At 66.3% G+C, this 56127-nt stretch carries 56 protein-coding genes (2 of these 56 cut by a window edge); 34 read left to right on the top strand and 22 right to left on the bottom strand.

Annotation, left to right across the window (positions count from 1 at the left end):
• Nucleotides 1-442 carry the end of an efflux RND transporter permease subunit gene (locus KO490_RS01320; protein WP_371822256.1) on the top strand. The gene continues 2897 nt to the left of window position 1, outside the view, so the window shows 442 of its 3339 coding nt (coding positions 2898-3339); the start codon falls outside the window, past its left edge; it ends in the stop codon at nucleotides 440-442.
• On the opposite strand, the gene KO490_RS01325 is transcribed toward KO490_RS01320, so the two are convergent.
• Nucleotides 421-1221 carry a protein-disulfide reductase DsbD domain-containing protein gene (locus KO490_RS01325; protein WP_252726935.1) on the bottom strand — a complete coding sequence of 267 codons (801 nt, stop codon included), beginning with the start codon at nucleotides 1219-1221 and terminating at the stop codon, nucleotides 421-423. The two genes, KO490_RS01320 and KO490_RS01325, sit on opposite strands and share 22 nt — an antisense overlap.
• A 103-nt stretch (nucleotides 1222-1324) precedes the next feature.
• Here KO490_RS01325 and KO490_RS01330 point away from each other — a divergent pair, with 103 nt between their 5' ends.
• Nucleotides 1325-1918, top strand: coding sequence for a YqgE/AlgH family protein (locus tag KO490_RS01330; protein WP_216017590.1), 594 nt, complete (start codon nucleotides 1325-1327; stop codon nucleotides 1916-1918).
• A gap of 19 nt (nucleotides 1919-1937) precedes the next feature.
• On the opposite strand, the gene map is transcribed toward KO490_RS01330, so the two are convergent.
• Nucleotides 1938-2735, bottom strand: coding sequence for a type I methionyl aminopeptidase (gene map, locus KO490_RS01335; RefSeq protein ID WP_216017591.1), 798 nt, complete (start codon nucleotides 2733-2735; stop codon nucleotides 1938-1940).
• Between the two features lie 108 nt (nucleotides 2736-2843).
• Between map and KO490_RS01340 the strand changes: the two genes are divergently transcribed.
• Nucleotides 2844-3584 (top strand): molybdopterin-binding protein, encoded by a 741-nt coding sequence (locus KO490_RS01340; RefSeq protein WP_216017592.1) that lies wholly within the window; start codon nucleotides 2844-2846, stop codon nucleotides 3582-3584.
• Nucleotides 3581-4303 carry a GNAT family N-acetyltransferase gene (locus tag KO490_RS16610; RefSeq protein WP_216017593.1) on the top strand — a complete coding sequence of 241 codons (723 nt, stop codon included), beginning with the start codon at nucleotides 3581-3583 and terminating at the stop codon, nucleotides 4301-4303. The genes KO490_RS01340 and KO490_RS16610 overlap by 4 nt, the downstream gene beginning before the upstream one ends.
• On the opposite strand, the gene KO490_RS16615 is transcribed toward KO490_RS16610, so the two are convergent.
• On the bottom strand, nucleotides 4285-5550 hold the full coding sequence (locus KO490_RS16615) for a DUF4202 family protein (protein WP_368500151.1): 1266 nt from the start codon (nucleotides 5548-5550) through the stop codon (nucleotides 4285-4287). The genes KO490_RS16610 and KO490_RS16615 overlap by 19 nt on opposite strands.
• A gap of 67 nt (nucleotides 5551-5617) precedes the next feature.
• A complete protein-coding gene (locus KO490_RS01355; RefSeq protein ID WP_252726936.1) occupies nucleotides 5618-6658 on the bottom strand; it encodes an FAD-binding oxidoreductase in 1041 nt (346 codons plus the stop codon).
• A gap of 24 nt (nucleotides 6659-6682) precedes the next feature.
• Here KO490_RS01355 and mnmD point away from each other — a divergent pair, with 24 nt between their 5' ends.
• The 3 genes from mnmD (at nucleotide 6683) to KO490_RS01370 (ending at nucleotide 9152) form a co-directional block, all read left to right on the top strand.
• A complete protein-coding gene (gene mnmD, locus KO490_RS01360) occupies nucleotides 6683-7366 on the top strand; it encodes a tRNA (5-methylaminomethyl-2-thiouridine)(34)-methyltransferase MnmD (protein ID WP_216017594.1) in 684 nt (227 codons plus the stop codon).
• Nucleotides 7367-7446: 80 nt separating this feature from the next.
• Complete coding sequence (locus KO490_RS01365) at nucleotides 7447-8385, top strand: ABC transporter ATP-binding protein (protein ID WP_216017595.1); 939 nt, start codon at nucleotides 7447-7449, stop codon at nucleotides 8383-8385.
• 5 nt (nucleotides 8386-8390) lie between these two features.
• Nucleotides 8391-9152 carry an ABC transporter permease gene (locus KO490_RS01370; protein WP_371822260.1) on the top strand — a complete coding sequence of 254 codons (762 nt, stop codon included), beginning with the start codon at nucleotides 8391-8393 and terminating at the stop codon, nucleotides 9150-9152.
• On the opposite strand, the gene KO490_RS01375 is transcribed toward KO490_RS01370, so the two are convergent.
• Nucleotides 9153-9608, bottom strand: a complete 456-nt coding sequence (locus tag KO490_RS01375) for a hypothetical protein (protein ID WP_216017597.1) — start codon at nucleotides 9606-9608, stop codon at nucleotides 9153-9155.
• A 135-nt stretch (nucleotides 9609-9743) separates the two neighbouring features.
• Between KO490_RS01375 and rimO the strand changes: the two genes are divergently transcribed.
• Genes rimO through KO490_RS01395 form a run of 4 tightly spaced genes read left to right on the top strand, consistent with a single transcriptional unit; the run spans nucleotide 9744 to nucleotide 14232 of the window.
• Nucleotides 9744-11108, top strand: a complete 1365-nt coding sequence (gene rimO, locus KO490_RS01380; protein ID WP_216017598.1) for a 30S ribosomal protein S12 methylthiotransferase RimO — start codon at nucleotides 9744-9746, stop codon at nucleotides 11106-11108.
• 36 nt (nucleotides 11109-11144) lie between these two features.
• On the top strand, nucleotides 11145-12023 hold the full coding sequence (locus KO490_RS01385; RefSeq protein WP_252726937.1) for a sulfotransferase: 879 nt from the start codon (nucleotides 11145-11147) through the stop codon (nucleotides 12021-12023).
• A gap of 57 nt (nucleotides 12024-12080) precedes the next feature.
• Nucleotides 12081-13736 (top strand): energy-dependent translational throttle protein EttA, encoded by a 1656-nt coding sequence (gene ettA, locus KO490_RS01390; protein WP_216017599.1) that lies wholly within the window; start codon nucleotides 12081-12083, stop codon nucleotides 13734-13736.
• A 19-nt stretch (nucleotides 13737-13755) separates the two neighbouring features.
• Nucleotides 13756-14232: a DUF421 domain-containing protein gene (locus KO490_RS01395; RefSeq protein ID WP_216017600.1), complete on the top strand. Its 477-nt coding sequence runs from the start codon at nucleotides 13756-13758 to the stop codon at nucleotides 14230-14232.
• Here the strand turns inward: KO490_RS01395 and KO490_RS01400 are convergent, their stop codons facing one another.
• The gene (locus tag KO490_RS01400; protein ID WP_216017601.1) at nucleotides 14233-15258 is read right to left on the bottom strand and encodes a mechanosensitive ion channel family protein; all 1026 of its coding nucleotides are present in this window, start codon (nucleotides 15256-15258) and stop codon (nucleotides 14233-14235) included.
• 187 nt (nucleotides 15259-15445) lie between these two features.
• Entirely contained in the window at nucleotides 15446-17326 is a 1881-nt protein-coding gene (locus KO490_RS01405; RefSeq protein WP_216017602.1) for an acyl-CoA synthetase, read from the bottom strand.
• A 243-nt stretch (nucleotides 17327-17569) separates the two neighbouring features.
• Between KO490_RS01405 and KO490_RS01410 the strand changes: the two genes are divergently transcribed.
• Nucleotides 17570-18124 carry a CAP domain-containing protein gene (locus KO490_RS01410; protein ID WP_252726938.1) on the top strand — a complete coding sequence of 185 codons (555 nt, stop codon included), beginning with the start codon at nucleotides 17570-17572 and terminating at the stop codon, nucleotides 18122-18124.
• A gap of 97 nt (nucleotides 18125-18221) precedes the next feature.
• Here KO490_RS01410 and KO490_RS01415 read toward each other — a convergent pair whose 3' ends face one another.
• Both KO490_RS01415 and KO490_RS01420 read right to left on the bottom strand, forming a co-directional pair.
• Nucleotides 18222-20006, bottom strand: coding sequence for an ABC transporter transmembrane domain-containing protein (locus KO490_RS01415; RefSeq protein ID WP_216017603.1), 1785 nt, complete (start codon nucleotides 20004-20006; stop codon nucleotides 18222-18224).
• Nucleotides 20007-20043: 37 nt separating this feature from the next.
• A complete protein-coding gene (locus KO490_RS01420; protein WP_216017604.1) occupies nucleotides 20044-20697 on the bottom strand; it encodes a 5'-methylthioadenosine/S-adenosylhomocysteine nucleosidase in 654 nt (217 codons plus the stop codon).
• Between the two features lie 131 nt (nucleotides 20698-20828).
• On the opposite strand from KO490_RS01420, the gene zapE reads away from it, so the two are divergent.
• Nucleotides 20829-21944, top strand: coding sequence for a cell division protein ZapE (gene zapE / locus KO490_RS01425; protein ID WP_216017605.1), 1116 nt, complete (start codon nucleotides 20829-20831; stop codon nucleotides 21942-21944).
• Nucleotides 21945-21960: 16 nt separating this feature from the next.
• Here the strand turns inward: zapE and KO490_RS01430 are convergent, their stop codons facing one another.
• On the bottom strand, nucleotides 21961-22593 hold the full coding sequence (locus KO490_RS01430; RefSeq protein ID WP_216017606.1) for a DsbA family protein: 633 nt from the start codon (nucleotides 22591-22593) through the stop codon (nucleotides 21961-21963).
• 58 nt (nucleotides 22594-22651) lie between these two features.
• Between KO490_RS01430 and KO490_RS01435 the strand changes: the two genes are divergently transcribed.
• Together KO490_RS01435 and KO490_RS01440 are read left to right on the top strand one after the other, a co-directional pair.
• Nucleotides 22652-22966: an HNH endonuclease gene (locus KO490_RS01435; protein ID WP_216017607.1), complete on the top strand. Its 315-nt coding sequence runs from the start codon at nucleotides 22652-22654 to the stop codon at nucleotides 22964-22966.
• Nucleotides 22967-23241: 275 nt separating this feature from the next.
• On the top strand, nucleotides 23242-23844 hold the full coding sequence (locus KO490_RS01440; protein WP_216017608.1) for an outer membrane protein: 603 nt from the start codon (nucleotides 23242-23244) through the stop codon (nucleotides 23842-23844).
• A 67-nt stretch (nucleotides 23845-23911) separates the two neighbouring features.
• Here KO490_RS01440 and KO490_RS01445 read toward each other — a convergent pair whose 3' ends face one another.
• Nucleotides 23912-25195 (bottom strand): folylpolyglutamate synthase/dihydrofolate synthase family protein, encoded by a 1284-nt coding sequence (locus KO490_RS01445; protein WP_216017609.1) that lies wholly within the window; start codon nucleotides 25193-25195, stop codon nucleotides 23912-23914.
• A 54-nt stretch (nucleotides 25196-25249) separates the two neighbouring features.
• Nucleotides 25250-26185 (bottom strand): acetyl-CoA carboxylase, carboxyltransferase subunit beta, encoded by a 936-nt coding sequence (gene accD / locus KO490_RS01450; protein WP_216017610.1) that lies wholly within the window; start codon nucleotides 26183-26185, stop codon nucleotides 25250-25252.
• Between the two features lie 89 nt (nucleotides 26186-26274).
• Between accD and cls the strand changes: the two genes are divergently transcribed.
• From cls to KO490_RS01485, 7 genes are all read left to right on the top strand, one after another.
• Complete coding sequence (cls, locus tag KO490_RS01455; RefSeq protein ID WP_216017611.1) at nucleotides 26275-27702, top strand: cardiolipin synthase; 1428 nt, start codon at nucleotides 26275-26277, stop codon at nucleotides 27700-27702.
• Nucleotides 27703-27714: 12 nt separating this feature from the next.
• Nucleotides 27715-28041, top strand: coding sequence for a 4a-hydroxytetrahydrobiopterin dehydratase (locus KO490_RS01460; RefSeq protein ID WP_216017612.1), 327 nt, complete (start codon nucleotides 27715-27717; stop codon nucleotides 28039-28041).
• A 50-nt stretch (nucleotides 28042-28091) separates the two neighbouring features.
• The gene (locus KO490_RS01465; protein WP_216017613.1) at nucleotides 28092-28877 is read left to right on the top strand and encodes a DUF6478 family protein; all 786 of its coding nucleotides are present in this window, start codon (nucleotides 28092-28094) and stop codon (nucleotides 28875-28877) included.
• A 10-nt stretch (nucleotides 28878-28887) separates the two neighbouring features.
• Nucleotides 28888-29283 carry a hypothetical protein gene (locus tag KO490_RS01470; RefSeq protein ID WP_216017614.1) on the top strand — a complete coding sequence of 132 codons (396 nt, stop codon included), beginning with the start codon at nucleotides 28888-28890 and terminating at the stop codon, nucleotides 29281-29283.
• Nucleotides 29284-29416: 133 nt separating this feature from the next.
• Nucleotides 29417-30523: a carboxynorspermidine decarboxylase gene (nspC, locus tag KO490_RS01475; RefSeq protein WP_216017615.1), complete on the top strand. Its 1107-nt coding sequence runs from the start codon at nucleotides 29417-29419 to the stop codon at nucleotides 30521-30523.
• A 33-nt stretch (nucleotides 30524-30556) separates the two neighbouring features.
• A complete protein-coding gene (locus tag KO490_RS01480; RefSeq protein WP_216017616.1) occupies nucleotides 30557-31783 on the top strand; it encodes a saccharopine dehydrogenase family protein in 1227 nt (408 codons plus the stop codon).
• A gap of 125 nt (nucleotides 31784-31908) precedes the next feature.
• Nucleotides 31909-33159 carry an AI-2E family transporter gene (locus KO490_RS01485; RefSeq protein WP_216017617.1) on the top strand — a complete coding sequence of 417 codons (1251 nt, stop codon included), beginning with the start codon at nucleotides 31909-31911 and terminating at the stop codon, nucleotides 33157-33159.
• A 49-nt stretch (nucleotides 33160-33208) separates the two neighbouring features.
• Here the strand turns inward: KO490_RS01485 and KO490_RS01490 are convergent, their stop codons facing one another.
• Entirely contained in the window at nucleotides 33209-33619 is a 411-nt protein-coding gene (locus tag KO490_RS01490; protein WP_216017618.1) for a pore-forming ESAT-6 family protein, read from the bottom strand.
• A 352-nt stretch (nucleotides 33620-33971) separates the two neighbouring features.
• Between KO490_RS01490 and KO490_RS01495 the strand changes: the two genes are divergently transcribed.
• Complete coding sequence (locus KO490_RS01495; RefSeq protein ID WP_216017619.1) at nucleotides 33972-34352, top strand: hypothetical protein; 381 nt, start codon at nucleotides 33972-33974, stop codon at nucleotides 34350-34352.
• Nucleotides 34353-34404: 52 nt separating this feature from the next.
• Here the strand turns inward: KO490_RS01495 and KO490_RS01500 are convergent, their stop codons facing one another.
• On the bottom strand, nucleotides 34405-35298 hold the full coding sequence (locus KO490_RS01500) for a LysR substrate-binding domain-containing protein (protein WP_216017620.1): 894 nt from the start codon (nucleotides 35296-35298) through the stop codon (nucleotides 34405-34407).
• Nucleotides 35299-35397: 99 nt separating this feature from the next.
• Here KO490_RS01500 and KO490_RS01505 point away from each other — a divergent pair, with 99 nt between their 5' ends.
• Together KO490_RS01505 and KO490_RS01510 are read left to right on the top strand one after the other, a co-directional pair.
• Nucleotides 35398-36621: an acyl-CoA dehydrogenase gene (locus KO490_RS01505; RefSeq protein WP_216017621.1), complete on the top strand. Its 1224-nt coding sequence runs from the start codon at nucleotides 35398-35400 to the stop codon at nucleotides 36619-36621.
• Complete coding sequence (locus tag KO490_RS01510; protein ID WP_216017622.1) at nucleotides 36614-37759, top strand: CaiB/BaiF CoA-transferase family protein; 1146 nt, start codon at nucleotides 36614-36616, stop codon at nucleotides 37757-37759. Before KO490_RS01505 ends, KO490_RS01510 begins: the two co-directional genes overlap by 8 nt.
• Nucleotides 37760-37831: 72 nt before the next feature.
• Here KO490_RS01510 and KO490_RS01515 read toward each other — a convergent pair whose 3' ends face one another.
• A complete protein-coding gene (locus tag KO490_RS01515; protein ID WP_216017623.1) occupies nucleotides 37832-39091 on the bottom strand; it encodes an MFS transporter in 1260 nt (419 codons plus the stop codon).
• A 195-nt stretch (nucleotides 39092-39286) separates the two neighbouring features.
• Between KO490_RS01515 and cyoA the strand changes: the two genes are divergently transcribed.
• Genes cyoA through KO490_RS01540 form a run of 5 tightly spaced genes read left to right on the top strand, consistent with a single transcriptional unit; the run spans nucleotide 39287 to nucleotide 44160 of the window.
• Nucleotides 39287-40393 (top strand): ubiquinol oxidase subunit II, encoded by a 1107-nt coding sequence (gene cyoA, locus KO490_RS01520; protein ID WP_216017624.1) that lies wholly within the window; start codon nucleotides 39287-39289, stop codon nucleotides 40391-40393.
• 5 nt (nucleotides 40394-40398) lie between these two features.
• The gene (gene cyoB, locus KO490_RS01525; RefSeq protein ID WP_216017625.1) at nucleotides 40399-42432 is read left to right on the top strand and encodes a cytochrome o ubiquinol oxidase subunit I; all 2034 of its coding nucleotides are present in this window, start codon (nucleotides 40399-40401) and stop codon (nucleotides 42430-42432) included.
• Nucleotides 42432-43103: a cytochrome o ubiquinol oxidase subunit III gene (gene cyoC / locus KO490_RS01530; RefSeq protein WP_216017626.1), complete on the top strand. Its 672-nt coding sequence runs from the start codon at nucleotides 42432-42434 to the stop codon at nucleotides 43101-43103. Before cyoB ends, cyoC begins: the two co-directional genes overlap by 1 nt.
• Entirely contained in the window at nucleotides 43100-43456 is a 357-nt protein-coding gene (cyoD, locus tag KO490_RS01535) for a cytochrome o ubiquinol oxidase subunit IV (RefSeq protein ID WP_216017627.1), read from the top strand. Before cyoC ends, cyoD begins: the two co-directional genes overlap by 4 nt.
• Nucleotides 43453-44160 carry an SURF1 family protein gene (locus tag KO490_RS01540; RefSeq protein WP_303462731.1) on the top strand — a complete coding sequence of 236 codons (708 nt, stop codon included), beginning with the start codon at nucleotides 43453-43455 and terminating at the stop codon, nucleotides 44158-44160. Before cyoD ends, KO490_RS01540 begins: the two co-directional genes overlap by 4 nt.
• Before the next feature lie 105 nt (nucleotides 44161-44265).
• On the opposite strand, the gene KO490_RS01545 is transcribed toward KO490_RS01540, so the two are convergent.
• The 7 genes from KO490_RS01545 to KO490_RS01575 are packed head-to-tail and all read right to left on the bottom strand — an operon-like array spanning nucleotide 44266 to nucleotide 52688.
• On the bottom strand, nucleotides 44266-45645 hold the full coding sequence (locus KO490_RS01545; protein ID WP_216017628.1) for a M81 family metallopeptidase: 1380 nt from the start codon (nucleotides 45643-45645) through the stop codon (nucleotides 44266-44268).
• Complete coding sequence (locus tag KO490_RS01550; protein ID WP_216017629.1) at nucleotides 45642-47534, bottom strand: beta-N-acetylhexosaminidase; 1893 nt, start codon at nucleotides 47532-47534, stop codon at nucleotides 45642-45644. Before KO490_RS01550 ends, KO490_RS01545 begins: the two co-directional genes overlap by 4 nt.
• Complete coding sequence (locus KO490_RS01555) at nucleotides 47531-48622, bottom strand: N-acetylglucosamine-6-phosphate deacetylase (protein WP_216017630.1); 1092 nt, start codon at nucleotides 48620-48622, stop codon at nucleotides 47531-47533. The genes KO490_RS01550 and KO490_RS01555 overlap by 4 nt, the downstream gene beginning before the upstream one ends.
• The gene (locus tag KO490_RS01560; RefSeq protein ID WP_216017631.1) at nucleotides 48622-49881 is read right to left on the bottom strand and encodes a class II D-tagatose-bisphosphate aldolase non-catalytic subunit; all 1260 of its coding nucleotides are present in this window, start codon (nucleotides 49879-49881) and stop codon (nucleotides 48622-48624) included. Before KO490_RS01560 ends, KO490_RS01555 begins: the two co-directional genes overlap by 1 nt.
• Entirely contained in the window at nucleotides 49878-50777 is a 900-nt protein-coding gene (locus tag KO490_RS01565; protein ID WP_216017632.1) for an ROK family protein, read from the bottom strand. Before KO490_RS01565 ends, KO490_RS01560 begins: the two co-directional genes overlap by 4 nt.
• Nucleotides 50765-51841: an SIS domain-containing protein gene (locus KO490_RS01570; RefSeq protein WP_216017633.1), complete on the bottom strand. Its 1077-nt coding sequence runs from the start codon at nucleotides 51839-51841 to the stop codon at nucleotides 50765-50767. The genes KO490_RS01565 and KO490_RS01570 overlap by 13 nt, the downstream gene beginning before the upstream one ends.
• A complete protein-coding gene (locus KO490_RS01575) occupies nucleotides 51816-52688 on the bottom strand; it encodes a DeoR/GlpR family DNA-binding transcription regulator (RefSeq protein ID WP_252726940.1) in 873 nt (290 codons plus the stop codon). Before KO490_RS01575 ends, KO490_RS01570 begins: the two co-directional genes overlap by 26 nt.
• 153 nt (nucleotides 52689-52841) lie before the next feature.
• Here KO490_RS01575 and KO490_RS01580 point away from each other — a divergent pair, with 153 nt between their 5' ends.
• The 4 genes in view from KO490_RS01580 to KO490_RS01595 are tightly spaced (at most 4 nt apart) and all read left to right on the top strand, a layout consistent with a single transcriptional unit that may run on beyond the window.
• Entirely contained in the window at nucleotides 52842-53561 is a 720-nt protein-coding gene (locus tag KO490_RS01580) for a copper homeostasis protein CutC (protein WP_216017634.1), read from the top strand.
• A gap of 4 nt (nucleotides 53562-53565) precedes the next feature.
• Entirely contained in the window at nucleotides 53566-54729 is a 1164-nt protein-coding gene (locus KO490_RS16620; protein ID WP_216017635.1) for a Gfo/Idh/MocA family protein, read from the top strand.
• Nucleotides 54726-55610 (top strand): carbohydrate ABC transporter permease, encoded by an 885-nt coding sequence (locus KO490_RS01590; protein WP_216017636.1) that lies wholly within the window; start codon nucleotides 54726-54728, stop codon nucleotides 55608-55610. Before KO490_RS16620 ends, KO490_RS01590 begins: the two co-directional genes overlap by 4 nt.
• Nucleotides 55607-56127: the 5' portion of a carbohydrate ABC transporter permease gene (locus KO490_RS01595; RefSeq protein WP_216017637.1), read on the top strand. The gene runs 322 nt beyond the window's last position; 521 of the gene's 843 nt are visible here — the first part of the coding sequence; its start codon is at nucleotides 55607-55609; its stop codon lies off the right edge, out of view. Before KO490_RS01590 ends, KO490_RS01595 begins: the two co-directional genes overlap by 4 nt.

The following is a 56127-nucleotide window of genomic DNA, read 5'->3' on the forward strand; positions in this document are numbered from 1 at the left end:
CGACCGCTTCCGCCCGGTGCTGCTGACGACCGCGACGACGGTGCTGGGCCTTGCGCCGCTGCTGTATGAACGCTCGTCCCAGGCGCTGTTCCTGAAACCCACGGTGGTGACGCTGGCCTATGGCCTGGGCTTCGGGATGGTGCTGGTGCTGCTGGTCGTGCCCGCGATCCTGGCCGTGGGGGCCGATATAGGCCGCGCGCGGCAGGCCTTCGGGCGCATGTTGCGGGCAGGTCCGGTGGCCCCTGTGATGCGCGCGGCCTGCGTGGCGGCGGCTGCAGGGCTGCTGGTCCTGGTCGGGCCGGCTGCGGGACTGCCCGTGCCCGCATGGTGGCCCGTGCTGGCACCGCTGCAGGCGCTGGCGGTCATGGCCGCATGGCTGCTGGTCGTGTCCGCCGTGACCGCCGCGCTGATCCTGCGCCGTCAGTCGGCGGCGCAGCCCTGAGTTTCGACCGCGCCATCCGCGGTCACCATGGTCAGGCGCAGGCGGCTTTCGTCCAGATCGAAGGGGGCGGCGGTGGGGCCCACCATCTCGACCACAGCCTCGGCGCCCTCCGGGGTGTCGTTCAGATCCGCGCCCGATACCCAGATCTCGGGTCGGCCCGTCAGTTCGATGGCCGCCAGCTCCACGCCCTCGACCGGGGGGTGCATGGTGACGCGGACCCCGTCGTCGATGGGCGCGATCTCGCAGCGGGGCAGGGCGTCCAGGCGCCGGGGTTCGGCCTGCAGCGCGGTCAGGATCACCGGATCGGGTTCCGCGCCGGGCGCGGGGGCGTCCAGCGTCAGATGCGCCGGCACGCAGATCTTCTCGCACAGCCCGAGGTCGATATCGACCGCGATCCGCATCGGATCGCCGGCATCGATCGCCTCGGCGGTCAGGGGCAGGACCAGCCTGTCGCGATAGCCCATTTCGCGGGCGCTGCCGCTGTCGATGGAGGTGGGCGCGGGCCAGTGCAGGCGCACATGCCCGAGGTTCTCCGACCGGGTCCAGTCGAAATCGGGCGGCAGGCCGCTGTCGCCGGGGCTGCGCCAATAGGTCTTCCAGCCGGGTTCCAGGTTCAGTTCCAGCGCCAGCACGCGCTTGCCGGAATCTTCGGTCCAGCCGGGCAGCAACCGCGCCGAGCTGAGGCCCGGCGGCAAATCCTGCGCGACGGCGGGCAGCGCCAGCAGCGTGGCGCAGATGGCGGGCAGAATCGGGCGGGCTGAAAAGGTCTTTGGCATCATGGGCCCACCTAGCCGCCCGTGGCCGATCAAAGGAAGTCACAAACGCGCGCACGGCTTGCGATTCCCGGCATGACACCCGATCTTGAACGGATAAGGAGATGCGATGAACAACGACACTCTTTCGCAGGACGAACCCGGGAACCTGACCGGCAAGATCCTGATCGCGATGCCCGGCATGGCCGATCCGCGCTTCGAACGCTCGGTCGTGCTGGTCTGCGCGCATTCGGACGAAGGCGCGATGGGACTGGTCCTGAACCAGCCCCTGCCGGAAATCCATTTCGGCGATCTTCTGGAACAGCTGGGGATCGAGCGTGGCGATGCCGCCCGCGGGATCGAGGTCCGTTTCGGCGGCCCGGTGGAACCCGGGCGCGGCTTCGTGCTGCACAAGGTCGCCCAGCACGGCCAGGACCCCGAAGGCCGGATGCGCATCAGCCCCGCACTGGCGATGACCACGACGCGCGACATCCTCGAGGATCTGGCGAATGGCGAGGGCCCCGAACAGGCGGTCCTGGCACTGGGTTATGCCGGCTGGGGGCCGGGTCAGCTGGAATCCGAGATGCTGGCAAACGGCTGGCTGACGGGCGAAGGGCAGGACGACCTGATCTTCGATCTGGATCACGGGGCCAAATGGCAGCGCGCCCTGCGTGCGCAGGGCATCGATCCGTCGCTTCTGTCGGCGGCTGCGGGACGGGCCTGAACGGCCCGACCCGACCCCCTCAGCCCAGCTGGGGGAAGAACTTGTCCGAGGACGTGAAGATCTCGAACCCGTCGGCGGTCACGCCGATGGAATGTTCGAACTGGGCCGAAAGCGACTTGTCGCGCGTGACGGCGGTCCAGTCGTCGGCCAGCACCTTCGTTTCCGGGCGACCCAGGTTGATCATCGGCTCAATGGTGAAGAACATGCCCTCTTCCAGCACCGGGCCTTTGCCCGCGCGCCCGAAATGCAGCACGTTCGGGGGCGCGTGGAACACCTTGCCGATGCCGTGACCGCAGAAGTCGCGCACGACCGACATGCGCTGCCCTTCGGCATAGGACTGGATGGCCGCGCCGATATCGCCGAAGGTCGCGCCGGGGCGGACGACCTCGATGCCCTTCATCAGCGCGTCATGGGTGACCTTCAGCAGGCGCTGCGCCTTGATGGGCGCGCGGCCCGCGACATACATGCGGCTGGTGTCGCCGAACCAGCCATCGACGATGACGGTCACGTCGATGTTCAGGATGTCGCCGTCCTTCAGGGCCTTTTCGCCCGGAATGCCGTGGCAGACGACATGGTTCACGCTGATGCAGCTGGCATGCTGATATCCGCGATACCCGATCGTGGCCGAGGTTGCGCCCAGTTCTTCGATGCGTCGGGTGATGAAGGCGTCCAGCGCCCCCGTGGTCACGCCCGGTTCGACTAGCGCCCCCACCTCGTCCAGGATCTGCGACGCGATCGCGCCCGCCTTCTGCATGCCCGCGGAATCCTCGGGCATGTGGATGCGGATGCCTTCCTTGGTGGTGCGGCTGTCGTTCATGGCGGGTCCTTATCTCGGCTTGTCCCCTAGATAGACGGCGCGGCCCACTTGTTCCAGCCCCACCCTCGGGCATAGATGTTGCGATCACACAGCGAAGGACGAAGCAAGATGCAGTCGGACAACCCCACCGCCGCGATTCTCGTCATCGGGGACGAGATCCTGTCGGGTCGCACCCGCGAGGGAAACGCCCATCACCTGGCACAGGTCCTGACCGCCACCGGCTTCGACCTGCAGGAGATCCGCGTCGTGTCCGACGATCACGATCGCATCGTCGATGCGATCCGCGCGCTGGATGGCAGCCTGGGCGGGGCCTACGACCTGCTGTTCACATCGGGGGGGATCGGGCCCACGCATGACGACATCACCGCCGATGCGGTGGCGGCGGCGCATGGCACCACCGTCACCATCGACCCCGAGGCCCGCCGCCTGCTGCAGGAACGCTGCGATCGCATGGGGTCCGAACTGACCGAGAACCGGCTGCGCATGGCCCGCATTCCGGTGGGTGCGACGCTGATCGACAATGCGGTTTCGGCGGCGCCGGGTTTTTCCATCGGGCGGACCCATGTGATGGCGGGCGTCCCCGAGGTGTTCCGCGGCATGGTGGACTGGCTGATCCCGCGCCTGCCCAAGGGGCGCCCGGTGCAATCGCTCAGCGTCGAGGTGCGGCGCGGCGAAAGCGACGTGGCCGAGGAGCTGAAGGCCATCGCGGGCGATTTCCCGGACCTGTCGCTCGGGTCCTATCCGTTCCATGACGATGCCGGCTGGGGCACGAACCTTGTCGTGCGCGGGCTGGACGCGGAGCGCGTCGCCCATGCGATGGACGTGCTGAAGACGCGGCTGGCGCTGTGACGCGCCCCGCGCCCGCCATCGCCGCGGCCTTCGAGGCGACCTGGCCTGCAGCCGAGACCCGCGATTTCGGGGGCATCCGCGTCGGACGCGGCGCGGGGGCGGGCGGGCGCGTCAGCTCGGCCCGCGCGGTGGGCGACTGGTCCCCCGCCGATCTGGACGCGGCCGAGGCGCAGCATCGCGACTGGGGCCAGCCCCTGCTGTTTCGCGCCTGGGACGACGAGGATCGCCTGATGGCCGCCCTGATCGAACGCGACTGCCGGATCGAGACCCCGACCCTGGTCCTGTCCGCGCCCGTCACGGCCCTGACCGACCGGGAACTGCCGCCGGTCACCGGCTTTACCATCTGGCCGCCGCTGGCGATCCAGCGCGACATCTGGGCTGCGGGCAACATCGATGCGGCGCGCCAGGCCGTGATGGATCGTGTCCCCGCCCCCCGGACCGCCCTGCTAGGGCGCATCCGGGATCGCGCGGCGGGCGCGGGTTTCGCGGCCTGCCATGACGGCGTGGCGATGGTCCACGGCATCGAGGTTCTGCCCGATTTCCGCCGCATGGGGCTGGGGTCCTGGCTGGTCCGCACCGCCGCCTTCTGGGCGGCGGAACAGGGGGCCGACACCATCGCCCTGGCCGTCAGTCGCAGTAACGAGGTCGCGCGGGCGACCTATGCCTCGCTCGGGTTCGCGGTCGCGGGCAGCTATGCCTATTACAGGCGCGCCAGCTGATCGGCGATCGACCGGGCGATCATGTCGGGGGCCTCGGGGGCAAGGCCGATCGGGTCCAGCCGCGGGCCGTCGAAGCCCGCCATGTCCAATGCCTCGGGCAGGTCGTCGGTCACATGTTCAGCGCGCAGCGCGAACAGCGGCAGGCTGATGGCACGTTCAAGTTCGCGCGCCGCATCCGCGATGAAGGGTTCCTGTTCGACGAAACCCGTCACCACCCGGGCGAAATGCGGTGACAGCGTCCCGGCCAGCGCCTGGGTGATGGTGAAGCTGGCCTGGCTGCGCTGCGATCCATGGGCCGACAGAAGCAGCGTCACCTCGGGCAGGGACCATCCCTGCGCGTCGGCCGCCGCGCGCAGCTTGGTCAGGATCAGCTCGGGCAGGCCCGGATCGGTGCCGAAGGGGCGCATGATATGGGCAGCGGGGGCGCCGGCCTCGGTCAGGCGGCGGGGCAGTTCGGTTCCGGTGAACCAGCCCTCGGCCATGAACATGGGATAGACGATGCAATCGGGCGTCACCGCATCCGCCAGCGCACCCGGCTTGGCCAGAGTCGCGCCGTGCACGGGCAGGCCGGGGTTGCGCGCGGCGACGGCTGCGGCCAGTTCCTTGATCGCCTGCTGCTGGGGTTCGGGATCGCCCGGCTGGCCATGCGACACGATCACCGCGCAAGAGGGCGGGCCCGTGCGGTCGGCGATGCGGAACAGGCGCGCGAATTCCTCGGGCATCTCGAATTCGGCCAGCGCGCGGGCGCGGGCCTCGGGGGACATCTTGCGGGCGGTCTTCTCGATGATGCGGGGCATGCGTTCATCGGGCTGGGTCGCCATGAAATCGCCCAGATACCAGCGGATGAAGGTGAAGCAGATCACGTCTTCCAACGCCTGCACGTCGGGGTCGCGCTTCAGCCCCTGCTTGCGCAGCATCCGGCCCGCGCGGTCGATATCGGCCGCGTCGTATCCCGCATCAGCCATGATCGCACCCACGCGTTCGGCATGGCGACGCCCCTGTTCCTGGCGCCATTGCAGGTATCCGGGCCGGTTCATCGGAAAGCTGTCGCGCGGCAGCTTCCAGCGTTCGATATGCTGGCCGCGGCAGGCGATGCGCAGCACGTCGTCGGCATCGGGGAACAGGCGTTCCTGTTCCTGCGTCATCCGCCGACCATAGAGCAGGTTCGCGGGCTGGCCGTCCTCGTGGCCGGGATCCTGGGCATTGGCGGTGTCGATGGCGTCGAAGGCGGCGTTGAGGCGTGTCATGGCTGCGTCCCTGCGTGGCGTTCCGCCATGCAGGATGCGCGTGCCGGTCGCCGGGTGCAAGCGGCTGTCAGGGCAGGGCGGTCGTGTCGGGGAAATCGCCATGTCCCGCGATCACCGCATCGGCGGCCATGTCGGCCATGACCGGGGCCATGCCGAAGCCGATCTTGAAGCCGCCATTGGCGATCCAGTGGCCGGGACGGTCGGGCCATCCTGCCAGGACCGGCGCGCGGCTGCGGGCGCGGGGGCGCAGGCCCGCCCAACGGTCGATCACGGGCGCATCCCGCAGCGCGGGGCAGATCGCCACGGCGCGCGCCAAGATGTCGTCCAGCTGATCGTCGGGGCGGTCGTGGTCGAAGGTGTTTTCCGATGTGGAACCGACCGCCACGGTCCCGTCCTCGTGCGGAACGACATGCAAGCCGTCCGCGAAGACCTGCGGGGCCCCCGGGGCGGCGTGGCGCAGCAGCAGCGACTGGCCCTTGACCCCCTGGCCGATCCGGCGGCCAAGCGCGTCGTTCAGATGCAGCAGCCCTTCGGTGCCCGTGGCCCAGATGGTGGGCGCGTGATCCTGCGGCGCGGGATCGTGTTCGATCACCTCGCCGCCCTTCGCGCGGATCGCGCCCGCAAGGGCCGCCAGCGCGGCACGGGGGTTCAGTCGCGCCGTCAGCCCGTCATGCAGCCACAGGCCGGTGGGGCTGTCGGGAACGAGGCCCTCGGGCGCGTCGGTCAGCGACATCCAGGCATCCCGGGGCCAGCGTTCGCGCGAGGCCTCGATCCGGTCCTGCAGCCGGGGCAGCTGCGCGCGATCCGCGACGGGCTGGATACGGCCCGTGCGCCCGTAACCGGATGGCAGGCCCGAGGTATCCTCGACCTCGGACCAGAAATCGGGGGCGGCCAGCAGGCTGGTCAGCTGCAGGGCCTTCTTGGGGTTCCAGTTTTCCGGCACATGGGGTGCCAGCGCGCCGACATGGCCGCCCGAGGATCCCGCGCCGATGGTGCGGGCCTCGTGGACGCGCACGGCCACGCCGCGCCGTGCCAGCCGCCATGCGCAGGCGAGCCCCAGAATGCCGCCGCCCGCGATCCGAACCAAAGCCCCGCTTGCCAATTCCATCGCGATCCCCGAATGCTGCGCCCCATGCACATAGCCGACGATCCATCCGAATACGAGCCGCCGCTGGAATGGCGCGAGGGGGGCGTGCCCGTGTCCACGCGCTTCGACGACCCCTATTTCAGCCTTGCAGGCGGGCTGGCCGAAACGCGTCATGTCTTTCTGGACGGCAACGACCTGCCCGCGCGACTGGTGCCGGGCTTTCACGTGGCCGAGCTGGGCTTCGGCACCGGGCTGAACGCGCTGGCGCTGGCGCGGATCGCGGATGTCCGGGTCCGCATGACCAGCTTCGAGGCATATCCCATGACCGCCGCGCAGCTGGCGCAGGCCCATGCGGCGTTTCCCGAACTGGCCGATCTGGCGGGGCAGCTGCGCGCGGGCTGGGACGCGTTGCTGGCGGGCGATTGCGTCACGGTGGGGCAGGTCGCGCTGCAGCTGCGGCTGGGCGACGTGACCGATGCGCTGCCCGCCTGGGACGGGCGGGCGGATGCGTGGTTCCTGGACGGGTTCTCGCCCGCCAAGAACCCGCTGATGTGGTCCGAAGGGATCATGGCCGAGGTCGGTCGCCACACCGCTCCGGGCGGCAGTTTCGCGACCTATACCGCCGCGGGCCATGTCCGCCGCGCGCTGACAGGTGCCGGTTTCGAGGTCGCCCGCATCCCCGGTTTCGGCACCAAGCGCCACATGAGCGTCGGCCGTCTGCCCACCTGAATGTGATCGCGCGTCTGGCAATCGGGGTCCCCCATGCCTATCTGCCAGCCCGAGGGCGCGAAACAGCGGGAAACATACGCATGGCCGCGATCATCGAGATCGACAATCTTTCGAAGCAATATGACGGCGGGACAAAGGCGCTGGACGGCGTCAGCCTGTCGATAGACGAGGGCGAGATCATCGCCCTCCTGGGACCGAACGGGGCGGGCAAGACGACGCTCATCTCGGTCATCTGCGGTCTGGTGACGCCCACGGGCGGCACGGTCCGCGTGGGCGGTCACGACATCCGCAAGGACTGGCGCGCGGCGCGACGCCTGATCGGGCTGGTCCCGCAGGAAATCGCGCTGGAGCCGTTCGAGAAGGTGATGAACTGCGTGCGGTTCACGCGGGGCCTTTATGGGATGCCGCGCGACGACGCCTATATCGAACGCATCCTGAAGGCGCTGGCCCTGTGGGACAAGCGCGACGCCGCCACGCGGGAACTGTCGGGCGGCATGAAGCGCCGCGTGCTGATCGCCAAGGCGCTGGCGCACCAGCCCAAGGTGCTGTTCCTGGACGAACCCACGGCGGGGGTCGATGTCGCCCTGCGCCGCGAGATGTGGCAGGTCGTGGGCGAGCTGCGCCGCGAGGGCGTGACCATCATCCTGACGACGCATTACCTGGAAGAGGCCGAGGAGATGGCCGACCGCGTGGGCGTCATCAACAAGGGCAACCTGCTGCTGGTGCGTCCGACTGCAGAACTGATGGGCGAATTCGGGGCCAAGACCCTGACGATCGAGCTGGACGATCCGTTGCCCGCCGTTCCCGAGGCGCTGGCCGATCGCGGCCTGTCGCTGTCGGATGACGGGCATTGCCTGCATTACGAATACGACGCCAAGGCCGACCGCACGGGCATCGCCCGGCTGCTGGGCGACCTGTCCGCCCAAGGGGTCAGCGTGCGCGACGTGTCCACCCGGCAATCGAACCTGGAAGAGGTGTTCCTGTCGCTGGTCGACGGCACCAAGGAGAGCGCGGCATGACCATGATCAACTGGTATGGCGTCTGGGCCATCTTCCACCACGAGATGACGCGGTTCTTCCGCACCATCATGCAATCGCTGCTGTCGCCGGTGATTTCCACGACGCTGTATTTCGTGGTCTTCGGCGCGGCCATCGGGGGCCGGATCGAATCCGTCGAGGGCGTGCCCTACGGCGCCTTCATCGTGCCGGGCCTGATGATGCTGACGATCCTGCAGCAATCCATCAGCAACGCGAGCTTCGGGATCTACTTTCCGAAGTTCAGCGGCACGATCTACGAATACCTCGTCTCGCCCGTGGGGTGGATCGAGGTGACGATGGGCTTCGTGGGTGCGGCCGCGGCCAAGGCCATGCTGATCGCCTTCGTGATCCTGCTGACCAGCTTCTACTTCGTGGGGGCGAACATCCTGCATCCGTTCTGGATGCTGGCCTTCCTGTTCCTGACGGCGATCGGCTTCAGTCTGCTGGGCTTCATCATCGGGCTGTGGGCCAAGAACTTCGAGCAGCTGCAGATCATCCCGCTGATGGTGGTCACGCCGCTCGTGTTCCTGGGCGGGGCCTTCTATTCCGCCGACATGCTGCCCCCCTTCTGGGAGGCGGTGGCCAAGCTGAACCCGGTTCTCTACCTCATCTCGGGGTTCCGCTGGTCGTTCTTCGGGCTGGCCGACGTGCCGGTGGGCGTGTCGCTGGTCGCGGTGGCGCTGATGGTCGTGATCTGCATGGCGGTGATCCGCTGGATCTTCGCGACCGGCTGGCGCCTGCGGGAATGATCAGTTCAGCTTGATGCTGTCGCAGATGCGGGTCTGCGGGTCGAGGCGCACGTATTCGCGCGCCGTGATGACCTGCATGTCCAGCGACCGGTTCCAGCCGCCGAACCAGCGGTCGCGGATGCCCCCGCGATAGAAGTTGCCCATGATCTGGTCGACATAGGGCGGAATGATCTGGGTGTTGGGAATGCGGGGCGCGTGAAATCCGATCCGCGCGCCCGGCCCCAAGCAGGCATTGGGCAGGGTCGTCAGCATCGTGCAGGCCGACCGGCAATATCCGCGGATCCGCACCGTCTTGCCGGATTTCGCGAGGTCCTGCCGCCGCTGGACCATCTGCAGGACGTTGCCGCCCTTGTCGTTCCACACATCGATATAGCGGCCCTGCTGGGCATGGGCCGCGGGGGCGATCCCGCCGAGGGCGGCGATCAGGGGCAGGGCAAGGCGCAAGCTGTGTCTCATGTCCGCGATGATCGCGGCAAAGGGCCGCCGGGGAAAGTCACGTTCCGGCGAATTCGGCCACGCCCGCGTGGGAATCGGCGGGGGCTGCCTGTCTTGCCCCTTTTGCGGCGCGCGCGAATCGCTTATCTGCGGCGGATGCAGCAGAACCCGCCCGAACTTCGCCCCGACCTTGCGCGCGCGCGCATCCCCGATGAACGCCGCGACGGCCAGCCGACCATCGGCATGGTCAGCCTCGGCTGTCCCAAGGCGCTGGTCGACAGCGAACGCATCCTGACGCGCCTTCGGGCCGAGGGATACGCCATCAGCGCCGATTACCAGGGCGCGGATGCGGTGATCGTGAACACCTGCGGGTTCCTGGACAGCGCCAAGGCCGAGAGCCTGGATGCCATCGGCGAGGCGCTGCAGGAAAACGGCCGCGTGATCGTGACAGGCTGCCTGGGGGCGGAACCCGACTATATCACCGGGGCGCATCCCAAGGTGCTGGCCGTCACCGGCCCGCATCAATACGAACAGGTCCTGGACGCGGTGCATGGCGCGGTGCCGCCCAAACCCGATCCGTTCATCGACCTGCTGCCCGCATCGGGCGTCAGCCTGACGCCTCGGCATTACAGCTATCTGAAGATCTCGGAGGGCTGCAATCACAAGTGCAAGTTCTGCATCATCCCCGACATGCGCGGCCGCCTGGTCAGCCGCCCCGCCCATGCCGTGGTGCGCGAGGCCGAGAAGCTGGTCGAGGCGGGCGTCAAGGAACTGCTGGTCATCAGCCAGGATACCAGCGCCTATGGCCTTGACCGCAAATACGAGACCGAGCGCGGTCACCGCGCCCATATCACCGACCTTGCCCGCGATCTGGGGTCGCTTGGCGCATGGGTGCGGCTGCATTACGTCTATCCCTATCCGCATGTGCGCGACCTGATCCCGCTGATGGCGGACGGGCTGGTGCTGCCCTACATGGACATTCCCTTCCAGCACGCCCATCCCGATGTGCTGAAACGCATGGCCCGCCCCGCGGCAGGGGCCAGGACCCTGGACGAGATCGCCGCCTGGCGCGGCATCTGCCCCGACATCACCCTGCGTTCGACCTTCATCGTGGGTTACCCCGGCGAGACCGAGGCCGAGTTCCAGACCCTGCTGGACTGGCTGGACGAGGCGCAGCTGGATCGCGTCGGCGCCTTCCAGTACGAGAACGTCGCCGGTGCCCGTGCGAACCTGCTGCCCGATCATGTCCCCGCCGAGGTCAAGCAGGACCGGTTCGAGCGGTTCATGGAGAAGGCGCAGGCCATCAGCGCCGCCAAGCTGGAGGCCAAGGTCGGCAGCCGGATCGAGGTGATCGTCGATTCCATCGACGCGGAGGGCGCGACCTGCCGGACCAAGGCCGATGCCCCCGAGATCGACGGCAACCTGTTCATCGATCAGGGGTTTGAAGCCCTGTCGCCCGGCGATATCGTGCAGGTCACGGTGGACGAGGCCAGCGAATACGACCTGTGGGGGCGGCTCTGACGCGATTGCCGGTCCGCGACCGACGAAAGGACCGGCATGACGCTGACGATGATGACGATCAGCCCCGCCTTCGACCCCGAGGGCGCGCCGCGCAAGCCCGCCGCCCTGTGCATCGGCGCGCAGAAGGCGGGCACGTCCTGGCTGGCGCAGATGCTGGGTCAGCATCCGCAGGTCTGGATACCGCCCTTCAAGGAGGTGCAGTATTTCAACTTCCTGCATCTGCCCGACCACCAGCAATGGATCCGCTGGCATTACCGCAACAAGCCGCAGGAAATCCGCGACCGTCACAAGGCGCGCGGCGTGCCCATGCCTGGGGCGCTGGACGCCTATCTTGACGGCATCACCAGCGGCAAGATGTTCCACAACCAGTGGTACAAGCGCGTCTTCGCGCCCGCGCCCGCCCATGCGATGGCGATGGATTTCACGCCGGAATATTCGACCCTGCCGCCCGAGGGCGTGGCGGCCGTGTCGGGTCTGCTGCCCAGGGCGCGCGTTGTCTACCTGGTGCGGGATCCGGTGGATCGGGCCGTGTCGCAGCTGCGCATGAACCTGCGCCGCGCAAGGCGCGAACCGGCCAGCGTCGCGGAATGGATGGCCGAGCTGGACGATCCGGTGCTGCAGGACCGTGGCGATTACGCCTCCTATGTGCCGCGCTGGCGGGCGCATTATCCCGACATGCTGATCCTGCCCTTCGGGCGCATCGCGGCCCGCCCCCATGCCGTGCTCGAAGCGGTCGAGGATCATCTGGGCATCGGGCCGATGATCTACGAGAATGCGGGCAACAAGGTCTTCGCGAACCCCGAAGGGCTGGTCCCGCCGCCCGAACTGCACGCGGAACTGGCCCGTCGCATGGCGCCGCAATACGATTTCCTGCGCGGGACGATGGGCGATGCCTTCATGGACGAGCTACGCTGACCTTTCACCGGCGCGCCCTTTGCCGTATGTGGGGGCAAAGCTTTCAAGGAGTTTCCGATGGCGTCCTATCAGTTCGTCTACCACATGGACGGCGTGTCCAAGACCTATGCCGGCGGCAAGAAGGTCTTCGAGAACATCCGTCTGAATTTCCTCCCCGGCGTCAAGATCGGCGTCGTCGGCGTCAACGGTGCGGGTAAATCGACCCTGCTGCGCGTGATGGCTGGCTGGGACAAGGATTTCACCGGCGAGGCCTGGGCCGCCAAGGGCGCGACCGTGGGCTATCTGCCGCAGGAACCGCAGCTGGACGAGAGCCTCGACGTGCGCGGCAACGTCATGCTGGGTGTCGCGGCCAAGCAGGCCAAGCTGGATCGCTACAACGAGCTGGCGATGAACTACTCGGACGAGACCGCCGAGGAGATGGCCGCGCTGCAGGACCAGATCGACGCCGAGAACCTGTGGGATCTGGACAGCCAGATCGACGTCGCGATGGAGGCCCTGCGCTGCCCGCCCGACGATGCGGACGTGTCCTCCCTGTCGGGCGGTGAACGTCGCCGGGTCGCGCTGTGCAAGCTGCTGCTGGAAGCGCCCGACATGCTGCTTCTGGACGAACCGACCAACCACCTGGACGCCGAAACCATCGCCTGGCTGCAGAAGCACCTGATCGAATACCAGGGCACGATCCTGTGCGTCACGCATGACCGCTACTTCCTGGACGACATCACCAGCTGGATCCTGGAACTGGATCGCGGCCGCGGCATCCCCTACGAAGGGAACTACTCGGCCTGGCTGGAACAGAAGGCCAAGCGGCTGGAACAGGAAGCCCGCGAGGACAAGTCCAAGCAGAAGGTGCTGGAGCGCGAGCTGGAATGGATCCGTGCCGGCGCCAAGGCGCGCCAGGCGAAATCCAAGGCCCGTATCAGCGCCTATAACGAGATGGCCAGCCAGTCCGAGCGCGAGAAGCTGTCGCGGGCCCAGATCATCATCCCGAACGGCGAACGCCTGGGCAACAAGGTGATCGAGGTCACGGGCCTGAAGAAGGCCATGGGCGACAAGCTGCTGATCGAGGGGCTGGACTTCAGCCTGCCGCCCGGCGGCATCGTGGGCGTCATCGGGCCGAACGGTGCGGGCAAATCGACCCTGTTCCGCATGCTGACCGGCAACGAGCAGCCCGACGAGGGCGAGATCAGCTATGGCGACACGGTGCAGCTGTCCTATGTGGACCAGTCGCGCGACGCGCTGAGCCCGGACGCCACCGTTTGGGAAGAGATCAGCGGCGGGGCCGAGCAGATCGTGCTGGGCGATGCGCAGATGAACAGCCGCGCCTATTGCAGTGCCTTCAACTTCAAGGGCGGCGACCAGCAGAAGAAGGTCGGCCAGCTGTCGGGCGGTGAACGCAACCGCGTGCACATGGCCAAGCTGCTGAAATCGGGCGGCAACGTGCTGCTGCTGGACGAACCGACCAACGACCTGGACGTGGAAACCCTGCAGGCGCTGGAAGCCGCGCTGGAGGATTTCGCGGGTTGCGCGGTCATCATCAGCCACGACCGCTTCTTCCTCGACCGTCTCTGCACGCATATCCTGGCTTTCGAAGGCGATGCGCATGTGGAATGGTTCGAAGGCAATTTCGAAGCCTACGAAGAAGACAAGATCCGCCGACTCGGACCCGATTCGGTCGAACCCAAGCGCGTGAAGTACAAGAAGTTCACGCGCTGACACCAAGGAAGGCACCTGCATGGACTGGTCCGAAATGTTCTTCCAGGGGTGGTCCGGCATCGTCCGCACCATCCTGATCGGGCTTCTGGCCTATGTCATGCTGGTGCTGTTCCTGCGGATCTCGGGCAAGCGCACGCTTGCCAAGCTCAATGCGTTCGACCTGGTGGTCACGGTGGCCATCGGGTCGATCCTTGCCTCGATCCTGCTGCAGAAAAGCATCCCGCTGGCCGAAGGGGCGACCGCCCTGGGGCTGCTGATCGGCATGCAATATGCCGTGGCCAGCCTGTCGGTCCGGTCGCGGCGCTTCGCCACCTTCGTGCGGTCCGAACCGACCCTGCTGGTGCGTAACGGCGAATTCTGCGACGCCACCATGAAGAGCGAACGCATCACCCGCGACGAGGCCCTCAGCGCGATGCGCGCCCAAGGTTGCAACGAACTGTCCCAGGTGAAGGCGCTGATCCTGGAAAGCGACGGCAGCATCAGCGCAATCCTCTGATCAGGCGGCGATCTCGGCGCGGACCCGGGGCATGGCGGCATGGCCCGACTGCTGCAGCCACATCAGCAGCTTCTCGCGGATCTCGCAGCGCAGATCGAAGGCCCGCGGCGCGCTGCGGGCACTGGCCAGGATGCGGATCTCGACCACCGTCTCGCGGAAATCGGTGACCTGCAGGACGAAGACGTCGCGGTCCCACAGGGGGGATGCCTCGACGATGCGCTTGGCCTCAGCGCGCATCTCCTCGACCGGGGCGCGGTAATCGACATAGATCATCACCGTGCCCAGAAGGGTGGAATCCGACCGCGTCCAGTTCTGGAACGGCTGCTCGATGAAGTAGTTCAGCGGCACGACAAGGCGGCGCTTGTCCCAGATGCGGATCACGACATAGGTGCCGTTGATCTCCTCGACATTGCCCCATTCGCCTTCGACGATCACGGCATCGTCGATGCGGATGGGCTGGGTCAGCGCCAGCTGGATGCCCGCGAAGATGTTTTTCAGAAGCGGTTGCAGCGCCAGACCGACCACGATCCCCGCCGCCCCCGCCGAGGCCAGCAGGCTGACGCCGTATTGGCGCACGCCCTCGATCGTCATCAATGCCGCACTGGTCCCGATGGCGATGATCAGGATGCCGCCCACGCGCTGCAGGATGCGCGACTGGGTGATGTGCTTGCGCGCCATCAGGTTGTCGTCCACGTCGATCCGGTAGCGCCGCAGATGCAGGCTCATCCAGATGTTCAGCGCGGCGCGCGCGATCAGCGTGATGCAGGCGATGAAGGCGATCAGCAGCAGGTGCCGGATCAGCCCGCCTTCCTTGTCGGGAAGCGTCGCGAAATTCGCGGCGAAGGAAACCGAGGCGATCAGGATGGCCAGCCGGACGGGCACGCGGGTCTGGGCCACCAGGTTCTTCCAGAAATCGTCGCCCTTGCGCAGGATCCGGCGCGCCACGGCAAAGATCGCCGAGGCCGCGAACCACGCGACCACCACGGCGGTCCCGAAGAAGATGATGTTTTCCCACAATATCGGCATGTCCTGTCCCCTTGGCCAACGCGTCGAGGGGTGAAGGCCCGGCCCCGCGGAACCGTTCCCGTCCGCAGTTCAGGAATGCGCGACCGTCATGGGGATTGCCGCCCCTTCGGGCATGGATCGCCCGCAGGGGCGGCAGCGGGGACCGGTCCGGCCCCCGTCATGCGGTTTCTGGCGGCCCAAGGCCCTTTCAGACCCAATCCCACTGGCAGGTGAACTGACCCAGCCGGGATTTCACGTCCCCCTCATCTGCGCCATCGCGCGAAATATGGGCCACGAGGCCGCGCTTCTTGTCCTCGACCACCTCGGTCACATGTGCGCCGCTGCCCTGCAATGCGGCGTCATAGACACGGGTGATGGCCATGCGGCGCAGGTCGGGCTTGAATATCTTGCCGACGGCGGTCTTGGGCAGTTCCGGCAGGATCTCGATATGCTTGGGGATCGCGGCGCGTTCGTGGATATGCGATTTCGCATGTGCCAGCAGTTCCTCGACCGTGACATGGCCGTCGGTCGTCAGCTCGACATAGGCGCAGGGCAGTTCGCCCGCGAAGCTGTCGGGCTGGCCGATCGCGCCCACGAAGGCGACGGCGGGGTGGGACAGCAGCCCCTCCTCGATCTCGGCGGGGTCGATATTGTGCCCGCCGCGGATGATCAGGTCCTTGGCGCGGCCCGTGATCCACAGATATCCGTCGGCGTCGATGCGCCCCAGATCGCCCGTGCGCAGGTAACGCTCCTCGGCGAACAGGTTGTGGTTCTTGTCGGCCTCGGTATAGGTCGAGCCGGGGAAGACGCCGGGATTGCCCACGCAGATTTCGCCCACCTCGTCCACGCCGCATTCATGCACCTGCCCGCTGTCGGAATGGTTCAGGATGCGGACATGGGTATAGGGCAGGGGGATCCCCACGGACCCCACCTTCTTGACCCCCGCGACGGGGTTGCAGCTGACAAGGCAGGTCGCCTCGGTCAGGCCGTAGCCCTCGGATATCTCGACCCCGGTGGCTGCCTTGAAACGGTTGTACAGCTCGATCGGCAGGGGCGCGGACCCCGACAGCGCGGTCTTGAGCGATCCGACATTGGCATCGACTGGGCGCTGCATCAGGGCCGCGATGGCGGTGGGCACCGTGATGAGGAAGGTCGCCTGCCAGCGTTCGATCAGCTTCCAGAAATTGTCGAAGACGCCCTCGCCGCGATAACCCGCGGGGGTGGGCATCACGGCATGGGCGCCCGACGCGATGCAGGACATCAGCACCGGATAGGCCGCAAAGACGTGGAACATCGGCAGCGGACACATCAGCACGTCCGTTTCGTCGAACAGCAGCGTGCCCCCCAGCCAGCCGTTGTAGATCATGCCCGAATACTTGTGCTGCGCGACCTTGGGGGTGCCGGTCGTGCCGCCGGTATGGAAATAGGCGGCAATGCGATCTTCGCGCGGGTCGTCGAATTCGAGGCGCGTGTGCTTCTGCGCACTGACCGCGGCCTCGAAGTTCAGCACCTTGGCGTGATGCCTGGTCGGAACCTTGGGACGGATCAGCGGCACGATGAAGCGCTTGGGGCCGCGCAGATGGCGGTTCAGGTCGATTTCGACGACGTGGGTGACGTTCGGCGCCGACGCCACGGCCTCGGCCGCCTTCTGTGCCACGTCCGATTTCGGGAATGCCCGCAGCGTGACGAGGATTTTGGCATTGGTTTCGCGCAGGATGCCGCCGATCTGCTGGGCGTCCAGAAGCGGGTTGATCGGGTTCACGATCCCGGCGGTCGCACCGGCCAGAAGGACGACCGGCGTCTCGATGCTGTTCGGCAGCAGATAGGCCACGGTGTCCTGCGGGCCGACGCCCAGGCTGCGGAACAGGTTCGCCGCCTCGGTCACGCGTTCCAGAGTCTCGCGCCAGGTCAGGGTCGTGGCGTGATCCTTGGGGCCCGCAAGCAGCTGGAAGGACAGCGCGGGCCGGTCGGGAAACCGCGCCGCGGTCCGCGACAGGAATTCATAGATGGTGATCGGCAGGTCGCGACCCTCGTAGGGGCCTTCCCTCTCGATCCGGTCACGGTCTTCGTAGGTGCTGAACTTTCCCATCGCTTCCTCCCTTGAAGGGCCTGTTCCCGACCCTTCCCCTCGGGCGGCAGGATGGGCCGGATTGCGCATGCCGGGCAAGGGCTTGGGCCCGCCGACCCCCCGAAACGCCGCGTCATTACCCGCCGAACATGCGCAGCCTTGGCAGGAATCCGCAAGCCGCGCCCCAGGGGGTTGTGCCCGGGGCGAATTAAGGGATTTTGCAACGTTTATCGCTTATGCCGAGTTCAACCCTAAGGAGAGTTGATGGAGAAGCTCATGTTTCGATCCGAAGCCCCGATCCGTGTCCTTGCTCTTGCGGGACTGACATTCATTGCAGCCTGTGCCGACCAGAAGTCATCGAGCCCGGCCGTCGATCCCTATGCGGTACAGGTGGCCGAGGCGGGGGATGCGGAATGCATCGCGGCATCGGCCGAGGCCAACCGGATCGGCGTCGCCGCGACGAACCGCGCCAGGGCGGGAAAGGGTCTGCCGCCGGTGCAGGCCGACCCGGTCCTGGCCGAGGTCGCCGCGCGCCATGCCTGCGACATGGCCAAACGCGGGCGCATGACGCATTTCGGCAGTCGGGCCAAGATGCCCTCGGACCGGGCCAAGCGCATGAATTATCAACCGATGATCATTGCCGAAAACATCGCCGCCGGGCCTTACGATCTGCAGCGTGTGCTTCGGGAATGGAATGCCTCGCAAGGGCATCTGGCCAACATCAATCAGCCGTTGGTGCAGGATTACGGCGTGGGCCAGGCCATCGGCGCGGATGGTCGCACGCGGTACTGGGCCGCCGTCTATGCCGCACGGAAATGACAGCGCGGGAGGGGCGCGCCGAACGGCCATCGAGGCCGTGCGGCGCGCTGCCTTCCAGCCGGCCTCGATGGCCGGATGGAAGGCATGCCCCCAACCTTCAGGCCGTTGCGCCATCCGTGAACTGCATCCGCGCAAGATCGGCATAGAGCCCGCCTTCCGCGACAAGATCCTCGTGGCGGCCCTGTGCCACGATGCGCCCTGATTCCATCACCACGATGCGGTCGGCCTTCTTCACCGTCGCCAGCCTGTGCGCCACGACGATGGTCGTGCGGCCTTCGGTCAGACGGGTGATCGCCTCTTGCACGAGGGCTTCGGATTGTGCGTCCAGCGCACTGGTGGCCTCGTCCAGCAACAGCACCGGGGCGTCGCGCAGGATCGCGCGCGCGATGGCGATGCGCTGGCGCTGGCCGCCCGACAGGGTCACGCCTCGTTCGCCCAGGGGCGTGTCATAACCCTGCGGAAGCGCCACGATGAAATCATGCGCATGGGCGGCGCGTGCGGCATCCGCCACTTCCTCATCCGATGCCTCGGGGCGCCCGAGGCGGATGTTCTCGGCCGCGCTGGCGGCGAAGATCACCGGATCCTGCGGCACCAGCGCCATCCGGGCCCTAAAGTCGCGCCGCGCCATGTCGCGCAGGTCGATCCCGTCCAGCGTCACGCGCCCCGATTGCGGGTCCCAGAACCGCTGGATCATCTGGATGATCGTCGTCTTGCCGGCCCCCGAAGGCCCGACCAGGGCCACGGTCTCGCCGGGTTCGATCCGCAGGTCCATACCTGCCAGGGCGGGCAGGTCGGGGCGCGAGGGGAAATGGAACGCCACGCCCTCGAAGGCGATGCGCCCCTGCACGGGAACGGGCAGGGGGCGCGGATCGGTCGGATCGGGCAGGCTGTCATCGGCCTGCAGCAGCTCGGCCAGACGTTCGGTCGCGCCGGCGGCGCGCTGCAATTCGCCCCAGATCTCGGACAGGGCGCCGACCGCGCCCGCGACCAGCACCGAATAGATCACGAACTGCACCAGCTGGCCCGCGGTCATCGCGCCCGATTGCACGTCGCGCGCCCCGATCCACAACACGCCGATGACACCCGCGAAGATGAGGAAGATCACGATGGCGGTCATGACCGCCCGTGTTCCGATCCGCGACAGGGCCGTGTCGAAGGCGCGTTCGGTCACCTCGTCGAAACGCGCGATGCTCCGATCTTCGTGGGTGAAGGCCTGGATCGTCTGCGCGGCCAGCAGGCTTTCGGATGCGGCGCCCGAGGATGCGGCGATCCAGTCCTGGTTGCGGCGCGACAGCTCTCGCAGCCTGCGGCCCAGCACGATGATCGGGATCATGACGCCCGGAACGATCAGCAGGACCAGCCCCGCCAGCTTGATCGAGGTCCAGGCCAGAAGCCCCAGGCCCCCGATCAGCAGCAGCAGGTTGCGCAGCGCGATGGACAGGGACGACCCGATCACCGACTGGATCAGGGTGGTGTCGGTGGTGATGCGCGACAGGATCTCGCCCGTCATCACCTTCTCGAAATAGGCGGGGGCCAGGGTGATGACCCGCGCATGGACGGCCTTGCGGATATCGGCCACGACACGTTCGCCCAGGCGCGACACGAAGTAATATCGCGCAGCGGTTCCCACCGCGAGGCCCAGCACGATCAGCAGCGCTGCCGCGAAATAGCGGTCCAGAAGCCCCGCGCCATTGTCGAAATTGTCGATGACACGGCGAACGGCCAGCGGCAGGATCAGGCTGATCGCGGATGTCGCCACAAGCGCCACCAGCGCGGCCAGCGCCTGCATCCGATAGGGGCGCAGGAAGGGGCCGAGCGCCGCCAGCGTTCCGATCCGTCTTCCTCTGGGTCGGTCGTCCTGAATTTTCGCGCCGCGTGCCATGTCGGGTCCGTTCGTCCTTGAGGGAAGCCCCGCCCGTTTAGGCGCTGTCCCCCGGCAGGACAAGCGAGCCGCCCCGGATCGCATCCTCCAGCGCATCGATCGCACGGGCCAGCTTGCCGTCGATGATGTCCAGATATTGGGTCCAGTCGACCATCTGCGACACCTCCTCGGCCCCGTCCGAGATGCCGCGCAGGCCGATCAACGGAAGCCCGAAATGCTGGGTGACGCGCAGGATCGCAAAGGTTTCCATGTCGACCATGTCCTCCTCGATCATGCCATAGGCGGGGCCGGTGACGATATTGCCGCCGGTGGACAGGGTGGCTGCGGGCAGGCCCGGAATGCGGTGCGGCAAATCGACCACGCGCGGCAGGTCCAGAAGCGGCGTGCGCCCGCGATCGAAGCCCAGGGGCGATGCGTCGATGTCGCGCCAAGCGACCGCGCCCACCTGATAGATCTCGGTCTGCAAAAGCCGCGCCGACCCGGCCGAGCCGAGCGAGACGACCAGTGCGGGCTTCTCCTCCATCGCGGCAAGGGCGGCGGTCAGCTGCACCGCGGCCTCGATCGGGCCGATGCCGGTCATCAGGGGGGTGATGCGTGCGCGCAGCCGGGGGCCGTATTCGGGCTCGGCCGCCATGACGAACAGGACGGGCTTGCCGCCGATCATGTCGGGACGCGGTGCGGGACGGGTCATGGCGGCCTCTCGGATGACGATACGGGCACTTGGGTTGCATGGGCCGCGCGACGCGGTCAAGCGCGATGCGGACTTGCACGGGGCTTCGGGCCTGTGGCAGGCATCGGGGCGGCTTATCGAAGGGGCAGGGCATGGGCAGGATCGCGGAAATCTATGGCCGAAAGGCCGATGCGGGCGAAATCCGCCCCGATCCTGCGCAAAAGGCCGTCCTGCCGGAAATGGACCGCGTGCTGGGCGACCTGTCGCAGGCACCGGCCCCTGCGGCCCCGGCCAGGCGCGGCTGGCGGTCGCTGTTCGGCGGCGGATCCGAACCCGCAGCGGTGACGGGCGGTCGGGGGCTCTATCTGTGGGGCGGGGTCGGGCGCGGGAAATCCATGCTGATGGACCTGATGGCCGGGGCCGCGCGCGATCAGGGCATCGCGGTGCGCCGGGTGCATTTCCACGAATTCATGCAGGAGATCCAGGCAGGCCTAGAAGAGGCCCGCAAGCGCGGGGACCAGGACACGGTCCGCCCCGTCGCCATGGGCGTCGCGGCCAAGGTCAGGCTTCTGTGCTTCGACGAGATGCAGATCACCGACATCGCGGATGCGATGATCGTGGGGCGGCTGTTCCAGGTGCTGTTCGATCAGGGCGTGACGGTTGTCACCACCTCGAACCGCGTCCCCGAGGATCTGTACAAGAACGGGCTGAACCGGCAGCTGTTCCTGCCCTTCATCACGCTGCTGCGCGAACGCATGGCGGTGGTCTGCCTCGACAGCGACAACGATTATCGCCAGAACCGCGAAGGGTCGCCCATCTGGTTCACCCCGGTGAATGCCGATGCGCGCCAGGCGCTGGACGCGGAATGGGACGCGCTGACCGATGGCGCACAGCCCGAACCCGCCAGCTTCGAGGTCAAGGGCCGCCAGGTCGAACTGCAGGCCATGTCCGGCGATGTGGCCCGCGCGGGGTTCTGGGATCTGTGCGGGCGTCCGCTCGGGGCGGCGGATTACCTGATGCTGGCCTCGAAGGTCCGGGTGCTGATCCTCGACGGGGTGCCGCGGCTGAACAGCGCCAATTACAACGAGGCCAAGCGCTTCGTTACGCTGATCGACGCGCTGTACGAGGCCAAGGTCCGGCTGATCGCCAGCGCCGCCGACGAACCCGAGCGGCTTTACGGCGAAGGCGAGGGCAGCTTCGAGTTCGAGCGCACGGCCAGCCGCCTGCGAGAGATGCAGGATGCCGGCTGGGGCCGCGCGGATGGGTGAACCCGACCTGTAAGGGTCAGACGCCCATCGTCCGACGCCCGCGCGCGACCAGATCGCGCAGCTGGGTCAGGGTCAGCTCTCCGAAGACCAGTTCGTCCCCGCAGATGAAGCTGGGCGTGCCCACCAGCCCCATGTGATCGGCCAGAAGGAAGCTGTTGGTGATGTGACGCTCGGGCGCCTCGGCCAGCATGTCGCGACGGATCTGTTCCTCGTCCAGACCGACGCTGCCCACGACGCGCATGGTGCTGGCGGCATCGGCGGGTCCGCGCATGGTCATCAGCGCGTGATGCAGCTGCCAGTACTTGCCCGTCCCGAGGGATGCCAGCGACGCCTTGGCCGCGAATTCCGATCCCGGCCCGAAGACCGGCCATTCGCGATAGACGATGCGCAGGTCGGGTTCGGCCGAAACGAGCTGCTGCACAAGGCCGACCATCTTGCGGCAGAAGGGGCAGTTGTAATCGAAGAACTCGGTCAGGGTGATATTGCCCTGGGGATTGCCCAGCACCGGCGCGGTCGGATCGCGTTCCAGGGCCTCGCGCAGTTCCGGCGGCATCGGATTGCTGCGTTCGGGCGTTTGGCCAAGCGCGGGGGCCGCTGCAAGGGCGCAGGCGGCACCTGCACCCGTCATGACGAGGCGGCGTGTGGGCATGGAATGTCCTTTCGCGGTCTGGGCTGGGGTGAAGCAACAGGTAACGGCAGAGGGAAAGATGCGTAAACAGCGATATGTCGAGGAAACGGTCACGGTTGCGTCAGACCCGGTCTGCCCCCTGTGCCTGCGCCCCATCCCCGCGGATGCCCCCCAGAGCGTCCATCACCTGATCCCGAAGCTGAAGGGCGGCAAGGGCGGCGAGACGGTGCTTCTGCACCACATCTGCCACAAGACGATCCACAAGGCCCTGAAGGAGGGCGAGCTTGCCCGCCGCTACAACACGGTCGAGGCACTGAGATCGCATCCCGAACTGGCGCGATTCTTCGAATGGGTATCCAGGCGCCCACCGCATTTCATGGGCCGTGCCCGTTGAAAACCAAGGGTTTGCGGACCCGTCTCTGGAAAATCTTTTGCAAGATGCCCCATGAAATAAAATGCACAATGTGCAAATTGTGACAGTGTCGTGGCATGGCTCGTGATCGGTGATGTCAGCGGATGAAGGCGTTCCCGCAAGTGCCGTCACGGGGCGTCACAAGCGCGTGGTTGCGGCTTCGACACGGGCGGGCATGGGTGCCCCGCGCCGGTCTTCCGGTCCCCCGGCGATGGGCCTAGATCACCCCAAGCAAATACAGACTTTGGAGGTTTGCCATGAAATTCGCTATTGCAGCACTGGGTGCCAGCCTGATCGCCGTTTCGGCCCATGCAGGCGGCTACACCGCTCCCGTCGTCGAGACCGCTCCGGCCGCAGTCGAGCCCGTCATCGTCGAGAGCGCCTCGGACTGGACCGGCTTCTATGCCGGTGCGCAGTGGGGCAAGGGTAACGCCGATCTGGACTTCGACGGCGATGAAGTCAGCTCGGACGATTTCGACGCCTACGGTATCCATGGCGGCTACATGCACGACATGGGCAAGTTCGTCGTCGGCGGTGAACTGGACTACAACCAGATCGACATCAACGACCAGGACGAGAAGGGCGACCTGACCCGTCTGCGCGCCCGTGCAGGTTACGACATGGGCCGCTTCCTGCCCTACGTGACCGCCGGTGCGGCCCACCTGTCGCAGGACCTGAACAGCGGCGTCGATTTCTCGGAAACCGCGTTCACCTACGGCATCGGTGCGGACTTCAAGGTCACCGAGAAGGTCACGGTCGGTGCGGAATATACCCGCCAGGACTTCAACGACCTCGACAACATCGACGGTCTGGATCTGGACACCGACATGGTGCAGGTCCGCGCGGCTTACCGCTTCTGATCCGATCCGGATCAGGGCAGAGGCCCGGGGGGCGGTGCGGAAACGCACCGCCCCTTTTTGCATTGCCTCAGCCGTTCGCGCGAAGGATGCGCCCCGCCAGATAGAGCGATCCGCAGATGAGGATGCGCGCATCGGGTTCGGTCGCGACGATCTGCGCGATGGCACGTTCGGCATCCTCGGCGGTCCGGGCCGTCATGCCAGCGGCGATCGCCTGTTCGGCGGTCACATGTGCGGGCAGGGTGTTCGGTTCACCCGGAATGTCGATCGCGGTCAGCGACTGCGCCTGATCGGCCAGCGGCCGAAGATATCCACCGATATCCTTGGTGTTCAGCATTCCGCAGACCAGATGCGTCGGCCTGCGCGGCAGCGTGGCCAATGTCGCGGCGACGGCCTTGCCGCCCGCGGGGTTGTGACCCCCGTCCAGCCACAATTCGGCCCGGCCCGCCAGCGTCACCAGCGGCCCGCGCGTCAGGCGCTGCATCCGGGCCGGCCATTCGGCGCGAGTGACGGCGGCGCGGGCCTGATCCTCGGTCGCGCCCAGTTCGCGCAGGGCCGCAAGGGCGGTGCCCGCGTTCTGGACCTGGTGCGCCCCGATCAGGTTCGGCAGCGGCAGATCCCACAGCCCGTGATCGTCCTGGAACACCATGCCGTCGCGGTCGGGCTGCGCCATCCAGTGCTGCCCATGCGCGATGATGGGGGCGGTCAGCCCCTGGGCCCTGGCCTCGATCACGCGCAGGGCGTCGTCTTCCTGCGGGCCGACGATGACCGGCACGCGGGGCTTGACGATGCCCGCCTTCTCGGCGGCGATCAGTTCCAGCGTCTCGCCCAGGTACTGGGTGTGGTCGATGCTGACCGGCGTGATGATCGTCAGGCGCGGATCGTCCACGACATTTGTCGCGTCCAGCCGCCCGCCAAGGCCGACCTCCAGAAGCGTGCAATCCGCAGGGGTCCGTGAAAAGGCCAGGAAGGCCGCGGCTGTCGTGATCTCGAAGAAGGTGATGGGCTGGCCGTCATTGGCGGCCTCGCATTCCTCCAGCGCGGCGGCCAGGTCGGGTTCGGGGATCAGATCGCCCGCCAGCCGGATGCGTTCGTGGAACCGCGCCAGATGCGGCGAGGTATAGGCATGGACCTTCGCGCCCCCGGCCTCGAGGCCCGCGCGGATCATGGCCTGGGTGCTGCCCTTGCCGTTCGTGCCCGCGATGTGAATCACGGGCGGGATGCTGCGTTCGGGATTGCCCAGGGCCGCAAGGATGCGGTGCATCCGGTCCAGCGACAGGTCGATGATCTTGGGATGCAGCGCCATCAGCCGCTGCAGGATCAGGTCGGATCGGAAGTCGTCGATATGGCTCATGGCCCGCATGCCGGGGGGCAGCCCCGGCCCCCCAAGCTGCGTGGTTGTCCGGTCTTATTCGGTCTTTTCGGCGGTCGGTTCCGGCGCGGGTTCGGGCAGGGCCTCGGCCACCGGCGCGGGAAGATCCGCGCGGGTCGGCGCGGGCTTGCCCGTCAGCATGCGCAGGATGGACACCAGTTCGTCCTTCATCGCCTTGCGATGGGTCACGCGGTCCAGCATGCCGTGTTCCAGCAGGTATTCGGCGCGCTGGAAGCCCTCGGGCAGCTTTTCGCGGATGGTCTGTTCGATGACGCGCGGGCCCGCAAAGCAGATCAGGGCGTTCGGTTCGGCGATCTGCACGTCGCCCAGCATGGCATAGCTGGCGGTGACGCCACCCGTCGTCGGATGCGTCAGCACCACGACATAGGGCAGGTTCGCCTCCTTGAGCATCTGCACCGCCACGGTCGTGCGCGGCATCTGCATCAGCGACAGGATGCCTTCCTGCATCCGCGCGCCCCCTGCGGCCGAGAACAGCACCAGCGGGCGTCCGGTCTGAACCGCGCGTTCGGCCGCCGCGATGATCGCGTTGCCGACATACATGCCCATCGACCCGGCCATGAAGCTGAAATCCTGGCCCGCGGCGATGATGGGCGTGCGCCCGATCTCGCCTTCGGCGACCAGCATCGCCTCCTTTTCGCCGGTGGAACGCTGTGCGGCCTTCATCCGGTCGGGGTATTTCTTCTGGTCGCGGAACTGCAGCGGATCGGCCACGGGCTCGGGGACCTTCACCTCGCGGAAGACGCCGCCGTCAAACAGCGCGGTGAAGCGTTCACGCGGGGTGATCGCCAAGTGATGGTCGCAATTCGTGCAGACGTTCAGGTTGTCCGACAATTCGCGGTGGAACAGCATCGTCCCGCAATCGGGGCATTTGGTCCACAAGTTCTCTGGGACCTCGCGCCGCGAGAAGAGCGAATTGATGCGCGGGCGGACGTAGTTGGTGATCCAGTTCATCGCGGGCGACCTGTGGCTGTTTCAAGGCTCGCAGATAGACCGGTCGGCGGGGAATTGCAATTGCCGGGGGGCGCGCGGATGATGCGCGCATGTGGGCCACGCTGTTCTATCTGCTTCATACGTCGCTGACATGGGCGATCATCATCCGCGTGCTGTTGCGCCCGCGGCTGGAACCCGCATCGCGCGTCGCATGGATCATGGTGGTCGAGGCCGTGCCCCTTGTCGGGATCCTGGCCTATATCCTCTTTGGCGAGGTTCGGATGAACCAGGCCGAGGTCCAGCGCATGGCCGACATCCGCGACCGCCTGACGGGCCTGCGCGAACGCAGCCCCGCCGAACAGCAGGACCTGCCCGACGGGCTGCGGGTGCTGGTCGATTCCAACGCATCCGTCGGGGGCATGCCCGCGCTGTCGGGCAACCGGCTGCGCCTGCTCGAGGAATCGGACGCGGCCATCGACCGGCTGGTCCATGCGATCGACCGCGCGACGGATCATGTCCATGTCATGTTCTACATCTGGTTGCCCGATGCCAGCGGCGCCAAGATCGCCGAGGCCATCATCCGCGCCGAATCCCGCGGCGTCGAATGCCGCGTGATCGTCGATGCGCTGGGTTCCCGTGCGCTGGTGCGGTCCGAGCTATGGCACCGGATGCAGGGGGCGGGGGCCGAATGCGTGACGGCCTTTCCCTGGGGGCTGCCCTTCATCAGCGTCCTGTTCCAGCGGCTGGATCTGCGCAACCACCGCAAGATCATGGTGATCGACAACCGCCTGGCCTTTACCGGCAGCCGCAACTGCGCCGATCAGGCCTTTGCCGTGAAGGCCCGCTTCGCCCCTTGGGTCGACATCCTGATCGCGGTCGAGGGGCCGGTCGTGCGCCAGCTGCAATCGGTCTTCCTGGCCGACTGGATGAGCTATACCGGACGCGACCTGGGTCACATGCTGCAGATGGTCGAGCCGGTCGCGGGCAGCGGGCAGGTGGCGCAGGTCGTGGCAACGGGCCCGGACATGCGCTCGGGCAGCATATCCGATTGCATGGCGGGGATGCTTCATGCCGCACGCCGCAGCGTGACCATCACCACGCCCTATTACGTGCCGGACGCGGCGCTGGACGCGGCGATCCGCGCTGCCGCACGGCGCGGGGTCGAGGTCACGCTGATCCTGCCCGCCCGCAACGACAGCATGATCGTGGGGGCCGCCAGCCAGGGCTTCTGGTACGGGCTGCTGGCGGCGGGGGTGCGGCTGCAGCTGTTCCAGCCGGGCCTGCTTCATGCCAAGATCATGACCGTGGACGGGCGCGTCGCCATGGTCGGCAGCGCCAATCTGGACCGTCGCAGCTTCGAACTGAACTACGAGGTGAACATGGCGGTGCTGGACATGCAGGGCGTGGCCGATCTGGATGCGCGGCAGGACAGCTATCTTGCCCGCAGCAAGGAGATCACGCTGGACGAGGTCCGCGCATGGTCGCCGCTGCGGCGGCTGCGCAACAACCTGCTGGCGCTTGCATCGCCGCTGCTGTGAAGGGGACGGAACATGGATGACGACATGCTGCGGGCCGCATTGGCCGGGCTGCCCGAATGGACCCTGTCGGATGACGGCAAGCGGATCACCCGCCGGTTCGAATTCAAGGGCTTTGCCCGCGCGGTCGAGGCCGCAAATCTTGCCGCATGGCTGGGCAACCGGCAGGATCACCATCCCGACATCTGCTTTGGCTGGGGATATTGCACGGTCAGCTTCACCAGCCACGATGTCGATGCACTGAGCCGACGCGATCTGGACAGCGCCGCGCGGCTGGATGCGCTGATGGATGGCAGCTGGGCCGAAGGCTTGTCTGCCCCGGGCACGCGGTCTATCCCCTGAAGCGTGGCCGGCGCGTCCGGCCCCGATCAGCCAAGTCGAGCGGAGGCCGGATGTCGCGTCACGAGAGGAGCTGGATCTCGCAGCGGATACGCAGCCGCGCGGCGCAGCAATGGACATCGCTTCTGGACAGCGTGCAGCGCAGACGGCGGCAGGTCCCCGAGGGTTTGCGCGACGAGGCCCGCGACCTGCGCCAGGTTCTGGGCCGGTTCCTGCAGGCGACCGACGAATTCGCCCCCGGCATCCGCGACAGCCTGCATCGGATGGAACTGCCCGACGGCACCGACTGGCGTTGGCGCCCGAACATCATGCAGACCCGCATTTCCGACGCCGAACTGATCGCCCCGCGCGGCGACCTGTGGCTGTCCGAGGAAGTGGCGCTGTTCCACGATTGCGAGGCCCGCGCCCTGATGCTGAAGCAGGTGCGAAACCGCCTTGCGACCGATCTTGCCGGCTATGGCCTGCGGCTCGAGGTGATGGGGTTCTCGGGCAGCTTCCTGTCGTTCTCGTTGACATTGCCCCCCGAGGCCCTGGCCGATCTGGGCGGCCATCACATCGTTCGCCTGCATTCGGTCCTTCAGGCCGAACGACCGATCACCGTCTATGCCCGGCTGAACATCCAGCAGGGCCCGAATACCGAAACCGTGCTGCGCCAGATGGGCGACCCGATCGACGGCGCGAACTGCCAGCGGCTGGTCGAGTTCGACCTGGGCTATGCCGACCTGTCGCAGCGATCGGTGCACAAGGCCTGGATCGACCTGATCTTCGAGGCCCCCTACATGAATGCCGTGGCGCTGCGCGATGTCGTGCTGTCGCGTCATCCCCGCGCCCAGATCTGAGGAGATGCCGATGACCAGTTTCACCAGCCATGGCCTTCGGGGCGGCCTGTGGCGCGGGCGGCTGCGGGCGCAGGACGAACCGGGGCGCGTCATCCTGGTCCATGCGGGCGAGGTCGCTGCCGAAGCCCGGCTGACTGCCGATGGCGCGGGCGCATGGCTGGTCGAGGTCGACCTGCCGGGCCATGTCCTGTCCGAAGGCGTCCACACCCTGCTGCTGAAGACCGATCCCGCGACCGCGGGCGATGCGGCGAATGCGGCGGGCGAGGTGCTTGCGCGCCTGCCGCTGGTCGCGGGCAGTCCGCTGGACGAGGATCTTCTGGCCGAGCTGGCATCGCTGCGCGCCGAGCTGGAATTGTGCAAGCGCGAATTGCGCCGTTTCGCCGCCGAAACCCGCGCCCGCGGCTGACCTGCGGACGGGTCGGGGCCTGTCGTCCCGGCGTCATGTTTCCTTGCGAAAAGCGGGGGGTGGCCCTATATGGGCTGCTTCGTGACCGCCGCGATGGACCGTCGCAACAGCCCCCTCGATCGGAGCCCCGCCCATGACCCAGCCGCAGACACCGTATTATCTGATCGACATGGCGAAGCTTCGCGCGAACATGGAGAAGGTGGCCTATCTGCGCGAGCGTTCGGGCGCCAAGGCGCTGCTGGCGCTGAAATGCTTCGCGACCTGGTCGGTCTTCGACGGGATGCGCGATTACATGGACGGCACGACGTCCTCCTCGCTCTATGAACTGCGCCTGGGCCACGAGGAATTCGGCAAGGAGACCCATGCCTATTCAGTGGCATGGGCCGATCACGAGATCGACGAGGCGATCGGCTATGCCGACAAGATCATCTTCAACAGCCTGTCGCAGCTGGACCGTTTCGCGGACAAGGCACAGGCGGCGGGCGTCACGGCGGGCCTGCGGCTGAACCCGCGCTTTTCCACCAGCGGGTTCGATCTGGCCGATCCTGCGCGCGAATTCTCGCGGCTGGGGGAATGGGACATGGCCGTGCTGGAAAAGGCGCTGGATCGCATCGGCGGCGTCATGATCCACTACAATTGCGAGAACGGCGATTTCGACCTGTTCGACCGTCAGCTGACCCGGATCGAGAACGAGTTCGGCGATTTCCTGAAGCGGCTGGACTGGGTGTCCCTGGGCGGGGGCATCCACTTTACCGGCGAAGGCTATCCGCTGGACCGCCTGGCCGACAGGCTGCGGGCCTTCCAGGACCGTTTCGGCGTCCAGGCCTTCCTGGAACCGGGCGAGGCCAGCATCACGCAGACCACTACCCTTGAGGTCAGCGTGCTGGACATCGTCAACAACGGCAAGGACGTCGCCATCGTGGACAGCAGCACCGAGGCGCATATGCTGGACCTGCTGATCTATCGCGAGACGGCCAAGCTGCCGCGGCAGGGCGATCACGCATACCAGATCGCAGGCAAAACCTGCCTTGCGGGCGACATCTTCGGCGAGGCACGATTTGCCGAACCGCTGCAGATCGGCGACCGGGTCAGCATCGCGGATGCCGCAGGATATACCATGGTCAAGAAGAACTGGTTCAACGGCGTGGCAATGCCCGCCATCGCACGGCGCGAAGAAGACGGAACGGTTCGCACCGTCCGCAGCTTCGGCTATGATGACTACAAAGGCAGCCTGTCGTAAGGCGACCCATTCTCTACCCCGAAGGAGTTGGAATTGGCCAAGAAGAACGTCCTCATCATCGGCGCCGGTGGCGTCGCACAGGTTTCGGCACACAAGGTGGCGCAATGGGCCGCCGAGTTCGGCGATCTGCATATCGCGAACCGGACGCAATCCAAGGCCGACGCCATCGTCGACAGCCTGCGCGAGAAGGGGCACGACATGCCCTTCACCACCCATGCGCTGGATGCCATGGACGCCGATGCCGTCGAGGCGCTGATCCGTCAGGTCGATGCGGGCATCGTGATCAATGTGGGCACGGCCTTCATCAACATGACCGTTCTGGAAGGCTGCATCCGTGCGGGTGCGGCCTATATCGACACGGCCATCCACGAGGATCCGGCCAAGATCTGCGAGACCCCGCCCTGGTACGGCAATTACGAATGGAAGCGCCGCGAGGACGTGGCCGCCGCGGGCATCACGGCCGTCCTGGGTGCGGGCTTCGATCCGGGCGTCGTCAACGCCTATGCCCGCCTGGCCGAGGACGAGTATTTCGACAAGATCGACAGCATCGATATCGTGGACATCAATGCCGGCTCGCACGGGCGCTGGTTCGCCACGAATTTCGACCCCGAGATCAATTTCCGCGAATTCACCGGCACCGTCTATTCCTGGCAGGGCGGCGAGTGGAAGACGAACAAGATGTTCGAGGTCGGTCGCGAATGGGACCTGCCCGTCGTGGGCAAGCGCACCGCCTATCTCTCGGGCCATGACGAGGTTCACAGCCTGTCGGCCCGTTACAAGGACAGCGATGTCCGCTTCTGGATGGGCTTTGGCGAACATTACATCAACGTGTTCACCGTGCTGCAGAACCTGGGCCTGCTGTCCGAACAGCCCGTGACCACCGCCGAGGGGCAGGAGGTCGTGCCGCTGAAGGTGGTCAAGGCCGTGCTGCCTGATCCCGCCAGCCTTGCCCCCGATTACGAGGGCAAGACCTGCATCGGCGATCTGGTCAAGGGCAGCCTGAACGGCAAGGAGGGCGAGGTCTTCATCTACAACGTCGCCGACCACAAGGAGGCCTTCCTCGAGGTGGGCAGCCAGGGCATCAGCTTCACCGCCGGCGTGCCGCCTGTCGCGGCCGCGATCCTGATCGCGCGCGGCCCCTGGGACGTGAAGAAGATGGCCAATGTCGAGGATCTGCCCGCGCGGCCCTTCCTGGAACTGCTGGGCGAGATGGGCCTGCCCACCCGCGTCATCGACGAGACGGGCGACCACCCGATCTGATCGCCCCGAATATCGAAGCTTCCCCGATGGCGGGCCGGAACATCCGGCCCGCCATTCGCGTTTCCGCTGCGGCCCGGCCGCTCCGGGAGGTATGTTCCACAGTTCGAACGATAAGGGGGGTCCGGATGCCGCAGGCTTCGGGGAATCTGTTTCCGCGCCGCACGGCCGAGGAAAAGGCGACGCAATATCCGCGCATCCTGACCTGGTCGGTCACGGGCATCTTCATGATCCTCGCGTTCTCGGCGATCGCGGCGGGGCGCGACTTCCTGATGCCGGTGACGATGGCGCTGCTGCTGTTCTTCGTCTTCACGCCGCTGCGGCGGCTGGCCGAACGACGCAACATCCCCGACGGGATCACCGCGCTGGTCATCACCCTGTCGATCCTGACCACGGTGGGCATCATCCTCTATGCCGCCAGCGGCCCGCTGACGCGGGCCATGGACAACATGCCCGTCATCAGCGCCCAGCTGGAACGCAAGTTCGAGAGCGTCCGCGAGTCGTTCTCCGGCATCCAGGATGCCGTGCGCCGCATCGACGAGGCGCAGGAGATGGACGGCGAGGATGCCGCCGAAGCCCCTGCCATCAAGGTCGAACGCGACGGACAGACCACGTTCGGGACCGTGCTGTCGATGACGCCCCTTCTGATGGGGCAGATCCTGTTCACCATGGTGCTGCTGTTCTTCATGATCGCATCGGGCGACCTGCTGTATCTGAAAATCGTCCAGAGTTTCGACAGGTTGCGAGAGAAGCGCTCTGCCTATCTGGCGCTGCGAGAGATCGAGGAATCGCTCGGCAATTACCTGGGTGCGATCACGATCATCAATGCGGGGCTGGGTCTTGCCGTCGGGCTGACCATGTGGGCCTGGGGGATGCCCGGCGCGCTTCTGTTCGGGATCGGGGCCTTCGTTCTGAACTATATCCCCTATCTGGGGGCGATCACCGGGGTGGCCATTTCGGGGCTGGTCGCATTGGTGGTCATGCCGGGACTGTTCTGGCCCGGAATGGTGGCTCTCAGCTACCTCGGGCTGACCTCGTTGGAGGGGCAGATCATCACGCCATATTTCGTGTCGCGCAGGCTGCAGATGAACACGGTCGTCGTGTTCCTGGCCGTCGCGCTGTGGGCATGGCTGTGGTCGGTGATCGGCATGGTCATCGCGGTGCCCGTGCTGGTGGTGCTGCGGGTTCTGGCCGAACATGTGCCCGGCTGGGAAAAGTTCGGCAATTTCCTTGCGGGCGAAGACCCGCCCCCGCTGGAGGATTCCGACGAGACCGACGCGCGCGACCTGGTGGAAAGCGGGGCCTCGGCCGAGGATCACGACGCCGCCCGGATCGCCACGAGACAGGTCATGGCGCGGGATCACGACAGCACGGAATGAAGAAGGGGCCCCGAACCGGGGCCCCTTCCTGCATCGGGGAACGGCTGGATCAGCCCTGCGGCAGGCTGGCCGCGATGTCGTTCACGGCGGCCTCGATCTGCTGACAGGTCTCGGCCTCGGTGCTGCCCTGACCTTCGGCCGCATCCGCCAGCGTCATTTCCTGACCTGCGATGGCCACGGTGCCTTCAGCGCCCTTGGCCTCGGCCGCCTGGCCTGCAGCGTCATCGCCCGCAGGCAGCATGCCGACCAGCTTGCCCTGCGTCTCGATGGCCTCGGGGCCGGTGTGACCCTGTTCCTGGCAATATTGCAGAATGCCCAGCTGGTTGCGGGCGGCTTCGTAATTCGCGGCCGCATCCTCGGCCGTGGGCTGGGGTGCGGGCTGCGGTGCCTCGGCGGTCTGCGCGAAGGCTGCGGGTGCCGCGGCGGCGATACCCATGGCAAGTGCGATATGGCGGATCATGCGATTACTCCTTTTCCGTCATTCTGCGCGCCGTGAAGGGCGCGTCCGGAAAGAAGCTAGGGCGCGTTTGCGGGGATTGCCCGTAACGGAAGCGTGCATGGCAGAAGCCCGCCTGAAACCCGCCATGACAGGGGGGATCGCTGCGCGACAATCTGCCCCAAACGGCATCGTGATTTGGCCGCTTCAGCCCGGAAACAGGGTTCCGCGAAAATGTAATAATATAAAAACCAAGCATTTACAGTTACATGGATATTATCACGGCTGCGTGATCGAACCGGTCGCGATTTGCTGCCGTTCATCTTCCAATCGCGGCATGCATATGCACCGCAGTTTTGAAACAGGAGAGAACGTCATGATGACCAAGACGATGACCGCCCTGACGACCGCCATGCTGATGGCAGGCACTGCAACCTTCGCCCAGACCGAACCCGCAACCGCACCGGACCCGGTGGACAGCGCGGCCGAAGCCACCTCGATGGACCAGCCGATCCAGACCGGCGCCTCGACCGATGGCGACGAGCCCCCCACCGAGACGGTGAATTCGACCGATCTGAGCGGTGACGACATCATCCCGCTGGACGCCGAGACCGGCTCGACCGACGGCACCGAATACGACCCGATCGAGGACAGCATCCCCGCAGAAGCGGCTGTCGAGGTCGAGGGCGACACCGGTCTTGAGGAAGACGGCGGCGCCGAAACCTCGGGCATGAGCGAAGGCGAAGATCTGAACTGATCCTTCGCCGTGGAACGGCAAAAGGGGCCGGGCAGCGATGCCCGGCCCTTTTTCATGGCGTATCGTCCAGAAGCTGGCCCAGCCAGTCGCGGAACCTGACCAGCGGGGCATGGGCGTCCTTGGATGCGGGCCAGACCAGCCAATAGGCCCCGGTCGCGGGAATATCGGGCGTCAGGATGGGCGCAAGGCGCCCCTCCTCGATCTCGATCCGCGCCAGGTAATGGGGCAGCAGTGCAATGCCCAACCCCGATATCGCGGCCTGGATCATGGTCGAGAACTGATCCATCACCATCCCTGCCGCGGCGGGCGGTTGCGCGTCATGCGCGGCGAACCAGTCGGTCCAGCCCAATGCCCTTGTTTCCAGCTGCAGCCGCGGCAGTCCGGCCATGTCGTCCACCTGGCGCACCGGATGTCGCGCAAGAAAACCAGGCGCTGCGCAGGCGGTCAGCCTTTCGTCGAACAGCTTCAGATGCCGCACGTCGGGCCAGTCCTGCTGGCCGAAATAGATTGCCGCGTCATGCGTCTCGGCCCGGAAGCTGAAGCGGCGGATCTGGGTGGACAGGTTGATCGAGATGCCGGGATTGGCATCCAGAAAACGCCCCAGATGCGGGGCCAGCCAGCGTGTCGCCAGGGTCGGTAGCACCGACAGCGACAGCGTGCCCCCACCGGGATTGGCCATCATCGACATGCTGGCCCGCTGGATGATGTCCAACCCGCGCGAGATGTCGTTCTGATAGGCGCGCGCCTCGGGCAGGGGGATCAGGCTGCGGTTCTGGCGCAGGAACAGCGGCTTGCCGATGCGGTCCTCCAGCGCGCGGATCAGGCGGCTGACGGTGCTCTGGGTCAGGTGCAGCTCGTCCGCGGCGGCGGTGACCGAGTGATGTCGCATCACGGCCTCGAAGGCGATCAGCTGTGACAGCGAGGGCAGGAAATGTCTCTGGCGCATATCCATTCATAGAATGCATGGATGGATGCGAAAAGATCGTTTCAGGGTCAGTCATTCACTGCGCTATGGTCGCCGCAACAGGATCAGAAGGGGGTTCCCATGCAGAACCGTGACGACAGCGCCGCAGCGCCGGTGAACCACAAGGGCGGCAGCTTTGTCTGGCAGGACCCGTTCCTGCTGGACGATCAGCTGACCGAGGAAGAGCGGATGATCCGCGACGCGGCGCAGGCCTTTGCGACTGACCGCCTGCTGCCGGGGATCGAGGAGAACTATCTGGAAGAGCGCACCGATCCGGCAATCTTCCGCGCCATGGGCGAGGCGGGCCTTCTGGGCGTCACCATCCCCGAGGAATATGGCGGGGTGGGCGCGTCCTACGTGGCCTATGGCCTGGTCGCCCGCGAGGTCGAGCGCATCGACAGCGGCTATCGCAGCATGATGTCGGTTCAGTCCAGCCTGGTCATGTTCCCGATCCATGCCTACGGGTCCGAAGATCAGCGCCGGAAGTATCTGCCGAAGCTGGCATCGGGCGAATGGATCGGCTGCTTCGGGCTGACGGAACCCGATGCCGGGTCGGATCCCGGCGGCATGAAGACCCGCGCGCGCAAGACCGATGGCGGCTATGTCCTGTCGGGGTCGAAGATGTGGATCTCGAACAGCCCGATCGCGGATGTCTTCGTGGTCTGGGCGAAATCCGATGCCCATGACGGCAAGGTGCGCGGCTTCATCCTGGAAAAGGGCATGAAGGGGCTGTCGGCCCCCAAGATCGGCGGCAAGCTGAGCCTGCGCGCCTCGATCACCGGCGAGATCGTGATGGACGATGTCGAGGTCCCCGAGGATGCGATCCTGCCCAATGTGCAGGGCATGGGCGGGCCGTTCGGCTGCCTGAACCGCGCGCGTTACGGCATCAGCTGGGGCGTCATGGGCGCGGCCGAGGATTGCTGGTATCGCGCCCACCGCTACGGGATGGAGCGCAGGCAGTTCAACCGCCCCTTGGCCGCGACGCAGCTGTACCAGAAGAAGCTGGCCGACATGCAGACCGAGATCGCGCTTGGCCTGCAGGGCAGCCTGCGCGTCGGCCGCCTGATGGACGAGGGCCGCTTCGCCCCCGAGATGATCAGCATCATGAAGCGCAACAATTGCGGCAAGGCGCTGGATATCGCCCGGCAGGCCCGCGACATGCATGGCGGCAACGGCATCCAGGTCGAATATCACGTCATGCGCCACGCTCAGAACCTGGAAACGGTGAATACCTACGAGGGCACGCATGACGTCCATGCCCTGATCCTGGGCCGTGCGCAGACCGGGATCCAGGCCTTTGGGTGACAGGCCGCTGGAGGGGCTGCGCGTCGTCGAACTGGCGCGCATCCTTGCCGGTCCCTGGATCGGGCAGACCCTGGCCGATCTGGGCGCCGAGGTGATCAAGGTCGAATCGCCGGGCGGCGACGATACCCGCCGTTGGGGCCCGCCCTTCATCGACCGTCCCATGCCGGACGGCGGCACCGAAAGGGTCGCGGCCTATTTCCACTGTGCCAATCGCGGCAAGACCAGCGTCACCTGCGATTTTTCCGACCCCGACGACCTTGCGCGCCTGAAGGCCCTGATCGCCGATGCCGATGTGGTGATCGAGAATTTCCGCCCCCGCCAGCTGGCCCGCTTCGGACTAGATTACGACAGCCTGTCGGCGGGGAATCCGGGGCTGGTCCATGCCTCGATCACCGGGTTCGGACAGGATGGGCCGCGGGCCGGGCAGCCGGGCTATGATTTCATGATCCAGGGCATGACCGGGATCATGGACCTGACGGGCCAACCGGGCGCCGAGCCGCAGAAGGTCGGCGTCGCATGGATCGACATCTTCACGGGCCTCTATGGCGTGATCGGCATCCAGGCCGCGCTGACCGAAAGGGCGGTTTCGGGGCGCGGTCAGCAGGTCGATCTGTCGCTGATGGATTGCGGGGCCGCCGTTCTGGCGAATCAGGCCGCGAACTATCTGCTCGGGGGGGATGTGCCCACGCGGCTGGGGAACGCGCATCCCAATATCGTGCCCTATCAGGTCTTTCCGGCGGCTGATGGGCATCTGATCATCGCCTGCGGGAACGACCGCCAGTTCGCGGCGCTTTGCGGCGTGCTGAGGCTGGATTGCGCGACGGATGCGCGGTTCGCGGACAATGCGGGGCGGGTGGCCAATCGCGATGCCCTGATCGCCATCATGTCCGAGGCGACGGCCGGATGGACCAAGGTCGCCCTGATCGAAGCCCTGACGCGGGCGGGCGTGCCGGGCGGCCCGATCAATTCGGTGGCCGAGGCCCTGGACGATCCGCAGATTCGCGCCCGTCAAATGCGGATCGAACCCGAGGGAATCGCGGGGCTGAGAACGCCGGTCCGATTCTCGCGCAGCGATTCGGTCAGCGAACGGGCTGCACCCACGCTCGGGGCCGGAAAATGGGCATTCGAGGGGCAGTGACAACCTGCGGCAGATCGACGCAGGGACGGCCCCCGGCCCGCCCGAACAGGAACGGGCCGGGGGCTTTTCAGGTCAGCGGTGTTCGCTGATTCGCAGCAGATAGAGCGCCGCGCAGGTCACGACCGCGCCCGACAGCAGATAGAGCGCCGCCGACCACAGTCCGAAGGTCGAGGTCAGTGCAAGCCCGGTCAGCGGTGCGAAGGCCGCGCCGAACAGCCACGAGAAGTTCGTCGACAGGGCCGAGCCGCTGTAGCGGTATTCCGTCGGGTAGCGGTTCGGAACGATCGCGCTTGCCTGTCCATAGGCCAGTCCCAGCAGCACCATGCCCGTCACGATGAAGATCGCGGGGTTCGAATCCAGCGTGCCGATGGTCAGGCACAGCAGCGGGATCAGCGCCGTGGTGGCCCCCAGAAGGGTACGGCGACCGAAGCGGTCGGCCAGCGGGCCCGACGCCATAACAGCGACGATGGCCAGCGATCCGCCCAGCAATTCCCACAACAGGATGCCCGAAATGGCATAGTCGGAATAGAGTTTCGCATAGGCCAGCGGGAAGACCGTCACCATGTGGAACAGCGCATAGCTGGCCAGCGGCAGGAAGGTCGACAGCAGGATCGGGCGCCACTGCTTGGCGATCAGTTCGCCATAGGGCGCCGATCTCATCAGCCGCTCGTCGCTGCCGAAATCGGTCTGCAGCAGCCGCAGGCGGGCGAACAGCGACACGACATTCACCGCGAACACGGCAAAGAAGGCGAAGCGCCAGCCATAGAGAATGAACTCCTCATGCGTCAGGAATCCCGTCAGCACGAAGAAGATCGAGGCCGCGACGCAGAAGCCGATGGGTCCGCCGAGCTGGGGAACCATGCCGTAGACGCCCTTGCGCCCCTCGGGTGCGGCATTTTGAAGCTGGAGCGTCAGCCCGTCCCATGCGCCGCCAAGGCCGATGCCCTGGACGAAACGCAGCACCGCCAACAGGATAGGCGCCATCGCGCCGATCGAGGCATGGCCGGGAAGCAGGCCGATGGCCACCGTCGAGACGCCCAGGATCATCAGCGCCAGCACGACCTTGCCGCGCCGTCCGATGATCTTCTGAACCTCGCGGCCCAGCATGCTGGCGATGGGTCGCGCGATGAAAGCCAATGAAAACACTGCGAAACTCAGCAGCGTACCGGTGACCGGGTCATAGTTCGGGAAGAACAGTTCCGGGAAAACCAGCGCCGAGGCGATGGCATATACGAAGAAGCCGAAGAAATCGGTGACGCGCGCCATGATGACGGTGGTGACCACCTCGTCGATCGTGGCGTGTTCGGTTGGTTGTGCGTCAGTGCTGGTCATGAAGGGGCTGCCTGTCACTGTTCATGTAGAAGGATAAGATAACTGCCATGCGTCGAAGTCAGGGCTATTTGTAGTGCGGCGGCTTGTATCACGGGATGCGGCAGAGTTACACGGTGCCCGCGCGAACAGGGCGATCTATATGGAACGCATCTGTTCTTCCACGAAGACGACACCCAAAGGCTGGTGAGTTACCCCATGCGCGTCTGGCAAAAACTTGCAGTTCTTCCTGCACTCGCGACCGTCTCGGCCTGCGATCTTGTGGTTCTCGACCCCTCTGGGGACGTGGCCGCCCAACAAGGCGATCTGATCGTCTATTCAACAATCCTCATGCTGATCGTGATTCTGCCCGTCATGGCGCTGACCGCGTATTTCGCATGGCATTACCGTGCTTCGAACAAGAAGGCGAAATACGACCCCGAGTGGGATCACTCGATCAGCCTCGAGGTCGTGGTCTGGATGGTCCCCCTGGCGATCATCATCTGCCTCGCGGGCCTGACCTGGGTCGCGACGCATCGCCTGAACCCCTATGACAGCCTGCCGCGCATCTCGGCCGAGAAGGCGATCGACCCGAATGTCGAGCCGCTGGTCGTCGAGGTCGTCGCGATGGACTGGAAATGGCTGTTCATCTATCCTGAACAGGGCGTGGCGATGGTCAACGAGGCCGCGGTCGTGACCGACCGTCCGGTCGAATGGCGCATCACCTCGACCACCGTGATGAACTCGTTCTACGTTCCCGCCATGGCCGGACAGATCTACGCCATGGCCGGCATGCAGACCGAACTGAACGCCGTGATGAACCAGGATGGCACCTACAAGGGCTTCTCGGCCAATTACAGCGGCAACGGCTTCAACTACATGAACTTCGACCTGCACAGCTTCGACGAGGCGGGCTTCGATCAGTGGATCGAGACGGCCCGCAGCGAAGGAGCGATGCTGGATCGCGAGACCTTCGTCGAGCTGGAAAAGCCGACGATCGACCATCCGGTCACCGCCTTCGACGGCATCGAGGAAGGGCTCTGGGAACGTATCCTCAACCTCTGCGTCAGCGATGACGACCTGTGCGTCAACGACATGATGATGGTCGATGCGCTTGGCGGCGGCGGGATCGAGGGGCTCTACAACCGGGAGGCCTATCGCGGCATCTGCTCGGTCGAGAATCCCGAGGCCCTGTTCGAGATCCTGCGCCCGACCGACGGCGCCCGTGCGGCCGACATCCTCGCCGCGCTCGACATGCCGCTGCAGTCGACGCCTGCCGAGGCCCCCGAGAGCGGGACCCGGCCCTCACCCACCGAGGCGAACTGAAGAAAATGGCAACAGCAGAAACAGTTCACGGCACCGCCGGTGCCCTAGTGACCGACCCGATCTTCGGCCGGCTGACCTGGGACGTCCTTCCGTTCCACGAGCCGGTCATCCTCGCGGCCTTCGCGGGCACCGTGCTTCTGGGCGCGGCCGTCGTGGGCGCGATCACCTATTTCCGGCTCTGGGGCTATCTCTGGAGCAGCTGGTTCATCTCGATCGACCACAAGAAGATCGGCATCATGTACATGGTGCTGGGCCTGATCATGTTCGTGCGCGGCTTCGCCGACGCGATCATGATGCGGTCCCAGCAGGCCCTGGCCTCGATGGGATACGAGGGATACCTCAACGCCCACCACTACGACCAGGTCTTCACCGCGCATGGCGTGATCATGATCTTCTTCGCGGCGATGCCCTTCGTCACCGGCTTCATGAACTATGTGATGCCGCTGCAGATCGGTGCGCGCGACGTGGCCTTCCCGTTCCTGAACAACTTCAGCTTCTGGCTGACGGCATCGGGTGCCGCGCTGATCATGGTGTCGCTGTTCGTGGGCGAGTTCGCGACGACCGGCTGGCTGGCCTATCCGCCGCTGTCGGGACCCGAATACAGCATCGGCGTCGGGATGGACTACTATCTCTGGGCGCTGAACATCGCGGGGATCGGGACGACATTGTCCGGGATCAACCTGCTGGTGACGCTGGTCAAGATGCGCGCACCGGGCATGACCTGGATGCGGATGCCGATCTTCTGCTGGACGACGCTGTGCACGAACGTGCTGATCGTGGCGTCCTTCCCGGTGCTGACCGCGACCCTCGCGCTGCTGACGGCCGACCGCTATATCGGGACGAACTTCTTCTCGAACGATCTCGGGGGCAACCCGATGATGTACGTGAACCTGATCTGGATCTGGGGCCACCCCGAAGTGTACATCCTGATCCTGCCGATCTTCGGCATCTTCTCGGAGGTGGTCTGCACCTTCTCCTCGAAGCGGCTCTTCGGCTATACCTCGATGGTCTATGCGACCTGCGTGATCATGGTTCTCAGCTACATCGTCTGGCTGCACCACTTCTTCACCATGGGTGCGGGATCGAACGTGAACGCCTTCTTCGGCACCACGACGATGATCATCTCGATCCCGACGGGGGCCAAGCTCTTCAACTGGCTGTTCACCATGTACAAGGGCCGCATCCGGTTCGAGCCCCCCATGCTGTGGACCATCGGCTTCATGATCACCTTCGTGATCGGCGGCATGACCGGCGTGCTGCTGGCGGTTCCGCCCGCGGATTACGTGCTGCACAACTCGCTGTTCCTGATCGCGCACTTCCACAACGTGATCATCGGCGGCGTGGTGTTCGGGGTCTTTGCCGGCATCAACTACTGGTTCCCGAAGGCCTTCGGCTTCAAGCTGGACCCGTTCTGGGGCAAGGTCAGCTTCTGGTTCTGGATCGTGGGCTTCTACCTGGCGTTCATGCCGCTCTATGTCCTGGGCCTGATGGGCGTCACGCGTCGCCTCAGCCAGTTCGAGGATACGGCCTATGCGGTCTACTTCGTGACGGCGGCCATCGGTGCGCTCTGCATCGCGGCGGGGATCGGCGCGTTCTTCGTGCAGCTCTACATCTCGATCCGCGATCGCGACACGCAGCGCCTGCGCGACTTCTCGGGCGATCCCTGGAACGGGCGGACCCTCGAATGGTCGACCTCGTCGCCGCCGCCCTACTACAACTTCGCCTTCACCCCGCAGGTGCATGACATCGACGCCTACGAGCACATGAAGCGCAACGACTACAAGCGTCCGCTCAAGGGCTACGTGCCGATCCACATGCCGCGCTACACGGCTTCGGGGATCATCATCTCGGGGACCATGACGGTGATGGGCTTCGCGCTGGTGTGGCACATCTGGTGGCTGGCGGCGCTCGGCTTCCTCGCCTCCCTTGGGCTCGGGATCGCGCATACGTTCAACTACGATCGCGATTACTACGTGCCGGCCGATGAGGTCGGTGAAATCGAAGCGGCGCGCACGCGCATGATGGCGGAGCAGGCTTGATGAGCAGCATCGCGCAGAAATCCGGCGGACTCGCGAAAGAGTCCGAACCGGGCGACGACAAGCCCTTCCAGTACCACGTGTTCGAGACCGAGCACGACGAGGAGGAACACGGCCACGACACCGGCACCATGCTGGGGTTCTGGATCTACCTGATGAGCGACTGCCTCATCTTCGGGATCCTGTTCGCGGTCCATGCCGTGCTGGGGCAGAACTATGCGGCGGGGCCATCCCCCGCCGACCTGTTCGAGATCGAGATGATCCTCGTCTCGACGGCCATGCTGCTCTTCTCGTCGATCACCTACGGCTTCGCGGTCATCGCGATGCAGAACGACGACAAGCAGGGGCTGGTGCGGTGGCTTCTGGTGACGGGGGGCTTCGGCCTCGCGTTCCTGGGGCTGGAACTCTACGAGTTCTATCATCTGTGGCACCTGGGCGCGACGCCCATGGCCAGCGCCTTCCTGTCGTCCTTCTACGTCCTGGTCGGCACGCACGGGCTGCACGTCACGGCGGGCTGCATCTGGCTGGCCGTCCTGCTGTCACAGGTGGGCATGCATGGCCTGACCCATGAGAACCGTCGCCGGATCATGTGCCTCAGCCTGTTCTGGCACTTCCTCGACCTGATCTGGATCGGCGTCTTTTCCTTCGTCTACCTCACGGGGGTGCTGATATGAGCGCGCATGACAACGATGCACATGGCTCCTACAAGTCCTATCTGATCGGCTTCGGCCTGTCGGTGGTGCTGACGCTGATCCCCTTCGGGCTGGTCATTGGCGAATTCGAGATGTCGCTGCCCTGGGCCGTCGGCATCATCTTCGGGCTGGGCGCGATCCAGATCCTGGTGCATGTCCACTACTTCCTGCATGTCACCTTCCGGGCCGAGAACGGCTGGCAGTTCATGTCGCTGGTCTTCACGGCGACGCTGCTGTTCATCGTCCTCGCAGGCTCGGTCTGGGTCATGTTCCACCTCAACGAGAACATGATGCCCTCGCACGACCAGATCGAGCGGGTTCGCAACCTGCCGTGACCGAAGGTCGGGAACATGGGCGCAGGCGCTGGCTGGACATCGTCCTGCTGGCGCTTGCCGGTCTGGTCTTCGTGACGCTGATCGGGCTTGGCAACTGGCAGGTCCGGCGGCTGTCCTGGAAGCTGGACCTGATAGAGGCCGTCGAGACGCGCGCCCATGGCGACCCCGTCGCCCCGCCCGAACCGCCCGTCACCGCCGAAGACGACGCCTATCTGCGGGTCGAGGCGACGGGCAGCTTCCAGCATGACCGTTCGCTGCTGGTGAAGGCCGTGACCGAGATCGGTCCGGGCTACTGGCTGATGACACCGCTGGACCGCCCCGAGGGGGCGATCTGGATCAACCGCGGCTTCGTGCCGTCGGGCGCCGACTGGACCCGCCCCGAGGGCGTCCAGCGCGTCGAGGGTCTGCTGCGGATCACCGAGCCCGGCGGCACCTTCCTGGAAGACAACCACCCCGAGGACGACCGGTGGGTCTCGCGCGATATCGCGGCGATGAACGCTGCCGCGAATGTCGATGCGATGCCCGGTTATTTCATCGATGCCGATCAGGCGGGCCCGGTCGAGTTCTGGCCGCGCGGCGGGCTGACGATCATCGATTTCCGCAATTCGCACCTGTCCTATGCGCTGACCTGGTACGCCATGGCAATCCTGCTGGCGGCGGGCATGGCTTGGGCCATCCGCGACCGGCTGCGCGGCGACGACTGACGGATTTCCCGCGCTTGGCTTGCCATGCGCGGCCCTCCGGTCATCCGGAGCCGGCTGCGGACGGTCGGCCGGGGCATCAAGCGATATCCCGGTCCCCGGCATTCCTTACACGTCGAAAGGCGCCCCGTGCGCGTCCCGCTGATCGAAGGGCCATGTCCCCCGGGGGCGATGATCGTTCGTCAGCCGGGAAATGTCCTGGCAGACGGCCCCTTCGGTCAGGGCCATCACCTGCCGGCGCGGCAATTCGCGCAATTCGGGCGACAGATATCCCGACTTGACCACCAGCAGGCGAAAATCTCCAAGCGTCAGGCCCAGCTTCGCGAAATCGCTCAGGTGGTGGAACGGACGTCGCCTGGCCGAGATGACGACCGTGATTCCGCCAATGGCGATGACGGCACAGCCCTCCGCGAAGCGGCACAGGTCGGGCGTCAGTTCGAACCTAGGCCCCCCGCCCCCCAGGCTGCCGCCGAGGGTGATCGTTTCCGCGCCCTGTTGCAGCGCCGCATGGGCCACAGGGTCCGCAATGCCCGCGATCAGGACCGAGCCAAGCCCCGCATCCAGCGCATGGCGCAGCACATCGGCCCTGTCGCCCACGCCCCCCGCGGTCGGGTTGTCTCCGCTGTCGGCCAGGATGGCGGGCCCGTGTGCGACATGACCAAACGCATCGGGCAGCGGCAGGGACACCATGTCGAAGGCCAGTTCGGGCAGGGCATCGCGATAGGCGCGCGCAATGGCCCGTGCCGTGTCCTCGCCCGCGCGGCGGTCCGTGGCCGTGACGACCGCCGCCGCCGTGGCGCGGGGGCTGTCGGCCCAGACATATCCGATCATCAGGTTCGCATCCTCGATCCCCGGCGCCGCGTCGTGATCGGCCAGCGCGGCATAGAGCCGGTCGCAGGGCGCCACGAAGGTCGATGACATCTCGCCCGAGACGAGAATCGGGATCGGCACCCGGATCACGGACGGGCGCGGCCCGCCCGCCAGTGCCCGGGCAAGGATCGTCGCGGCCCGTGTCCATGTCAGGGGCACATCGACATGGGGCGCGGTTCGATAGGCCGCGAAGCCGTCCAGGGCATCGCAGATCCGTTCGGTGATCTGCCCATGCAGGTCGAACGCCGCCGAGATGATGGCATCGGGTCCGACGATCTGTCGGATCTCGGCGATGAAGTCGCCCTCGGGGTCGTCGATGCCGGGCACGAACATCGCGCCATGCATCAGCAGCAGCACGCCGTCCAGCGGCATGGCGGCGCGCAACCGGCGCATGAATTCGGCCCGCTGCGCGTCGAAGGTGGCGGCGGCGACCGGCCCGCCGGGAACCGATCTGTCATGCAGGATCGGTATCGGCCGTATCCCATGTCCTGCAAAATCGAACGGGACCGAGGCGGTCAGCGCGGCCCCCTCGACCCGGGTGAAATCCTCGGCCGTCTGTTCCAGCGGGGAATAGCTGGAACATTCGGTATGCAACCCGCCGATCGCCACCCGTTTCACAGCTGCGGCACCAGGTGGGACAGTGCGAAGAAGCGGTCCGCATCCTTGCGATCGCCCGCCGTCCATGCGGCTTCGCTGACGGCGGCAAGGCGGGGGAACATCATGGCGTTCAGCCGTTCCGTCGTGTGCAGGTATTCGGTCCAGATCCCGGCCTGAACCCCCAGCAGACGGCCCGGTCCCTCGGGCAGGTCCAGCCCGACCTCGTAGGCATAGCTGTCCTCGGGGGTGGCCGCCCCGGCCCAGGAGATGCCGCGCGCATCCCAGCCTTCGGATTCCACCATGTCAAGGTAATAGGCCTGCCCCGGCGTCGCGACCACGTCATAGCCTTCGCGGATCAGTTCCGCGACGCGTTCCTTGCTGCGCCATGCGAAGAGGACGGCGGTGTCGGGCGATATGCCGCCCCCCTCGGCCGCCTCGTCCCAGGCGCCGATCCTGCGGCCCCGTTCTGCTAGATGCGCCTGCGCGCGACGCAGGAAATGCGCCTGCAGTTCGGCCGTTCCCGACAGTCCGTGCAGGGATGCATGGGCCTGCGCGGCGGGGGAACGCGACCAGGCGGTATGTTCCACCTCGTCGGCGCCGACATGGATGATCTCGAAGGGGAAGAAGGTCGCGGCCTCGTCCAGCAGGGTATGGGCGACCTCGTAGCTTCGGGGCAGACCGGGGTTGAGCGCGTTGTTCGTGAACCCCTGCACCGAGCGATAGGCGTTCTCGGGTTCCTCGGGGTCGCGCAGACCGGGAACCGAAGCGATCAGCGACGAGGCATGTCCGGGCATCTCGACCTCGGGCATGACCTCGATGCCCAGCATCGCGGCATGGTCCAGCACGGCTGCGATATCCTCGGGGGGGTAGAAGCCCGACTGGCCGTCCGGCCCGTCGCCATATTGCGGCGGCATGGGCGCGCCGCGCCTGCGCGTGGCGCCGGTCGCGTTCAGCTGGGGGAAGGCGGCGGACGGGATGCGCCAGCCTTCGTCATCGGTCAGGTGCCAATGCAGCCGGTTCATCCGCAGCCATGCCATGACGTCCAGAAGCCTGCGATGCGTGGCCACCGGGAAGAAGTTCCGCGAAACGTCGAACATCACGCCGCGCCACCCGAAGCGGGGCGCATCCTCGATGATGCCCGCGCGCGGAAAGCGATAGCCTGCATCGCTGCGGGCGGTCTGGGCGATCTGGGTCAGGGCGATCAGCGCGTGGCGCAACCCGTCCTTGTCGGCATGAGCGATGTCGATGGTCGGGCCGAAGGCGATCCTGTAGCCTTCGGCGGGCAGGGCGGGATCGGTGGCCGTGGTGACCGCCATGGCGCCGTCATCGGGGCAGGGTCGGATCGCGGTCGCGGCCAGCGGGAACAGCCGGCGATGCAGGGCCGCCACGGTAACGAAGGGGGCGGGATCGACCCCTTCGGCCGGGCAAAGGCTCGGAACCGCGTCATGCCAGTCCGTGATATCGACCGCGTTCGGCCATGGCAGCAGCCCCAGGGGGTGGACGGCCTTGCCACGGGGCCATTGCTTGGTCGCGCCGCGCGGCAAATTCTCAAGGGGCTGCAGATCGTCGAATGCCACCGTGGTCGCATGGCCCTCGGGCCCCTCGGTCCAGGCGGTGATCAGCCCCTGGGTGCGGTTCGACGCGCCATAGATCAACCCGCGCAGATGCAGATCCCAGGACGCGCCGGGCGCCAGTTCGGCGATGTCGGGCCGGATCTCGACGAAGCTGCCGAAATTTCGCGCGACAGAGCCGCCCACGACATCCGTCGTCTCGTCGATCCGCCCGAGCGAGGTATAGCAGAACCGTGCCATCGGAACGGCAGCGGTCCCGAAATTGCGCAGGCGGAAATGGAAGCTGCCCTTGGTGCCTTCGGGTGCCGCGCTCCAGGTCTGGGTGATGTGCAGGGTCATGTCAGCTCGATCAGTTGGAAGTCGTCATTCAGAAGCAGCGTGTCGGCGATGGGCTGGCCCGGGGCGATCTGCGCCGGCGCAAGGCCCATCACGCGGCGCGGGATGTCGCAGACCATGGGCAGCGCCTCGGACAGGGGCAGGCCGACCCGGTTCACCAGGTTCGCAAGGCTCTGCCGCAGGTCGATATGCGCCCCCGCCAACGAGCCTTCGGCATTCACCAGCATCCCGTCGCGGACGCGGATGGTCTGGCCGTAGATCTCGAAGTGGTCCGGGCCGCCGACCGTGGCCATGGCGTCCGATACGGCAAAGGTCAGGCCGGGTGCGGGGCGCGACCGAAGCGCGACGCGCAGCATGTCCCAATCGACATGGATGCCGTCCACGATGATGCCCGCATGCGCCCGCGAATTCAGCGCCGCGCCCAGCACGCCCGGCGCGCGGGCGGTCATGGGCGGCATCGCATTGTAGAGATGGGTGAAGCAGGACAACCCGCGTTCCAGCGCGTCGCGGGTTTCTTCGGCGGTGGCCATGGTGTGCCCGGCCGAGACGACGGCCCCCGACGCGACCAGCCGCGAGAACAGGACCGGATCCGCAAGCTCGGGGGCCAGCGTGATCATCACGGGCATCCCCGCGGCGCGCAGCCGTTCGACAAGCGTGACGGTCCGGTCGTCCAGCGGGCGAATGAAGGCCTCCTTGTGGGTGCCGCGCCGTTGGGCCGACAGGTGCGGCCCTTCGATATGCAGGCCCGCGATGCCGTCATGCCCGAAGGCTTCCAGCGCGGCCTCGGCTGCGGCCTCGATCACGTCGGGGGTGTCGGTGATCACGGTGGGCAGGATCGCCCCCGTGCCGCAGCGCCGCTGTGCCGCCGCGATGGCGCGCAACCCGTCGGGCGTGGGTGTGCTGTTCACCATCACGCCGCCGCTGCCGTTCACCTGCAGATCGCAGAGCAGGGGCGAGGCCAGGGCGACCGTCGTATCGGGCGTGTCCGCCCCAAGGGGCCGGATGGCGGCGATTTCGCCCGATGCGACCTCGAACGCCATGTCGTGCAGCAGCCGCCCGCCGTTCCAGAGGGATTTGACCCCGATCAGCATCACGCGGTCCCTTCGTAATAGGGCAGCAGCGCTTCCTGCACATGCGCGACCAGCAGGGATTCGACCATGGGCAGGTCCAGCGATGCCGCACGCCGGATGGTGGCTTCGGGCAGATACTGCGCCAGAAGCGGCGCGGGGGGCGGGTTCGCATCAAGGCGGGATTTCAGTGCCGCCACCGCGTCCTGCGCTGCCGGATCGGTCCAGTAATAGCGGATGCGGTCGGCCAGCCCGAAATGGCGCATCAGCTTCTGATGTTCCGGCGTGCCGTGGTAATGGCTGCGCCATGCAGCCGGCGCCGCGGTCATGATCCGCTCCATCACCTCGGAGATATGCGGGGTGCCCGATTGCCATTGATCGACATGCGACAATGCATAAAGGGCCTCGCGCCATGCGAAGGTCAGGGCGGGACCGACCTTGAGGATGGCGAAGTTCCGGCGGGCCAGTTCGGGATAGACCTCGGGGGCCTGGTAATCGGTCGAATGCGCCTCGAAGCACAGGTCGGGATGATCGGCCAGCACCGGCCCCAGGTGGTCGGGCGCGGTCATGTCGAAGCGGATGACCTGCGCGGGGGCGAATTCCAGCCCCGGCTGGACGACCAGACCGCGGACCCGCGCAAAGGCGGCATCCACACCAGCCCCGGAAAAGGCGGCGGCATGGGCCGCGATCGTGGCGGTGGCGCGTTCGGGCGGGGTCGGGGCGATGCCTTCGTCGTCGTGGCGCGCGCCGCCGGGGGGCGGAACCTCGGTGCCGATGATGTATCGCAGGGCGGTCGCGTCGGGTGCCGCGGCCTCGGCCACGGCGGCCAGTTCGGCGGCGCGCGCCGCGGCGGGGCCGTCGGTCAGGGCGGCCGGTTCACCGGCGCAACCTTCGGAGCAATCCAGATGGATCTTGGTAAATCCCGCGCGGACATAGGCCTCGATCATGGCGCGCGCTTCGGCCATCGCGGCCTCGGGGGGCTGGTCCTTCCATGCCTGCGGGCCAAGGTGATCGCCCCCGAACAGCAGCCGGTCGGGCGCGACCCCCAATGCCGCCGCCCGGTCGCGCAGCGATGCGATGAAGGCATCGGGCGTCATGCCGGTATAGCCGCCGCGATGGTTCACCTGGTTCGAGGTCGCCTCGACCAGCAGGGGCCGGTCCAGGGCTTCGGCCAGCAGCAACGACGCGGTCAGCACGTCGGGATGGGCAGAACAGACCGAAGGCAGGGCAGTTCCCTTGCCTGCGCGGTTTGCACGGATGATGTCGTCGATTTCCTGTGTCATCTTCTTGCCAGCAATGCGGCCCCGCGCGTGCCCGAACTGTCGCCATGTCGGGCCTGCAGCAGCCTGGTTGGTTTCATGGTGCGAAGGGCATGGCGTTCCAAGGCCCGTTCCAGTCGCGGCACCACGTCGGGCATGTTCGAAAGGCCCCCGCCGAGGACGATGCAGTCGGGGGCCAGCATCAGCTGGATCGTCAGCAGGCATTCGCCTGCGATATCCGCCCAGATTTCAAGGACATCCTCGTGGCCGCCGCGCACCAGATCGGCGCCTTCGATGCGTGTTCCAAGGATATCTTCGGCAATATTGGCAAGGCCGGTGCCGGACACGGCGGTTTCCATGCAGCCCAGCCTGCCGCAGCCGCAGCGGCGCGGCGTCAGCCCATGGCGGGCCATGGCGCTGGCCGGAAGACCGACATGCCCGACCTCGACCGCAAGGCCGCCCGCGCGGGGGGCGATCGCGCCGTCGATGCACAGCCCGCCCCCGACCCCGGTCCCGAGGATCAGCCCCATCACCGTGCGGTGGCCGTCGCCCGCACCGCCGCAGGCTTCGGACAGCGCGAAGGCCATGCAGTCATTGACCACGGGGAACGGCCGGCCCAGCTGCGCCATCAGGTCGTCGCGGATCGAATGGCCGCGTGCCGGGGTGTTCGCGGTGAAGACGCCGCCGGTTTCCGGGTCGATGATGCCGGGCACCGCGATGCCCACGGGCAGGTCGTCACGTCCCGACACCTGCTGCAGCCAGCGGATCTGTTCGATCAGTGCCGCAAGCATCCGGGCATAGTTTTCGCGCGGCGTCGCGATCCGGCGCAGTTGCGTCGTGGCGGCGTCCGGGCCGTCGAACAGGCGGGCCTCGATCTTGGTCCCGCCCAGGTCGATGCCGCCGCAGATCATCGCTGCCATGGGTAGAGCTGCACCCCCGAGACAACACGGCTGAGATTGCGCCCCTGGAAAGGGTCGTCCACCGGCAGGCCGAGCGCGGCGGACCATTGCGCCGCCCGGATCTGGCCGACCAGCACATGCAGCACCGCATCGGCGCGCGCGTCCCCGGTCCCGTCGAACGCGATGTCGCCGCCGGGGCCCACCGTCCGCACCGTGATGTCGGGGAACTGGCGGCGGATTTCATCGGCCACGTCCCGGTCATAGCGCGCGGTATGCGGATCGGGATGCAGGCTGACGAAGACCTGCGTATCGTCGGTCACGGCGGCCTTGGGGCCGTGGCGATAGCCGAGCGGGCTGTCCCATTGCGTGCCGGTCCTGCCCGCGGTCAGTTCCAGAACCTTCAGCGCATTCTCTCGTGCAAGCGACTTCAGCGCACCCGATCCGAGGAAGACGGCGCGATCGGGGCGGGGGCAGGGGCTGTCGGCCAGCTGCGCGATCAGCGTCCGCGCCTCGGCCGCCAGCGCGGGCAGGCTGGCGGCATCGAAATCGCCCAGGCATGCCAAGGCCGACAGCAGCATCGTCGTGAAGCTGGAGGTCATGGCGAAACCGCGGTCATGCGTCGCCTCGGGCAGCAGCATCACGCGGGTCTCGCCCGGGCCGGGGGCCGGGCGGGTGGCCAGGGCGCCATCGGGATTGCAGGTGATGTGCAACCGGTCGATATCGGGGCGGTGGCGGTCCAGCAGGTCCATCACCCCCACCGATTCCGAACTGTCGCCCGATCGGCCGAATTGCACGCAGAGGATCCTTCCCCCGGCGGTCAGCACATCCTGCGGGCAGGACACGATATCGGTGCTGGCCCGATCCTCGAGCCGCAGTTTCGAAGCGCCCGCGCCGACGACCCCGCCGATGAAGGCCGATGTGCCGGCCCCCGTCAGCCAGACGGTGTCGATGCCCCGCCGGGCGATCCATCCGCGGATCTCGGCCGACTGGTCGGCAAGCGTGTCGGCCCAGCCCTCCCAGATGTCGGGCTGGCTCAGGATTTCGCTCCAGGTGGCGGTCTCAGGCAGGGTCAGCGTCGAGGTCATTGGCGTTCCTAGTTGATACGATGTGGGTCCCCTGCGCCTCGATGGCGGCGAAGCGGGGGTCTTGCGGATCGAGATCGGTCACGAGGACGTCGACCCGGTCGATGCCGCAGATGGCATGCAGGCGCGGCTTGCCGAATTTCGTGCTGTCGGCCAGCACGATGACGCGCCGCGCGGCGTCCAGCATGAAGCGCGTGTTGTGGGCCTCGTCCTCCTGGAAGGTCGAGAGGCCCATATCGGCGTCGATCGCCCCCGCGCCCATCACGAAGGTGTCGAAATGCATCCGGCCGATGGTCGCCTCGACCATGCGGCCGGTCATCGACATGGCATTGGGGCGGATGCGCCCGCCGGTCAGCATGACGGTATGGATGCCGTGTTCCAGCGCGTTCTGCGCGACACGGATGCCGGTCGTCATGATCGTCCGGGGCGGCCCGCCCAGCAGCTGGGCGAACACCTCGGTGGTGGAACCGTTGTCGATCAGCAGGCTGCTGTCATCCGCCACAAGCCCCACCACGGCCCGCGCGATCCGCTGCTTGGCGGCCAGGTTGACCTGCCGCCGGTCGCCTGCCAGCGGTTCGACGAAATCGCTGCCCGAACGGTGCTTGGCCAGCGCCAGCGCCAGGTCGATGCGGAAATCCGACAGCCCGGAATAGCCGAACTGCTGGCAGAACTTGATCAGCGTCGGTTCCGATGTGCCCAGTTCGGCGCAGATGTCGCGGCTGGTCTTGCGAATGAAGGATTCAGGATCCTCCAGCGCGAAGCGGGCGATCATGGCCAGCTTCGGGGTGAAGCCGGGACCGGAGGTCGCGATCGCCTGCACGAGGTCGGATGGGCGGGACTTGCTGATCATTCGGAGGTAATACTTTTGCTAAGCTAAAGTTGCATCGGGTTTGATCATCTCAAACTTGGTCCATCAGCACAATAATTAAGTTAGACAAAAAAATTCTTGCAATGAATTTTAGCCCGGACCATTGTCGGGCCAAGAAGGATTTTGGCTTTTCCCATGTTTCCACATCTTGAACTGGAGGTTTGCGTCGACAGCCCCGACAGCTTGTCGGCGGCCGTCGAAGGCGGTGCGGACCGGATCGAGCTCTGCTCGGCGCTCGGGCTTGGGGGGCTGACGCCCGGGCCGGGCATGATCGCGCTGGCGCGGGACTGTCCGCTGCCCTGTCATGCGATGATCCGGCCCGCGCCGGGCGATTTCCTGCCCCGGACAGGTGGGATGCAGGCGATCCTTGCGGATATCGCCGCGATGCGTGCGGCGGGTCTTGCGGGGGTCGTCATCGGCATCATGACGCCGCAGGGCGATCTGGATGCCGATGCGCTGCTGCGCTGTCGCGACGCTGCCGGGGACATGGACATCACCATCCACCGGGCGATTGACCTGTGCCGCGATCAGATGGCGGCCTTGGAGATGGCGGTCGGCATGGGTGCGCGCCGGATCCTGACCTCGGGAGCGGCACCGACGGCCATTCAGGGCGCGGAACGTATTGCGGCGCTATGCGTGGCCGCAGCAGGGCGGATCCAGATCATGGCGGGCAGTGGCGTCGATGACGGCAATGCCCGCGCGCTGGTCGCGACAGGGGTGGATGCGCTGCATGGCTCCTGCGCGGGGGTGGACGGGGCGCAGCAGGATTGCAGCGCCATCGGGATCGCCCCGCGCAAGGTGACCACCGCCGCGCGGGTCCGGTCCCTTAAAAAAATAATGGAAGGCGGAAGGTAGCAGGGTGAAGATAGGAATAATCGGACTGGGCGCGCGGATCGCGGCATTGATCCCGGAATTTGCCAAGGCGGACCCCAAGGCCAGCTTTGTCGCGGTCGCAGATCCGGGCCGCGACCGAGCTGCGGTCTTCGACGGTACCGGATCGGCACCGGAATGGTTCGAGGATGCCGAAACCATGATGGCACAGGGCCGATTCGACCTGCTGCTGATCGGATCCCCGAATTTCCTGCATCTGGAACATCTTCGCCTGGCCCTGGCATCCGATACCCCGCATATCTTCGTCGAGAAGCCTGTCGTCATCTCCGAAGAGGAAACCCTCGAACTGGCGCGGTTGATGGCGGCGCATGACGGTGTGAACCGGCTGATCGTGGGGCTGGTCCTTCGCTATTCGCCGCTGTTCCGCGCCCTTCGCGCCGCGCAGAAGGACGGTCATATCGGCGAGATCATGTCGATGGAGGCCGCCGAACATATCGGCCCCTATCACGGCAGCTTCTTCATGCGCGACTGGCGGCGCGACAGCGCCCTGTCGGGTGGTTTCATGCTGGAAAAATGCTGCCACGATCTGGACCTGTATCAGGCCGTTGCGGGCAGCCGTCCGGCGCAGGTCGCAAGCTTCGGCGGCCGCAAGAAGTTCCTGCCAGCCAATCGTCCCGACCGCGCGCCCGCCTATCTGGACAGGATGAGCCCGCGTTGGGGCGGGGCCGATGACGCATTTTCGGGGCAGGGGGATCTGGTCGACTACCAGACCGCGATCATCCGCTATGAAAACGAAGCGACGCTGTCCTTCCACACCAATCTGAACGTGCCGGACGAATATCGCCGTTTCATGGTGGCGGGCCGCGACGGCATGGCCGAGGGCGACTTCATCCGCAACACCTTCCGCGTGACGCTGTCCGATACCGGCGAACAGATCACCCGCGACGACCGCGTGACCGACGCCCCCACCTCGAACGAGGGGCATTACGGGGCCGATCGCGCGATGGCGCAGGACATCATGGCCCATGTCAATGGCGCGAAGGACCGCCTTGCGCTGAGCTGCGTCGAGGCGCTGGAGGCCGGGCTGACCGCCATGGCCATCGACCGCGCCATGCAGACCCGCAGCACCGTCGACCTGGCCGGCATCTGGGCCGCCTTCGATGCGGCACTTGCCGGAGAGGAGGCCGCATGACACGTCGCTTCGACGCTTTCCCCTATCTTCTGCTGCTGCCGGCGGCACTGCTGACGCTGACCATCGTCGCATGGCCCCTGTTCGAAACCTTCCGCCTGTCCTTCACCAACGCCTCGTTGCGCCCGACCGAGGAATATGTGGGCTTTGCCAATTACGTCGAGATCTTCGAGGATGATTTCTGGGAGGTGATCCAGCGCACCTTCGTCTGGATGTCGCTCAGCGTGGTCTTCAAGATGATCATGGGCGTCATCGGGGCGGTGCTGCTGAACGCGGCCTTGCCCGGACGCACGCTGTTTCGCGTGCTGATCATGCCGCCCTGGATCGTGCCCGTGGCCATCGGGGTCTTCATGTGGTCGTGGATGTACAACGGTCAGTTCGGCATGATCTCGGGGGTGGCACAGAAGATCGGGCTGTTGTCGGGCCCGTTCGAATTTCTGGCCTACAAGCAGTCGGCCTTTATCGCGACCGTCGTCACCGATGTCTGGGTCGGCACACCGCTGGTGTCGCTGTACCTGCTGGCGGCGATGCAATCCATCCCGAAGGAACAATACGAGGCCGCATGGGTCGACGGGGCCAGCCGGTTCTATCGCTTCCGCCGGATCACGCTGCCGCTGCTGGCACCGGCCATCTTCACGATGGGGCTGTTGTCGGCCATCTGGACCTTCAATTCCTTCGACATCATCTGGATCCTGACCGAGGGCGGACCGCGCGGCGCGACCACCACGATGATCATCGACACCTACAAGACCGCGATCAGCCGGTTCCGTTTCGGCGAAGGTTCGGCCCGTGCCGTGATGATCCTGATCTGCATGACGGCCTTTGCGGCGGTCAACCTTGCGCTGATGGCGCGTCGCGGCCGCAAGACGGGGGCAGGCAAATGATCGACAAGTACAAATGGTGGGAAAAGGTCGGCATCTATTTCGCGGTGGCCTGCTTCCTGATCTTCGTTCTGGCCCCCTTCGCCGAGGCGCTGATGGTCTCGCTGCGTCCGATCGAGGCGGTGTTCCGCGCGCCTTACCGCTTCTTCACGCCCGACATGACCTTCCAGGCCTATATCGACATGTGGACGAACGTGCCGGGGCTGCCGCGATACATCGCCAATTCGTTCTTCATCTCTTGTGCGGTGACGCTGCTGGCGCTGGCCTGCATCATTCCCGCCGCCTATTCCGTGTCGCGCTTCGACTACATGTGCCGCGACACGATCCTGATGGCGTTCCTGGCCGTCAACATGATCGGGGCGGCGGTGCTGATCGTGCCGCTTTACAAGATCATGCTGCTGCTGGGGTTGCTGAACACCTATTGGGCGATGATCATTCCGGGCGCGGCCTTCACCGTGCCCACGGGCATCTTCCTGATGCGCAGCTATTTCCTGCGCATCCCGAAAGAGCTGGAGGAGGC

Source organism: Paracoccus sp. C2R09, from assembly GCF_018860625.1.
Lineage (GTDB): Bacteria > Pseudomonadota > Alphaproteobacteria > Rhodobacterales > Rhodobacteraceae > Paracoccus.

Coding starts and splice junctions, on each gene's coding strand:
- KO490_RS01325 (WP_252726935.1), bottom strand. CDS start 1,221: ATGATGCCAAAGACCTTTTCAGCCCGCCCGATTCTGCCCGCCATCTGC.
- KO490_RS01330 (WP_216017590.1), top strand. CDS start 1,325: ATGAACAACGACACTCTTTCGCAGGACGAACCCGGGAACCTGACCGGC.
- map (WP_216017591.1), bottom strand. CDS start 2,735: ATGAACGACAGCCGCACCACCAAGGAAGGCATCCGCATCCACATGCCC.
- KO490_RS01340 (WP_216017592.1), top strand. CDS start 2,844: ATGCAGTCGGACAACCCCACCGCCGCGATTCTCGTCATCGGGGACGAG.
- KO490_RS16615 (WP_368500151.1), bottom strand. CDS start 5,550: ATGACACGCCTCAACGCCGCCTTCGACGCCATCGACACCGCCAATGCC.
- KO490_RS01355 (WP_252726936.1), bottom strand. CDS start 6,658: ATGGAATTGGCAAGCGGGGCTTTGGTTCGGATCGCGGGCGGCGGCATT.
- mnmD (WP_216017594.1), top strand. CDS start 6,683: ATGCACATAGCCGACGATCCATCCGAATACGAGCCGCCGCTGGAATGG.
- KO490_RS01365 (WP_216017595.1), top strand. CDS start 7,447: ATGGCCGCGATCATCGAGATCGACAATCTTTCGAAGCAATATGACGGC.
- KO490_RS01375 (WP_216017597.1), bottom strand. CDS start 9,608: ATGAGACACAGCTTGCGCCTTGCCCTGCCCCTGATCGCCGCCCTCGGC.
- rimO (WP_216017598.1), top strand. CDS start 9,744: ATGCAGCAGAACCCGCCCGAACTTCGCCCCGACCTTGCGCGCGCGCGC.
- KO490_RS01385 (WP_252726937.1), top strand. CDS start 11,145: ATGACGCTGACGATGATGACGATCAGCCCCGCCTTCGACCCCGAGGGC.
- ettA (WP_216017599.1), top strand. CDS start 12,081: ATGGCGTCCTATCAGTTCGTCTACCACATGGACGGCGTGTCCAAGACC.
- KO490_RS01395 (WP_216017600.1), top strand. CDS start 13,756: ATGGACTGGTCCGAAATGTTCTTCCAGGGGTGGTCCGGCATCGTCCGC.
- KO490_RS01400 (WP_216017601.1), bottom strand. CDS start 15,258: ATGCCGATATTGTGGGAAAACATCATCTTCTTCGGGACCGCCGTGGTG.
- KO490_RS01405 (WP_216017602.1), bottom strand. CDS start 17,326: ATGGGAAAGTTCAGCACCTACGAAGACCGTGACCGGATCGAGAGGGAA.
- KO490_RS01410 (WP_252726938.1), top strand. CDS start 17,570: ATGGAGAAGCTCATGTTTCGATCCGAAGCCCCGATCCGTGTCCTTGCT.
- KO490_RS01415 (WP_216017603.1), bottom strand. CDS start 20,006: ATGGCACGCGGCGCGAAAATTCAGGACGACCGACCCAGAGGAAGACGG.
- KO490_RS01420 (WP_216017604.1), bottom strand. CDS start 20,697: ATGACCCGTCCCGCACCGCGTCCCGACATGATCGGCGGCAAGCCCGTC.
- zapE (WP_216017605.1), top strand. CDS start 20,829: ATGGGCAGGATCGCGGAAATCTATGGCCGAAAGGCCGATGCGGGCGAA.
- KO490_RS01430 (WP_216017606.1), bottom strand. CDS start 22,593: ATGCCCACACGCCGCCTCGTCATGACGGGTGCAGGTGCCGCCTGCGCC.
- KO490_RS01435 (WP_216017607.1), top strand. CDS start 22,652: ATGCGTAAACAGCGATATGTCGAGGAAACGGTCACGGTTGCGTCAGAC.
- KO490_RS01440 (WP_216017608.1), top strand. CDS start 23,242: ATGAAATTCGCTATTGCAGCACTGGGTGCCAGCCTGATCGCCGTTTCG.
- KO490_RS01445 (WP_216017609.1), bottom strand. CDS start 25,195: ATGAGCCATATCGACGACTTCCGATCCGACCTGATCCTGCAGCGGCTG.
- accD (WP_216017610.1), bottom strand. CDS start 26,185: ATGAACTGGATCACCAACTACGTCCGCCCGCGCATCAATTCGCTCTTC.
- cls (WP_216017611.1), top strand. CDS start 26,275: ATGTGGGCCACGCTGTTCTATCTGCTTCATACGTCGCTGACATGGGCG.
- KO490_RS01460 (WP_216017612.1), top strand. CDS start 27,715: ATGGATGACGACATGCTGCGGGCCGCATTGGCCGGGCTGCCCGAATGG.
- KO490_RS01465 (WP_216017613.1), top strand. CDS start 28,092: ATGTCGCGTCACGAGAGGAGCTGGATCTCGCAGCGGATACGCAGCCGC.
- KO490_RS01470 (WP_216017614.1), top strand. CDS start 28,888: ATGACCAGTTTCACCAGCCATGGCCTTCGGGGCGGCCTGTGGCGCGGG.
- nspC (WP_216017615.1), top strand. CDS start 29,417: ATGACCCAGCCGCAGACACCGTATTATCTGATCGACATGGCGAAGCTT.
- KO490_RS01485 (WP_216017617.1), top strand. CDS start 31,909: ATGCCGCAGGCTTCGGGGAATCTGTTTCCGCGCCGCACGGCCGAGGAA.
- KO490_RS01490 (WP_216017618.1), bottom strand. CDS start 33,619: ATGATCCGCCATATCGCACTTGCCATGGGTATCGCCGCCGCGGCACCC.
- KO490_RS01495 (WP_216017619.1), top strand. CDS start 33,972: ATGATGACCAAGACGATGACCGCCCTGACGACCGCCATGCTGATGGCA.
- KO490_RS01500 (WP_216017620.1), bottom strand. CDS start 35,298: ATGCGCCAGAGACATTTCCTGCCCTCGCTGTCACAGCTGATCGCCTTC.
- KO490_RS01505 (WP_216017621.1), top strand. CDS start 35,398: ATGCAGAACCGTGACGACAGCGCCGCAGCGCCGGTGAACCACAAGGGC.
- KO490_RS01515 (WP_216017623.1), bottom strand. CDS start 39,091: ATGACCAGCACTGACGCACAACCAACCGAACACGCCACGATCGACGAG.
- cyoA (WP_216017624.1), top strand. CDS start 39,287: ATGCGCGTCTGGCAAAAACTTGCAGTTCTTCCTGCACTCGCGACCGTC.
- cyoB (WP_216017625.1), top strand. CDS start 40,399: ATGGCAACAGCAGAAACAGTTCACGGCACCGCCGGTGCCCTAGTGACC.
- cyoC (WP_216017626.1), top strand. CDS start 42,432: ATGAGCAGCATCGCGCAGAAATCCGGCGGACTCGCGAAAGAGTCCGAA.
- cyoD (WP_216017627.1), top strand. CDS start 43,100: ATGAGCGCGCATGACAACGATGCACATGGCTCCTACAAGTCCTATCTG.
- KO490_RS01550 (WP_216017629.1), bottom strand. CDS start 47,534: ATGACCCTGCACATCACCCAGACCTGGAGCGCGGCACCCGAAGGCACC.
- KO490_RS01555 (WP_216017630.1), bottom strand. CDS start 48,622: ATGCTGATCGGGGTCAAATCCCTCTGGAACGGCGGGCGGCTGCTGCAC.
- KO490_RS01560 (WP_216017631.1), bottom strand. CDS start 49,881: ATGACACAGGAAATCGACGACATCATCCGTGCAAACCGCGCAGGCAAG.
- KO490_RS01565 (WP_216017632.1), bottom strand. CDS start 50,777: ATGGCAGCGATGATCTGCGGCGGCATCGACCTGGGCGGGACCAAGATC.
- KO490_RS01570 (WP_216017633.1), bottom strand. CDS start 51,841: ATGACCTCGACGCTGACCCTGCCTGAGACCGCCACCTGGAGCGAAATC.
- KO490_RS01575 (WP_252726940.1), bottom strand. CDS start 52,688: ATGATCAGCAAGTCCCGCCCATCCGACCTCGTGCAGGCGATCGCGACC.
- KO490_RS01580 (WP_216017634.1), top strand. CDS start 52,842: ATGTTTCCACATCTTGAACTGGAGGTTTGCGTCGACAGCCCCGACAGC.
- KO490_RS01590 (WP_216017636.1), top strand. CDS start 54,726: ATGACACGTCGCTTCGACGCTTTCCCCTATCTTCTGCTGCTGCCGGCG.